Source organism: Acinetobacter sp. YH16040_T, from assembly GCF_024605785.1.
Taxonomy (GTDB): Bacteria; Pseudomonadota; Gammaproteobacteria; order Pseudomonadales; family Moraxellaceae; genus Acinetobacter; species Acinetobacter amyesii.
This window is the reverse complement of the sequence record NZ_CP094541.1, coordinates 3,228,081-3,285,751: the sequence shown is the minus strand read 5'-3', so window position 1 is coordinate 3,285,751 and position 57,671 is coordinate 3,228,081. Positions and strand designations below refer to the sequence as shown.

At 41.3% G+C, this 57,671-nt stretch carries 56 protein-coding genes and 2 pseudogenes (2 of these 58 cut by a window edge); 36 read left to right on the top strand and 22 right to left on the bottom strand.

Translation table 11 applies throughout. The features are described 5' to 3' along the window. Positions 1-984 carry the 5' portion of a GGDEF domain-containing protein gene (locus MST16_RS16195; protein ID WP_257222971.1) on the bottom strand. It extends 351 nt beyond the left edge of the window, so 984 of the gene's 1,335 nt are visible here — the first part of the coding sequence; its start codon is at positions 982-984; its stop codon lies beyond the left edge, outside the window. A gap of 143 nt (positions 985-1,127) precedes the next feature. Next, positions 1,128-2,303, bottom strand: a complete 1,176-nt coding sequence (locus MST16_RS16190) for a diguanylate cyclase (protein WP_180010806.1) — start codon at positions 2,301-2,303, stop codon at positions 1,128-1,130. 392 nt (positions 2,304-2,695) lie between these two features. Here MST16_RS16190 and MST16_RS16185 point away from each other — a divergent pair, with 392 nt between their 5' ends. The 3 genes and pseudogenes from MST16_RS16185 (at position 2,696) to MST16_RS16175 (ending at position 4,939) form a co-directional block, all read left to right on the top strand. Next, the gene (locus MST16_RS16185; RefSeq protein WP_078194052.1) at positions 2,696-3,643 is read left to right on the top strand and encodes a pirin family protein; all 948 of its coding nucleotides are present in this window, start codon (positions 2,696-2,698) and stop codon (positions 3,641-3,643) included. 68 nt (positions 3,644-3,711) lie between these two features. Further along, positions 3,712-4,110, top strand: a pseudogene (locus MST16_RS16180) (OsmC family protein). A 151-nt stretch (positions 4,111-4,261) separates the two neighbouring features. Beyond that, on the top strand, positions 4,262-4,939 hold the full coding sequence (locus MST16_RS16175) for a glutathione S-transferase family protein (protein WP_180010804.1): 678 nt from the start codon (positions 4,262-4,264) through the stop codon (positions 4,937-4,939). Here MST16_RS16175 and phoR read toward each other — a convergent pair. The 3 genes from phoR to MST16_RS16160 all read right to left on the bottom strand — a co-directional run bounded on the left by phoR (position 4,936) and on the right by MST16_RS16160 (position 7,941). Then, positions 4,936-6,294, bottom strand: a complete 1,359-nt coding sequence (gene phoR / locus MST16_RS16170; RefSeq protein WP_078191505.1) for a phosphate regulon sensor histidine kinase PhoR — start codon at positions 6,292-6,294, stop codon at positions 4,936-4,938. The two genes, MST16_RS16175 and phoR, sit on opposite strands and share 4 nt — an antisense overlap. Positions 6,295-6,317: 23 nt before the next feature. After that, positions 6,318-7,028 (bottom strand): phosphate regulon transcriptional regulator PhoB, encoded by a 711-nt coding sequence (phoB, locus tag MST16_RS16165; RefSeq protein WP_078194048.1) that lies wholly within the window; start codon positions 7,026-7,028, stop codon positions 6,318-6,320. Positions 7,029-7,257: 229 nt separating this feature from the next. Then, positions 7,258-7,941, bottom strand: coding sequence for a TetR/AcrR family transcriptional regulator (locus MST16_RS16160; RefSeq protein ID WP_180010802.1), 684 nt, complete (start codon positions 7,939-7,941; stop codon positions 7,258-7,260). 224 nt (positions 7,942-8,165) lie between these two features. Here MST16_RS16160 and MST16_RS16155 point away from each other — a divergent pair, with 224 nt between their 5' ends. The 9 genes from MST16_RS16155 to MST16_RS16115 all read left to right on the top strand — a co-directional run bounded on the left by MST16_RS16155 (position 8,166) and on the right by MST16_RS16115 (position 18,100). After that, positions 8,166-8,996 carry an SDR family oxidoreductase gene (locus MST16_RS16155; protein WP_180010800.1) on the top strand — a complete coding sequence of 277 codons (831 nt, stop codon included), beginning with the start codon at positions 8,166-8,168 and terminating at the stop codon, positions 8,994-8,996. Between the two features lie 880 nt (positions 8,997-9,876). Beyond that, positions 9,877-11,358 (top strand): carbohydrate porin, encoded by a 1,482-nt coding sequence (locus tag MST16_RS16150; RefSeq protein ID WP_180010798.1) that lies wholly within the window; start codon positions 9,877-9,879, stop codon positions 11,356-11,358. A gap of 32 nt (positions 11,359-11,390) precedes the next feature. Then, complete coding sequence (locus MST16_RS16145; RefSeq protein WP_180010796.1) at positions 11,391-12,446, top strand: ABC transporter substrate-binding protein; 1,056 nt, start codon at positions 11,391-11,393, stop codon at positions 12,444-12,446. Between the two features lie 9 nt (positions 12,447-12,455). Continuing rightward, positions 12,456-13,709 carry an MFS transporter gene (locus MST16_RS16140; protein ID WP_180010794.1) on the top strand — a complete coding sequence of 418 codons (1,254 nt, stop codon included), beginning with the start codon at positions 12,456-12,458 and terminating at the stop codon, positions 13,707-13,709. Next, positions 13,706-14,554, top strand: coding sequence for an ABC transporter permease (locus MST16_RS16135; protein WP_180010791.1), 849 nt, complete (start codon positions 13,706-13,708; stop codon positions 14,552-14,554). Before MST16_RS16140 ends, MST16_RS16135 begins: the two co-directional genes overlap by 4 nt. Beyond that, the gene (locus tag MST16_RS16130; RefSeq protein WP_180010789.1) at positions 14,551-15,345 is read left to right on the top strand and encodes an ABC transporter permease; all 795 of its coding nucleotides are present in this window, start codon (positions 14,551-14,553) and stop codon (positions 15,343-15,345) included. The genes MST16_RS16135 and MST16_RS16130 overlap by 4 nt, the downstream gene beginning before the upstream one ends. Positions 15,346-15,357: 12 nt before the next feature. Beyond that, positions 15,358-16,413: an ABC transporter substrate-binding protein gene (locus tag MST16_RS16125; protein ID WP_180010787.1), complete on the top strand. Its 1,056-nt coding sequence runs from the start codon at positions 15,358-15,360 to the stop codon at positions 16,411-16,413. Between the two features lie 2 nt (positions 16,414-16,415). Then, positions 16,416-17,249 carry an ABC transporter ATP-binding protein gene (locus MST16_RS16120; RefSeq protein ID WP_180010785.1) on the top strand — a complete coding sequence of 278 codons (834 nt, stop codon included), beginning with the start codon at positions 16,416-16,418 and terminating at the stop codon, positions 17,247-17,249. A 20-nt stretch (positions 17,250-17,269) separates the two neighbouring features. Beyond that, on the top strand, positions 17,270-18,100 hold the full coding sequence (locus MST16_RS16115) for an ABC transporter permease (protein WP_078194039.1): 831 nt from the start codon (positions 17,270-17,272) through the stop codon (positions 18,098-18,100). 172 nt (positions 18,101-18,272) lie between these two features. Here the strand turns inward: MST16_RS16115 and MST16_RS16110 are convergent, their stop codons facing one another. Beyond that, entirely contained in the window at positions 18,273-19,367 is a 1,095-nt protein-coding gene (locus tag MST16_RS16110) for a sigma-54-dependent Fis family transcriptional regulator (protein WP_180010783.1), read from the bottom strand. 230 nt (positions 19,368-19,597) lie between these two features. Between MST16_RS16110 and MST16_RS16105 the strand changes: the two genes are divergently transcribed. Together MST16_RS16105 and MST16_RS16100 are read left to right on the top strand one after the other, a co-directional pair. Continuing rightward, positions 19,598-19,813, top strand: coding sequence for a molybdopterin-binding protein (locus MST16_RS16105; protein ID WP_180010781.1), 216 nt, complete (start codon positions 19,598-19,600; stop codon positions 19,811-19,813). A 45-nt stretch (positions 19,814-19,858) separates the two neighbouring features. Beyond that, entirely contained in the window at positions 19,859-20,683 is an 825-nt protein-coding gene (locus MST16_RS16100; RefSeq protein WP_078191493.1) for an ABC transporter ATP-binding protein, read from the top strand. 164 nt (positions 20,684-20,847) lie between these two features. Here the strand turns inward: MST16_RS16100 and MST16_RS16095 are convergent, their stop codons facing one another. From MST16_RS16095 to MST16_RS16085, 3 genes are all read right to left on the bottom strand, one after another. After that, positions 20,848-22,212: an LLM class flavin-dependent oxidoreductase gene (locus MST16_RS16095; RefSeq protein ID WP_180010779.1), complete on the bottom strand. Its 1,365-nt coding sequence runs from the start codon at positions 22,210-22,212 to the stop codon at positions 20,848-20,850. 253 nt (positions 22,213-22,465) lie between these two features. After that, positions 22,466-23,833 carry an MATE family efflux transporter gene (locus MST16_RS16090; protein ID WP_180010777.1) on the bottom strand — a complete coding sequence of 456 codons (1,368 nt, stop codon included), beginning with the start codon at positions 23,831-23,833 and terminating at the stop codon, positions 22,466-22,468. A gap of 147 nt (positions 23,834-23,980) precedes the next feature. Then, positions 23,981-25,135, bottom strand: coding sequence for a methionine aminotransferase (locus MST16_RS16085; RefSeq protein WP_180010775.1), 1,155 nt, complete (start codon positions 25,133-25,135; stop codon positions 23,981-23,983). Between the two features lie 230 nt (positions 25,136-25,365). On the opposite strand from MST16_RS16085, the gene MST16_RS16080 reads away from it, so the two are divergent. From MST16_RS16080 to MST16_RS16065, 4 genes are read left to right on the top strand one after another with little or no spacing between them, the layout of a single operon-like run. Further along, positions 25,366-28,680 carry a type VI secretion system Vgr family protein gene (locus tag MST16_RS16080; protein ID WP_180010773.1) on the top strand — a complete coding sequence of 1,105 codons (3,315 nt, stop codon included), beginning with the start codon at positions 25,366-25,368 and terminating at the stop codon, positions 28,678-28,680. Positions 28,681-28,691: 11 nt separating this feature from the next. Beyond that, positions 28,692-29,273 (top strand): hypothetical protein, encoded by a 582-nt coding sequence (locus MST16_RS16075; RefSeq protein ID WP_180003511.1) that lies wholly within the window; start codon positions 28,692-28,694, stop codon positions 29,271-29,273. Continuing rightward, a complete protein-coding gene (locus MST16_RS16070) occupies positions 29,257-31,569 on the top strand; it encodes a hypothetical protein (RefSeq protein WP_180010771.1) in 2,313 nt (770 codons plus the stop codon). The genes MST16_RS16075 and MST16_RS16070 overlap by 17 nt, the downstream gene beginning before the upstream one ends. Beyond that, on the top strand, positions 31,566-32,216 hold the full coding sequence (locus MST16_RS16065) for a hypothetical protein (RefSeq protein WP_180005344.1): 651 nt from the start codon (positions 31,566-31,568) through the stop codon (positions 32,214-32,216). Before MST16_RS16070 ends, MST16_RS16065 begins: the two co-directional genes overlap by 4 nt. A 42-nt stretch (positions 32,217-32,258) precedes the next feature. Here MST16_RS16065 and MST16_RS16060 read toward each other — a convergent pair whose 3' ends face one another. Continuing rightward, entirely contained in the window at positions 32,259-33,179 is a 921-nt protein-coding gene (locus MST16_RS16060) for a Dyp-type peroxidase (RefSeq protein ID WP_180010769.1), read from the bottom strand. Positions 33,180-33,338: 159 nt separating this feature from the next. Here MST16_RS16060 and MST16_RS16055 point away from each other — a divergent pair, with 159 nt between their 5' ends. Further along, positions 33,339-33,959 (top strand): LysE family transporter, encoded by a 621-nt coding sequence (locus MST16_RS16055; protein ID WP_180010767.1) that lies wholly within the window; start codon positions 33,339-33,341, stop codon positions 33,957-33,959. 109 nt (positions 33,960-34,068) lie between these two features. Here MST16_RS16055 and znuB read toward each other — a convergent pair whose 3' ends face one another. The 3 genes from znuB to MST16_RS16040 are packed head-to-tail and all read right to left on the bottom strand — an operon-like array spanning position 34,069 to position 36,134. Beyond that, on the bottom strand, positions 34,069-34,869 hold the full coding sequence (gene znuB, locus MST16_RS16050; RefSeq protein WP_180010765.1) for a zinc ABC transporter permease subunit ZnuB: 801 nt from the start codon (positions 34,867-34,869) through the stop codon (positions 34,069-34,071). A gap of 3 nt (positions 34,870-34,872) precedes the next feature. Beyond that, on the bottom strand, positions 34,873-35,634 hold the full coding sequence (gene znuC / locus MST16_RS16045) for a zinc ABC transporter ATP-binding protein ZnuC (RefSeq protein ID WP_373683079.1): 762 nt from the start codon (positions 35,632-35,634) through the stop codon (positions 34,873-34,875). A gap of 2 nt (positions 35,635-35,636) precedes the next feature. Further along, on the bottom strand, positions 35,637-36,134 hold the full coding sequence (locus MST16_RS16040) for a transcriptional repressor (RefSeq protein ID WP_078191481.1): 498 nt from the start codon (positions 36,132-36,134) through the stop codon (positions 35,637-35,639). Positions 36,135-36,273: 139 nt separating this feature from the next. Here MST16_RS16040 and MST16_RS16035 point away from each other — a divergent pair, with 139 nt between their 5' ends. From MST16_RS16035 to MST16_RS15980, 12 genes are all read left to right on the top strand, one after another. After that, positions 36,274-37,113, top strand: coding sequence for a metal ABC transporter solute-binding protein, Zn/Mn family (locus MST16_RS16035; RefSeq protein ID WP_180010763.1), 840 nt, complete (start codon positions 36,274-36,276; stop codon positions 37,111-37,113). Between the two features lie 170 nt (positions 37,114-37,283). Further along, entirely contained in the window at positions 37,284-37,682 is a 399-nt protein-coding gene (locus tag MST16_RS16030) for an ATP synthase subunit I (protein ID WP_078194025.1), read from the top strand. 102 nt (positions 37,683-37,784) lie between these two features. Beyond that, complete coding sequence (atpB, locus tag MST16_RS16025; RefSeq protein WP_078191478.1) at positions 37,785-38,660, top strand: F0F1 ATP synthase subunit A; 876 nt, start codon at positions 37,785-37,787, stop codon at positions 38,658-38,660. Between the two features lie 84 nt (positions 38,661-38,744). Further along, positions 38,745-38,990: a F0F1 ATP synthase subunit C gene (atpE, locus tag MST16_RS16020; protein ID WP_000424060.1), complete on the top strand. Its 246-nt coding sequence runs from the start codon at positions 38,745-38,747 to the stop codon at positions 38,988-38,990. A 38-nt stretch (positions 38,991-39,028) separates the two neighbouring features. Then, positions 39,029-39,499, top strand: a complete 471-nt coding sequence (locus MST16_RS16015) for a F0F1 ATP synthase subunit B (RefSeq protein WP_078191477.1) — start codon at positions 39,029-39,031, stop codon at positions 39,497-39,499. A gap of 12 nt (positions 39,500-39,511) precedes the next feature. Then, on the top strand, positions 39,512-40,048 hold the full coding sequence (locus MST16_RS16010; RefSeq protein ID WP_078191476.1) for a F0F1 ATP synthase subunit delta: 537 nt from the start codon (positions 39,512-39,514) through the stop codon (positions 40,046-40,048). 42 nt (positions 40,049-40,090) lie between these two features. Then, positions 40,091-41,635: a F0F1 ATP synthase subunit alpha gene (gene atpA / locus MST16_RS16005; protein ID WP_078191475.1), complete on the top strand. Its 1,545-nt coding sequence runs from the start codon at positions 40,091-40,093 to the stop codon at positions 41,633-41,635. An 88-nt stretch (positions 41,636-41,723) separates the two neighbouring features. Next, positions 41,724-42,593: a F0F1 ATP synthase subunit gamma gene (gene atpG / locus MST16_RS16000; protein WP_078191474.1), complete on the top strand. Its 870-nt coding sequence runs from the start codon at positions 41,724-41,726 to the stop codon at positions 42,591-42,593. A 29-nt stretch (positions 42,594-42,622) separates the two neighbouring features. Then, positions 42,623-44,017, top strand: coding sequence for a F0F1 ATP synthase subunit beta (gene atpD / locus MST16_RS15995; protein ID WP_078191473.1), 1,395 nt, complete (start codon positions 42,623-42,625; stop codon positions 44,015-44,017). A 26-nt stretch (positions 44,018-44,043) separates the two neighbouring features. After that, a complete protein-coding gene (locus tag MST16_RS15990) occupies positions 44,044-44,463 on the top strand; it encodes a F0F1 ATP synthase subunit epsilon (RefSeq protein ID WP_078191472.1) in 420 nt (139 codons plus the stop codon). A gap of 117 nt (positions 44,464-44,580) precedes the next feature. After that, entirely contained in the window at positions 44,581-45,126 is a 546-nt protein-coding gene (locus MST16_RS15985; protein ID WP_180010761.1) for a hypothetical protein, read from the top strand. Between the two features lie 217 nt (positions 45,127-45,343). Beyond that, a complete protein-coding gene (locus MST16_RS15980; protein WP_180010759.1) occupies positions 45,344-45,649 on the top strand; it encodes a hypothetical protein in 306 nt (101 codons plus the stop codon). 6 nt (positions 45,650-45,655) lie between these two features. Here MST16_RS15980 and MST16_RS15975 read toward each other — a convergent pair whose 3' ends face one another. Continuing rightward, on the bottom strand, positions 45,656-46,099 hold the full coding sequence (locus tag MST16_RS15975; RefSeq protein WP_180010757.1) for an AAA family ATPase: 444 nt from the start codon (positions 46,097-46,099) through the stop codon (positions 45,656-45,658). Positions 46,100-46,204: 105 nt separating this feature from the next. Between MST16_RS15975 and MST16_RS15970 the strand changes: the two genes are divergently transcribed. Beyond that, a complete protein-coding gene (locus tag MST16_RS15970; protein WP_180010756.1) occupies positions 46,205-46,672 on the top strand; it encodes a hypothetical protein in 468 nt (155 codons plus the stop codon). Positions 46,673-46,679: 7 nt separating this feature from the next. Here MST16_RS15970 and MST16_RS15965 read toward each other — a convergent pair. The 5 genes and pseudogenes from MST16_RS15965 to MST16_RS15945 all read right to left on the bottom strand — a co-directional run bounded on the left by MST16_RS15965 (position 46,680) and on the right by MST16_RS15945 (position 50,665). Further along, positions 46,680-47,693: pseudogene (locus tag MST16_RS15965) on the bottom strand (pirin family protein). A 157-nt stretch (positions 47,694-47,850) separates the two neighbouring features. Further along, entirely contained in the window at positions 47,851-48,474 is a 624-nt protein-coding gene (locus MST16_RS15960) for a hypothetical protein (RefSeq protein WP_180010753.1), read from the bottom strand. A 143-nt stretch (positions 48,475-48,617) separates the two neighbouring features. Further along, on the bottom strand, positions 48,618-48,995 hold the full coding sequence (locus MST16_RS15955) for an RcnB family protein (protein WP_180010751.1): 378 nt from the start codon (positions 48,993-48,995) through the stop codon (positions 48,618-48,620). Positions 48,996-49,216: 221 nt separating this feature from the next. Continuing rightward, entirely contained in the window at positions 49,217-49,762 is a 546-nt protein-coding gene (locus MST16_RS15950) for a glutathione peroxidase (RefSeq protein ID WP_111885877.1), read from the bottom strand. Between the two features lie 144 nt (positions 49,763-49,906). Beyond that, the gene (locus tag MST16_RS15945) at positions 49,907-50,665 is read right to left on the bottom strand and encodes a helix-turn-helix transcriptional regulator (RefSeq protein WP_180010749.1); all 759 of its coding nucleotides are present in this window, start codon (positions 50,663-50,665) and stop codon (positions 49,907-49,909) included. 122 nt (positions 50,666-50,787) lie between these two features. Here MST16_RS15945 and MST16_RS15940 point away from each other — a divergent pair, with 122 nt between their 5' ends. Continuing rightward, the gene (locus MST16_RS15940; protein ID WP_180010747.1) at positions 50,788-51,669 is read left to right on the top strand and encodes a DMT family transporter; all 882 of its coding nucleotides are present in this window, start codon (positions 50,788-50,790) and stop codon (positions 51,667-51,669) included. Positions 51,670-52,109: 440 nt separating this feature from the next. Here the strand turns inward: MST16_RS15940 and MST16_RS15935 are convergent, their stop codons facing one another. The 3 genes from MST16_RS15935 to MST16_RS15925 all read right to left on the bottom strand — a co-directional run bounded on the left by MST16_RS15935 (position 52,110) and on the right by MST16_RS15925 (position 55,158). Further along, positions 52,110-52,679, bottom strand: coding sequence for an L-threonylcarbamoyladenylate synthase (locus MST16_RS15935; protein WP_111885874.1), 570 nt, complete (start codon positions 52,677-52,679; stop codon positions 52,110-52,112). A gap of 31 nt (positions 52,680-52,710) precedes the next feature. Next, on the bottom strand, positions 52,711-53,892 hold the full coding sequence (gene dprA / locus MST16_RS15930; RefSeq protein WP_180010745.1) for a DNA-processing protein DprA: 1,182 nt from the start codon (positions 53,890-53,892) through the stop codon (positions 52,711-52,713). A 111-nt stretch (positions 53,893-54,003) separates the two neighbouring features. Then, on the bottom strand, positions 54,004-55,158 hold the full coding sequence (locus MST16_RS15925; protein WP_180010743.1) for a LysM peptidoglycan-binding domain-containing protein: 1,155 nt from the start codon (positions 55,156-55,158) through the stop codon (positions 54,004-54,006). A 119-nt stretch (positions 55,159-55,277) separates the two neighbouring features. On the opposite strand from MST16_RS15925, the gene def reads away from it, so the two are divergent. The 3 genes from def to MST16_RS15910 all read left to right on the top strand — a co-directional run. Then, positions 55,278-55,808, top strand: coding sequence for a peptide deformylase (def, locus tag MST16_RS15920; protein WP_180010741.1), 531 nt, complete (start codon positions 55,278-55,280; stop codon positions 55,806-55,808). A gap of 89 nt (positions 55,809-55,897) precedes the next feature. Continuing rightward, entirely contained in the window at positions 55,898-56,317 is a 420-nt protein-coding gene (locus MST16_RS15915) for a DUF2946 family protein (RefSeq protein ID WP_180010841.1), read from the top strand. Between the two features lie 73 nt (positions 56,318-56,390). After that, on the top strand, positions 56,391-57,671 hold the 5' portion of the coding sequence (locus tag MST16_RS15910) for a TonB-dependent copper receptor (protein WP_180010739.1). The gene runs 816 nt beyond the window's last position; the window shows 1,281 of its 2,097 coding nt (coding positions 1-1,281); it begins with the start codon at positions 56,391-56,393; its stop codon lies off the right edge, out of view.

The window sequence follows — 57,671 nt, the reverse complement described above, 5'->3', positions numbered from 1 at the left end:
CAGCACAATAAATTCTTCACCACCAAAGCGAGCCAAGACATCTTTTTGGCGCATTTCTTTGCGGGTGGTTTCAGCGATACATTGCAGTACTTGGTCACCAACATCATGCCCGTAATTATCATTAATATGTTTAAAATGATCGACATCAAACATCAATAAGCAAGTACTTGCAGGCGTTGGCCATTCATGGATACGGTGCTCAGCCAACTGAACAAACTGACGACGGTTGTATAACTGGGTGAGCTCATCTGTATGCGCTAAATTTTTCAGTGTATGCATATTCCAGTCGTCAAGTAGGGTACGTAAAAAATGACGACGTGCATTGAGTGTATTGTTCCAACTCATATGCAGGCTGATCATCCAAACAGGAATAGACACCACCACAAAAATCAGTGCTTCTTGCCATGATAAAAGCTGACTCACCGCAAAATACACCAATAGCGAAATGAGGCCCGAACAATACAAGGCTGGCTTAAATTGTGTTTGTACGCAGACATTGGCAATTAAAATAAAGATCGACGCACCATAGATATAGGACGAGACCATTGGGCTATTTGAAGCCAGTAATAAGCCAATCCAAATCGCGGTACTGCAGACTGTCCCAATCGGTAAGATCATGTCGAGCACACGAATATCTTTTTTGTATTTAAACAGATAGAAGCTGACCAATAGGGCAGCAATAATCATGGCCACTCGAGAAAGACCTGACCAAAAGAACATGTCAGGGATAATAAAAATGTCAGCAAAGAAATAAAGAAGAAACGTAATCTGCGCCATGTAATTCACTTGACGTAAATAAGGTAACTGATGGGCATACTGATGTTGTAGAAAATAGTTTCTAAACTGCGTAGGAATACGTGCAAAAGGATCTGCAATGGCTTGTTCAATCTCGGCACGATTGGCAAGATCACACTCAGAAAGTTTCAAAGTATGATTATGATTTTTACGAACTTCCTGAGCAGACGAATTAGTCCGAGAACTCATTCGTACATCAACAGACATGTCCCTTCTCCATAAATGGCTTAGGAAAATTATGAATAAAAAACATACAAAAATATCTACCTGAAACTTGGGATTTTTCGAATGAATGATAAAAAATCGTCTGTTGAATGTTACAAAATATATTATTAACTTGCTGTTTTATAAGTTGATATTTGATTTCTTCCTGCAGATTTTGCTTGGTAAAGTGCCTGATCGGCCATGCGAATTACACTTTGTAAATCTCGGTTTTTTTGACCAAATTCGGCAACACCAATTGAAACGGTAAATTTAAGTTTTTGTAGTGTATCAAGTTCTAAATAATCATCGGCTATTGCCCGTCGCAGACGTTCGGCAATATCTTGAGCCTGACGCAGGTGTGTCTGCGGTAAAAGGATAATAAATTCTTCACCACCGAAGCGGGCAATGATGTCTTGGCTACGTAAAGTATGTCGGCACGTTTCGGCAATTTGTTGTAAAACATGATCACCAATATAGTGCCCAAACTGATCATTAATATTTTTAAATTTGTCGACATCAAAAATCAGTAATGAAAGTGGCTGTAACGGTTTGGACTGATGCTGAATATGATAATTGGCAAGTTGAATAAATTGACGTCGATTGTTTAAGCCGGTCAGCACGTCGGTATGCGCCATAATATTGAGCGCTTCTCGGTTCAACTGATCGAGTTTACTGTGTAAAAACACAATTCTGGATTTTTGTGTTGAATTCCAACTGATATACAAACTAAATAACAATACGGGCGAATAGATCAATATAAACAGTTGCAGTTGATGGATATTGCCAGAAATGGCGAAATACACCCCAATCAGTAAAATTAGACTGATACATAGAGAAATGAGCACAGCAGCCTTAAAGCGGATTTGCACACATAAATTGGCTAACACAATAAAAACCAAAGATGCATATAAATAGATCGGCACATCGGGGCTATTGGATAAATTGAGTAGGCTAAACCACAGGGCAGAAGCGCCAACGATCGATAGGGGAAGCATCAAGTCAAAGAGTAAAATGCTCTTGCTATATGTATAAATGACCCATGTGATGCCCATCATCAGTAAGGTATAGGCCGTTTTTAAGCCTATCGCGAGCAAACCCACATCGGGCAACATAAACCAATCCGCTATGGCATAAGAGAGATAGGCCAATTGTGCAACGATGTTGACTTGGAAAAAGAATTTAAAAAGTTGACGACGATGGTAGTGGAAAAATTCTTGACGAAATTGAGCAGGAACGCGAACAACGGTTCCTTTCAAGGCTTTTTGGATCAGTGCACGTGATTCTTTCTTATACTCATTGATCATGCAAGATTACCGACGGGTGAGCATGGTTTGTATGTAATTTTATGTAACTCAAATAATCTATATCATTTTTGTTTAAAATTAAACACGTTATTTCAATGATTTGTGAATTATTTGGTATTGTTTGGTCAAAAGTGAGTGTTAATTTATGTTACTTAAATTTACATTTCACGTGATTTGAACAAGTAATTTCGCATTGGATGTTGTCTAAATAAGCATCGAAAACTGTTATGCTGTATGTCATATTAGGCAACAAAAAAACGATTGTCCTATCTCTGTGATTCAGCGTATTAATGACAGCTGAAGAAGATTGAGTTAATGCAGATATAATGGAAAAAATGCATAGCTCTAGCCGATAGTCCTTGCATCGGCTTAGCCAAATTTAGGGTAAGAATATGACCAATACCAATTACACAGAAATATCTCATTCCGACGATTGTGAAAAATACGTCAATCAGTTCATTCAAGAATTTCCACTGCGCCGTGCTGAAATTGGTCAAGGCACAGTGATTAAACGAGCTTTACCAAGTCGTCATAAACGAATGATTGGTGCATGGTGTTTCCTTGATCATGCTGGTCCAGTGCATTTTCCTCAAGGTGATGGCTTAGATGTTGGGCCGCATCCACATATTGGTTTGCAAACATTTACATGGATGATTGATGGCACCATGATGCATACCGACAGTTTGGGCACACATCAGTTAATCCAGCCCAAACAAGTCAATCTCATGACGGCGGGTTATGGTATTTCGCATACTGAGGTTGCTCCAGAGTCTGAAACGCAAATGCATGCTGCGCAGCTTTGGATTGCATTGCCAGATGACAAAATCAATATGGCGCCCCAGTTTGACCATTACCCAGAGTTGCCTGTGGTGACACAAGACGGGATTGAATTGACGGTCTTGGTGGGTGAATTTTTACAGACTAAATCGCCGGTAAAAGTACATAGTGAATTATTGGGGGTCGATCTGCGTAGTTCGGAAAGCCAAAGTACCGTCTTGCCGCTCAATCCAAAATTTGAATATGGCTTTATGGCCCTCGAAGGGACTGCCAGTATCAATGGTCACGAGCTAAATGAAGACAATATGGTGGTACTTGAGCCGGGCTTAACCCAAGTCAAAATTGACCTACATGCAGGTGGCCGTGTTTTATTATTAGGAGGCGAACCTTTTGAATCACCGATTCTGCTGTGGTGGAATTTTGTGGGGCGCACACAAGAAGAATTGAATATTGCCCGTGAGCAGTGGATTAATCAGGACGAACGTTTTGGCTCTATTCCAGACTATGATGGTCCACGACTAGAAGCACCGGCTTTCCCTGATAAAATGCGTCCATCACGTTAACTTGAGAATAAAAATGAACAGCCGTACCCGTGGTGAACATGGTGCGGCATAACCAAGAGGGAGTCATTATGGGTATCGTCGCAACGGCAACAGTAAATACCTTAGAAGCACCGTGGTCAGGTGAAGTTCAGAGTGGAAAACATCAACTTATTACCGATAAGCCCGAATCATTTGGTGGCGGGGATTAAGGTTTAGCACCGTATGATTTACTGTGTGCCTCCTTAATTTCATGCACCATGATTACCTTGCGCATGTATGCAGCACATAAACAAATCCAATTGGGGGAGTTTCGTGTTGAGGCAGACTTTTGTGCGAACCGTGAAGGTGCTGAATGGGTTGAGCGACGCCTGCATTTTCAAACATCCTTGGATGCAGAATTAGAGCAAAAGATCTTGTCCATTTGTGAAAAAACTCCAGTGACAAAAACTTTATTGCGCAGTGTAGACATTAAAACCACTCTAGTTTAATTTAAAAGCAGGTCGCTGCTGTACTGTGCAAAATTTAGTTTTGATATAGCCCTAAGCAGTGATCTGACACTTTTTATGATTTAAGTACTTCAAAATAATAATGGCTTGCTAGAAATAAGAAAATTTTAGACTTCATATAGGAGATGAACCCATGCGGGTGCTACATCATCTAGAAAAATCTCGTTCATTTCGTATTTTATGGGCAATGCAGGAATTAGGACTGGATTATCAGGTTCAGTTTTATCTGCGCCAGCCAAATTTGTCTGCTCCCCCTGAGCTTAAAGTCATCCATCCTTTAGGGAAGTCGCCCATATTGCAGGATGATGGACTGGTCTTGGTAGAATCTGCAGCGATCTTGGAGTATTTACAAGAGAAGTATGATCGCCATGATTTTTTTGCAGCCAAGGCGGAACATTCAAAACAACAATATCGCTTTTGGATGCATTATGCCGAAGGTTCTCTAATGCCGTTGTTGGTGATGCAGTTGGTCATGAGCAATGTGCCACGCCATGTACCTTGGGTCATCAAACCCGTAGCTAATCGCATTTGTGATGGGGTCAAAAAAGGTTTTGTACGACCTCGCTTAAAAGAACATATCGAGTTTTTAGAAAACCATTTAGCGGAAAATGAATATTTTGCGGGACCGTTTAGCTTTGCGGATATTCAGATGACGTTTCCATTAGAAGCCGTCATGACCCGAACGCAAGGGCGATATCCACAAATTCAGGCTTTCTTACAACGGATGCAACAGCGTCCTGCATATCGCCGTGCCAAACAACAAGAACAACAGTTGGAAGCACAGCAAGACCGGCAGGATGATTCTGCTTAGCTCACATGATACAAGCGTTCTTTAGGGAAGACCACCTTAAACAGTGAGCCACGATTTTCTTTGGACTCAATTTCAAGGTGTGCCTGATGTTGCATTAAAACGTGTTTTACAATGGCAAGACCTAAACCTGTGCCCCCCGTTTGGCGGCTACGGGCGCTATCCACACGGTAAAACCGTTCCGTTAAACGGGGTAAGTGTTTCGGGTCAATCCCGATACCCGTATCTTCAACGGTAAAATAACCATGCGTACCATCATCATGCCAACCAATGGTCACAGTACCGCCTTTCGGGGTGTATTTAATCGCATTGGTGATGAGGTTACTAAAGGCACTCGCCAATTCCATATCTGATCCGATTAGGTCACAGTGACTATCAATCTCGAGATTCAGTGTATGTCCATAATCCACATTGTAAGCATGTGCATCGTCATATAGTTGGTTCATTAGGCTGGGCATTTCAATGATTTGATTTTTAGCAACTTTTTTATCATTTTCCAGACGAGATAATAATAACAAGTCATTAACCAAAGCATTCATACGGCGGGTTTGAGACTGCATTTGATCGAATGCGCGTTTCCAGCGTGGATTTAAATCTTCCTGATCGGTAAAGGTTTCGATATAGCCACTTAAAACCGTAAGTGGTGTGCGTAGCTCATGTGAAATATTATCGACAAAGTCTTTACGCATTTGCTCAAGGTTATGCATGCGCGTGACGTCATAAGCCACCAATAAACGACTTTCGCGACCAAAACGGGTTAATTTGACTTGTACATAATGGTCTTCAAGTACCGATGATTTCATTTTTAAACCATCGGGGGCTAAATCGATATTGGTAAAGTATTCGATAAAACTGGGCTGTCTTAAAATACTTAAAATATTGCGCCCTTGATCGAGCTGTTGAATCCCCAAAAGCTTTTCTGCGGCAGGGTTCCACCATTCGATTTGGTGTAATTCATCAATCAATACCACCGCTTCAGCAAGTGCCACCAAGGAAGATTGAGCGCGGTCGATCAGACCAACCATTTCAGCTTGTACAATGCGTTCTTGACGCTGCGCACGGTATACATTAAAGAGCAAAGCCCCCCAAATACCGTCTAAATTTGGCGGGACATCATAGGGACGATTTGAAATCCATTCGTTGACCAAGTACAGCGAACGCATTTGCAATGCAAAGAACACTGCAAAGGCGATTAAGATGCAGATCCATAAGTACCCGATACCAAAGCCGATGAGTGCCGCAATGAGTAGGAAAAATGCCAGAAGTCTCAAATCCTGCTTGGCAAAAGTCCATAAACTGCTGTAACGGAATTTTTTATGTTCACTGGCAAGTTCAGGGACGGGATACGGTTCGTACATAGAAAATTAAAGACCTAAAATGACTAACCCATCACAGCGTCTGCACGGGTAGAGAAACGGTAACCTGTACCACGAACAGTTTGGACATAACGATCGGCTTGGAAAGGTTCAAGAACTTTACGCAAACGACGAATATGCACGTCAATGGTACGGTCCTCAATATACACGTTTCCACCCCAAACCTGATCTAATAATTGAGCACGGGTATAGGCACGTTCAGGATGAGTCATGAAGAAGGCCAGTAGACGATATTCAGTCGGTCCCATATCTAAAATGGTGTTACCAAAGCTGACACGTTGGCTGACTGGATCGAGGATTAAACCATTGGCATCAATGGTTTTTTCACCACCCAATGCATTTGAGCGACGCAGCACCGCTTTAATGCGTGACACCAACTCACGGGTGGAAAAGGGTTTGGTCATGTAGTCATCTGCGCCTGCGTCTAGACCTTGGACTTTATGGTCTTCTTCACCGCGAGCAGTGAGCATGATGACTGGAATTTCTGACAAATTTTCATCGCGTTTTAAACGACGACATAGGTCTACACCACTCACGCCACCAGGCATCATCCAATCTAATAAAATCAGTGCAGGACGCTGATCCACAATCATTTGGTGCGCTTGTTTGGCATCTTCAGCTTGCTGACATTGAAAACCAGCCATATCCAGTGAAGTATGGATCATTTCCCGAATCGGGAGTTCGTCGTCGACGATTAAAATATAGTCATCTTTCACAGCGCAATACCCTATTTTATGTAAACGGTAGACCGTTTTATATTTATGACAGGCTTATTACAAAGATTAATTATGACAGTATCATTGCAAAAATGATCTTTCATTGGGGTTTAGAAAGAAATTGTGACAATTTAAATCCTGAAATATTCAACAACATGGGCTTTGCATCATGCTGTTGTCACAAAAAAATCATTCAAAAAATTGTAAAGATCAATGTTGAGGACAAAATTTATTTCCTGGGTTTTTCATAAAAAGCATCCAACAAGGCCAAAAAGACCACGCTACATGACGATAAAACTTCATCAATCGGCTGTTTATAACCACTCATGACCCAGCGAATCGCGATTTGGGTGACATAACCATTGAGACCTGTTGCGACCATTGAAATTTCGCGTTCTGAACGATCAATATTTGGCATCATGAGCATGACAAAGGCATGAATCATACGGTCAAAGCGCATCATGGTTTCATGAATCGTGGCTTGGTTATGTAGCTCTTGTACCAACATGGCATCGATATAAATGATGCGCGCCATGCGAGGATTATTTTTTAAGGTTAACAATAGGGCGGTTAAACCTGCTTCAATCATTTTTTTAGAATCGGTTGATGCTTGCATGATGGCTTGCATCACGTTTTGTTGCAGTTCATCGATTAATTTTAAAAAGATGGTCTGGAACAGTTGCTCACTTTTCTTAAATGATTCGTAAAAATAGCGTTCGGTCAGCTTGGCTTCCAAACAAATATCTTTCACGGTCACGGAAAAAAAGCCATGTGTACCATAGGCTTCTATACCGGCTTCAATCAGTTTTTCACGTCGCGCTTGCTTACGTTCACTGAGAGAAAGCCCTTTAAATTGACGTTCCTTCACATTTTTTGCCTGTTGTTGTTCTGTGTGATTTGTTGCATCTGTCATGAAAATATACGCTGAACTAAAGCAGAATTTTGTCTTATTTTAGCAATAATTTCAGTTTAAACCTATGTTTAAGCATTGGCGATTTCAACAGCTTAGCACGTCCTAAGATGACATTGACAATATGTATTGTCAAAACTATATTAAGTCGACGAACTGCACACATTGGCAAATGAGATCACGCTGTGATAAAGCCAAGCGGCAGCATAAAGGAATAAGGAATCACAATGAAAAACTTCAAAAATAAAGTGGCTGCCATTACAGGTGCAGGTTCAGGTATTGGTCAGCAATTGGCTGTGCTTTTGGCTAAACAAGGCTGCCATCTGTCTTTAAGCGATGTGAATGAACAGGGTCTAGCGGCAACCGTTGAATTGGTTAAAGCCAGCAATGTACGTGTAACGACGCAAAAACTCGATGTGTCAGACCTTGCAGCAATGAAAGCATGGGCAGCACAGACGGTTAAAGATCATGGTTCGGTGAATATGATTTTTAACAATGCGGGTGTGGCATTGGGCACGACCGTTGAAGGCGCAAGCTATGAAGAACTGGAGTGGATTGTCAATATTAACTTCTGGGGTGTGGTTTATGGCACCAAAGAATTTTTACCGTATATCAAGCAAAGTGGTGAAGGTCATATCATCAATATTTCCAGCTTGTTTGGCTTAACAGCACAGCCAACACAGTCGGCATATAATGCCACTAAATTTGCAGTACGTGGTTTTACCGAATCTTTACGCCAAGAATTGGATATTGAAAATTGTGGCGTGAGTGCGCTATGTGTACATCCGGGCGGTATTCGTACCAATATTGCCAATGCCGCAAAAATGAATGACAGCTTGAAAAGCTTAGGTATGAACCCGCAAAAATCGGCACAGTCCTTTAATAAATTCTTGCGTTGTCCACCTGAAGAAGCGGCTCGTCAAATCATTGCAGCAGTACAAAAAGATAAGCGCCGTTTATTGATTGGTAATGATGCAAAAGCGATTGATTTAATTCAACGTTTGCTACCGACGGGTTATCAAAAATTAACAGCGATGGCGACTAAATTTGGTCAATAAACGGTAATTAAAATCGATTGAAAAGAGCCCACGTCAGTGGATTTTTTTATGCTCTAGTAATATCAGAAGCGCAATTTGATCCAAATAAAAGAACGATACGCGGTAGTGTCATCCGCAATTGTTTGAGACAAGACGACTTTTAATCAAAAATGTTTTTACGATCCTTTGAATCATTTGATGGTATTGAACGAGTTTTGTCGGTGAGGTGTATTGCACCGCAAGATGGTTTCCTTGCGAAGCACGCTTCTCATTTTGTCGAATGAGAAACAACGTTTCGTAAGAGTACCTCCAGCCGAAGGCTAATCCCGTTATTCAATCCCTAGATGTAAGACTCCATCGAATAGATTTAAAAATCATTTTAAAAATCCGAAATTACTTTGATAGGCGTAACATTAGTTATTAAAAGCCCAAAGCGTATTTCTTATTTCATAAAATGAGATATAAAAATGGAGATATCTGATGATTTGAAATAAGCAACTGTTGAATAACCAACAGTTTTTTGGCATTAAAACCAACAGAATTTATCGGGTTTGAATAATAAAACTTTAAAAAATAACTACTTAAGATGTTGGCACAGTTGTTGCTATATTAGAGTGAACAAAACTCACCACTGTATGGAACATTTATGAGTACTTTTACGCATCGATATCTTTCTGCTTTTCGTGTCCTACAACAGGCATGTTGTTGTGCTATGACACTCGCGATGATGCGCGCTTAAATTCTAAAAGCTGTCTTCGAGTTTCGGTCGTGCATAAGTTGAATAAAACCTACGACCACTCAGATTAATTTTTAAAAAACCCACGCAGTACATTCACTTCATGCACCTTGCATGGGGTTGGGGGATTTTGCGCTTTGGGAAAAATGTTAGTGAAACCAAATCATGAAAAAAACCACATTAACCGTTGCGGTCGGACTGATTTTATCCGCAACCAGTCAGCTGAGTTTTGCTTCGGATGAAGCACTTCAGCAAGAACTGAGCAGCTTAAAACAACAAATTGAGAGTTTGCAAAAACGCTTAAATGCAGTGGAATCTGGTACGACGAAAAGCCAAGTCGTCGAAACGGCCACTGTGACGACAGAAGATACGAGCAACGCCGCTGATGTTGAAGGTGAAACGCAGGTTGCAGAAGTGACCACAGCAACATCCGAAGATATCGACGGCTTACGTGCAGATATTGAAAACTATAAGTACGATCAGTCACGTCAATATGAACGTCAAACCACCAAATCGACCCGTGACACAACCCTGTATGGCACGGTTCAACTACGTGCCAGTGCGCTCGATGAAACGGGTGTGTTGGGTTCAACCAAATCGACATTTGATATTGGGACTGCGCTGATCGGTGTACGCGGGAATTTATTCCGTGATTATAACGAAGGCAAAAACCTCGACTATCAATTGTCCTTTGGTTATGGCAAACGCAATGATGGCACCAATAACAGTAACTTTAACTTACTAGATGCCTTTGTTCGCTATAACGCTTTTGCCACCAATGCGGGCCCTGAAACTGCCAAACTCAACTTTACGCTCGGTCAGCAGTTATTGCCCTTTGGTCTAGATGTGCAGTCTCCTGAAGATTTGCGTCCGACCATTAATACCGCTGCAGCTTCGACCTTTCTAGGACTGTTTAACCGTCAAAATGGATTTATCGTCCGTGGAGATGCCAAACCTTTTGTCGACTTTGCATCGAACTACCGTGCGCCGCTATTTGAGTATGCCTTAGGGTTGACCAATGGGAACGCCAGTAATAAGGCAGATGACAACAATGGCAAAGATTATATCGGTCGTGTGGCTTTTACATTGCCAGTGGACTACGCCAGCATTTTCCGTGAGTTAAAGTTTGGGGCCTCTTATATCAAAGGTGAATCGAAAATTTCAGCCGGCGGAATAACTGATAATGCTGCAAAACGCGATCGTTTGGGTTTCGATATTTATTATAACCACGCTCCATTTGGCGTGACCTATGAATATCTGCAAGGCAAGACCGATTATGTCGACACTGTAGCCCAAGACATCAAAGAAGCCAAAGCGGAAGGACATACTTTTACCGCTTTCTACACCTTGGGTGATCAGTTCTACAACAGTATTAAATCCAACGCCAAATTTGATGATTTCTGGCCGAAGTCAGTCCAAGGTTATTACCGTTTTGACCGCTATAACCCGAATAAAAACAACGCAAGCTATCTCGATACCGCGAGCGGTCGTATTGGTGAATATGACATTCACTCTTTGGGTTTAAACCTATTTTTTGCGCAAACCACAAAATTCCAATTACAGCTGAATCACTATCTGTTTGATGTCGAAACGGCAAATCAAAAAGACACCAATGAGCTGCAAGCTCAAGTTCAGTACACCTTTTAATTCAAAAATTTAAATCATTAAGGACATTCGATATGAATAACTTTTCTAAAAAAATCGCAGCCACATTCTTGGCACTTTCAGCACTTGGTTTAAGCGTTCAATTGCATGCTACCAATCCCAAAGAAATTCGTATTTCTGTATCAGGCGCGGGTGAGGGGGGTAAACCACGTGTAGGTGGAGGCTTTTTAGCGACAGCCCAAGCGCGAGGGGTGTTGGAACAAGAGTTTAAAAAAGACGGCATTAAGGTGACTTGGCTGTTCTTCCCCGGAGCAGGACCAGCGACTAACGAAGCTTTAGCCAATGGCAAAGTGGACTTTGCAGGACATGGCGATTTGCCCTCATTGGTTGGACGTTCAACGGGATTAAAAACCAAAGTGTTGTTCTCGACAGGGCGTTTTGGTCCTACCTATGTGGTGGTGCCTGCCGGATCAAATGCTAAATCCTTTGCAGATCTAAAAGGCAAAAAATTCTCCGTCTTTAAAGGCACCAATCGTCAGATCGTCTTTAACCGTGTATTAGCAAAATACAATTTAACTGAGCGCGATTTACGAGTGATTTCGCAAGATGCCTATTCGGCGCGTACTGCGTTAGCGACAGGTGATATTGATGCCACGATTACTTCACCGTTTAGTTTGCAAGCGCGTGGTGTGGCGAAAACATTACTAGAAATTAAAGATCCCAAAGTTGCACCGATTGCGCACTTTTGGGTGACAGAAAGTTTTGAAAAACAATATCCAGAGGTGGTGCAACGTGTCGTGACGACACTGATTAAACAAGCGCAGTGGAGTTCTCAAGAAGCTAACCGTAGTGCGCAATATAAACTTTGGGCACAAAGTGGCATTCCGTTGGTGGATTATCAAAAAACGTGGGATGGCTGGAATTTAAAAGACCGTACTACACCGCTATTAGACGAGTTCCACCGTTCACAAATTGACAGTGCTTTAAAAATTGCCAAAGACGCTCGTTTAATCCGTCGTGATGTAGATACCAAAACATGGTATGAGCCGAAGTATCTAAATAATGCCTTGAAAGAGCTGAAGTTAGAGGGTTACTGGCGCCAATTTAATGCTCAAGGTCAACCGAAGTAAGTCGCAGCCATGAGTCGTCCGATTGAAAGCAATGTGATTGCCAGTCCATTAACCACCAAATTTATGAGCAGTTTTGTGCTGCTCACGATTTTGGCTGGACTAGGGGTAGGCATAGCACGGGTATTAATTTCCTTGTATGCCGTGCATTTAGAAGCCACCGAATTGCAATTGGGGTTAATTTCAGCAGCGCAAAATTTTGGCATTTTGATCATGGCATTGCCGATTGGCGTGTTGGTACAGCGCTTTGGATCTTTGAAAATATTCTGCATCGGCAGTGTGTTGGGCGCTGTGGTCTATAGCTTAACGCCACTCAAAGCCGGTGCATGGTATCTCTTTGCAGTCACAGCCTTAGTAAGTTTTGTCCTACCCATGCGCTTTGTTTCGATCAATACCGTTTTTTTGAGCAACTTAAAACGTTTAGGTCCAGCCCGTGCGGGTTGGTTTCGCGGTTCGCACATGATGGGATATTTCCTGATTGCGCCTGCATTGAGCGTGTTGTTGATCGAACATTTCGGCTATGGCGGAAGTTTTTATGTGGTGTCTTTGCTTTTTTTAGGCGCCTTGCTGTTGGCTCCGTGGTGCTTTCAACGTAGCACTCCGCAAGCGACGAATCGCCCGCATTTTCAATGGCGGGATATTGTGGCGCCTTTGGCACTCATCAAAACCCATGCCTCATTACGGATTGTTTGCACATTGGAATTTTTGAGCAGCGTGGCAAATAACTACTTTGGCTTTTTCATTGTGGTGATTGCTATCCAAAGTTTTGCACTTTCAGAGCCTATGGCGGTGATGCTGCTGACCGTACAAGGCATCGTCTTTGTGGGGTCTCTATTCAGTATGGGGGGGTTGGCTGAGCTGATGGGTTATCAAAAGTTTTATTTAATTGGCCTAAGCCTGATGGCAACGGCATTACTGATTTTAGCCCTAACCAAGATCACGCTGTTGATGTGGCCTGCTTCGGTCATGTTTGGACTAGGGCTCGGTATGTTGCATATCGCCAATTTTATGTCTTTCGCCCGAGTGGGTGAGCAAACCGCGATGGCAAAGATTTCTCCAATTTTAGCCCTCGTCGGACCTTCGGGTGGATTGTTGGGTGGCTTGATAGGCGCCGTATTTGGCGCACAGGTTGGACTACAAAATTTATTTTTACCGATCGGGCTGGTGTTTATTGGTCTGATTATTTTGATCAGCAAAGATCAGGAATTTATTCAATTTTTAAAACCTGATGTCTCAGAACAGAGCGTAAAAGGACAAGAATTATGAGCCTTACGGATGTATCTGCACATTCGGTTCCCTTGCAAAGTGACCGAAGTGCGTTGGATTTTTTTAAGACCTATTTAAAACTAACTTTGCAAGTGGCGTGTGGACTCCTGATGCCAGTTTTGTTGTTCGGTCTATGGTATGTGGCAACACTTAAACAGTGGTTGCCTGAGCAGATTTTACCTGCACCGAGTCTGGTGTGGCAAAGCACAGTCGAATTATGGCAAAGCGGTGAATTGAGTTTTCATTTTGCCATCAGTGCCAAACGTATTTTATGGAGTGTCTTGCTTGGTGCCAGTGTCGGGATTTTGCTTGGTACTGTGTTGGGATTAGCAAAGCGTAGTCGGGACTTTATTTTTCCGACGGTGAATCTTGTTGCGCAATTTCCCATAGTTGGCTGGATTCCATTATTGATGATTTTCTTGGGTATAGATGAAGCTTTAAAAATTGCAGCGATTTCTTTAGCGGTATTACCACCGCTGCTGATTGCAACTTATAAAGGTATTACTCATGTGCCGAATAGTTTGATGGAAGTGGCAGAGGTTTACCAATACAGCAATTGGCAGAAACTCAAAGAAGTGATTTTCCCAGCTGCACTACCCAGTGTGATCAGTGGTTTACGTCAAGGCATTATGCAGGCGTGGTTGGCATTGGTTTTTGTCGAGTTATTAGCAAGTAGTGAAGGAATTGGTTATCTCATGGTGTGGGGACGTCAGCTAATGCAGATGGACTTGATCTTCATGGCGATCATTCTGATTGGTATTACGGGCTATGTCTTAGATACCTTGCTGGCTTGGTTAGAAAAAACTGCGCGCTTTCACGCAACCCGAGTAGGAGGCAACTCATGAGCATTCTTTCATTACACGGGGCAGCGCACCAAGTCTTAGTTAAAGCAGCAAAAGCACTCGTTCTACCTGTGGCATTTATCGCACTGTGGGCTGTGGCTTCACAGCAAAATTGGGTTGATCCAAAGTTGATTCCTAGTCCATGGCTCGTGCTGCAAAAAGCAGTAACCGTGCTCCAACAACCGAGCTTTTTGACAGGCTTTGGCGAAAGTTTGGCGCGTAATTTTATTGGCTATGGCATAGGTGCGATAGCGGGTGTGTTATTTGGCATCTTGATCGCGAGTTCACGCCTTTCGAATTGGTTATTTGCACCGAGCTTTCATGTATTGCGTCAAATTTCGCTGTTTGCATGGTTGCCACTAATTTCGACCTTTTTAGGTGAGGGACATGGCGCCAAAGTGCTGTTTATTACCTTATCGGTGTTTTATCCCGTGGCGCTACACACCTTTGAAGGTGTGAGCAGTATTTCGCATAAATATCGTGAAGTGGCCGAAGTCTACCAATTTCCCAAGATATACGCGTTTCGTAAATTGATATTACCCGGTGCTTCGGCGCAGATTTTTGTCGGTTTACAACTTGGGCTGATTTTCGCATGGCTTGCCACCATTGGCTCTGAATTTTTATTGGCGAACTATGGCAATGGTCTGGGCAATATCGTGATTCAAGGGCGTCAGGCTTTTGATGTCGAACTGATTATTTTTGGCATGTTGCTGATTGGTGCTGTAGGCGTGTTGCTCAATACGGTACTGACTTGGGTTGAACGTAAAGTTTTAGCTTGGCAGCAGGTTGGATAGGAGAACATAACAATGAAAAAAAAGACAATCCATAAAATTCCCCAACTCTGGCGTAGCCTATTTTTAGCTGCCTTGATCGGTGGCACAGCCTTGGTTGGTTGCAGCACACAGCAAGTGGATGAACCTCAGCAAGTGGCTTTAAAAGAACTACGCTATCAAAGCTATCCGGGACTGGTATCTTTGCCTGAGTTGGCACAAGACTTGGGCTATTTAGGCGACATTAAACTCAGTTATGTCGGCACAGTACAAGGTGGGCCACAAGATTTACTCACCTTGGTGGCAGGAGATGTTGATTTCGCTGGAGCCTTTAATGGCGCTGTGGTGAAAGTTATTGCCGCGGGTCTAGATGTGGTCCCCGTAGTGGCATCTTATGGCAGTGATGCTGAACAAAACGTGGGTTTCTACGTGCTAGAAAATAGTCCTATTCGTAGCCCACGAGACTTTATTGGCAAGAAAGTCGCAGTGAATGCCTACGGGGCGCATTATGACTTTGTGGTGAAAGACTATTTGGCCCGTCATGGCTTAACTGATGATGAAATCCGTCAGGTCGAACTGATTATGTTGCCACCGGTGAGCTCAGAACAAGCTCTACGGAATGGGCAAATTGATATTGCGGTGTTCTCAGGCATTTTGGAAAAACGGGCCTTAAAACATGGTGGTGTACGTAGCATCTTTAAAGATATTGATTTATACGGCCCCTTTACCGCAGGGAGTTTTTCGATGCGTGGAGAGTTTATTCAAGAACATCCTGAGTTGGCTCGTACTTTTGTCAGTGGCGTAGCCAAAGCACAGGAATGGTTACACAACACACCGAAAGAGCAAATCATTGCTCGTATGGAAAATATTATCGAAAAACGCCAACGCAATGAAAATACAGCACTTATTCCATATTACACAGGTACAGGTGTTCACGAAGTCGGTGGTGTGCAAAAAGATCAGGATTTTGCCCCATGGGTGAGTGCCTTAGAAAAAGAACACAAATTAAAACCGAATCAAATTGAGGTCAGTCGTATCTATAGCAATGAATTTAATCCCTATGCGAAAGACCAAAAATCAAAAGGAATATAACAATGACCAGTGCATTACATTTAGATCACGTGCGTAAGGTATTTTCTGCACAAAACCATGTCGGCAGTAAAAACTATAAGCCTGAATTTGTTGCCGTAGAAAATGTCACTTTGGATATTCAGCCGGGTGAATTTGTTTCAATCGTGGGGCCAAGTGGCTGCGGAAAATCTACATTATTAGACTTAATTGCGGGTTTAACCAAACCGTCGACAGGGCAGATTTTACTGAGTGGCAAGCAGATTACTCAACCGGGTTTAGACCGTGGCATTGTGTTCCAGCAATATGCGCTCTATCCATGGTTAACCGCACTGGAAAATATCGAATTTGGTCTAGAAGCCAAAGGCGTAGCAAAAAAAGAACGCCGTGAAAAAGCCGAATACTATTTGCAGCTTGTGGGTCTCAGTGGCTTTGAAAAGCATTATCCAAATGAACTTTCAGGTGGGATGAAGCAGCGGGTTGCGATTGCCCGAAGTTTGGCTTATGAACCAGAAATTTTATTGATGGATGAACCTTTTGCAGCCCTAGATGCGCAAACCCGAGAAACCTTGCAAGCCGAGTTGATCAATATCTGGAAAAGCTCGAAAAAAACCATCGTTTTTATTACTCACAGTATTGATGAAGCGATTTATCTGAGTCAGCGCGTGGCGATTATGACCTCAAGACCGGGGCGAATTAAGGAAGTGATTGAAATTCCTCAAAGCCTGCGCAGCTCCAGTGAAGATGTCCGTTCATTGCCTGAATATGGCCGAATTCGCCATAAAATTTGGTCATTGCTCAGTGAAGAAGTGATTAAAGCGCAAGCCCTCGAAAAACATAAACAGCTTGCACATAACTAAAATATTCAGAGGATTTATTTATGTCATCGACTAAACAAGCCATCAGTTATACGCAATCGTATAACGACATTAAACCCAGACTACAATTCACTTGGTTAAACACGGTCTTTAAACGCACCATTGCCATTGTAGCTTTTTTCTTGCTGTGGGAGATTCTGCCGCGGAGTGGTGTGGTCAATCCAGCCTTTTTACCGCCGTTATCTGTGGTGTTGGAAACCACATGGCAGCTATATCAAAGCGGGCAATTAGGCATCCATTTCTTGGCCAGTATAAAGCGTTCCATTATTGGTTTCATTTTGGCCCTAGCGATCGCCATTCCTTTGGGTCTCATCATTGGTTGGTACAAGCTCGTGGCTGAAACCTTAAATCCATTGTTAGAACTGTTTCGTAATACCACAGCACTGGCGTTAATGCCGTTGTTCATCTTATTTTTAGGCATTGGTGAAACCTCAAAAATCAGTTTGTTGGTGTATGCATGCACATGGCCGATTTTATTGAACACCATTACAGGCGTACAAACAGTCGATCCTTTACTGATTAAATCGGCACGAACCATGGGCCTAAAACCCTATCAATTGTTCCGAAAAGTGATTCTACCTGCATCCGTACCCACGATTTTTGTCGGTATCCGTCTAGCAGGGGCGATTTCGATTTTGGCCTTAGTGGCAGTAGAAATGTTTGGTGCCAAAGCAGGTCTGGGGTATCTGATTATTTATTCGCAGTTCAGCTTTGAAATTCCACAAATGTTTGTGGGGATTTTAGTCATTACTCTTGTAGGCTTATCCTTTAACTACTTCTTGATTGGTCTAGAGAAATACTTCACAGCGTGGAAACGTAACCCCGTGGAATAATCTAGACGAAATAGAAAAATAAAAAAACCTCGGGATATACCGAGGTTTTTTTATTGCTGATTTTTTATATTTAAAATAATGCAATGAATAAAAAATAATGTGGATGAATATTTATTTATCATTTTTGTATGGATTATTATTTTAATGTGGAGAAAATAAAAATATGACTTATTTATAATAAGCCATATTTAATCAGGCGAGTACGAATCACGTTGCGTGTCACTCCAAGCAAACGAGCCGTATGCACTTGATTGTATTGACAGTGCTGATATGCACTTCGGATAAATTTTTCTTCAATCAGCTCATTAATATTGTCTTGCTTAAGTTGATTTGCGGCTTGAAAAATTTGTAAAAAGGTCTGCTCAAGTAACTGTCCAGCATCTTGAATATCCTTGATATTGGCTACAGCCGAGGTGGCATTTTGTAAGTTAAAAGGTTCTGCACGTGAAAATGACGATGCGCTTTGAATACTCGAAAAACTAATATCTTCCGGTTCAATCACACCTTTTTCACTGACTAAAATCGCATGTTGAATGGTATTTTCTAATTCGCGAATATTGCCCGGCCAGCTATGTAAATGGAGTTTCTTGAGCGCCAATGGGCTGAGGCGTAATGGTGTGTCATGTGGGTTGGTTTGATAGACCTGAATGAAGTGTTTGACCAAAGGCAAAATGTCGCCACGACGCTCTGCGAGACGTGGAATGCGCAGCAAAGCCACATGTAAGCGGTAGAATAAATCTTCCCTGAAACGCCCGTCTTGTACGGCATGCTCTAAATCGACATTGGTTGCGGCTATGATCCGAACATTAATCGGAATGGATTTGAGGGAGCCGACTCGAACGATCTCTCTTTCTTGTAAAACACGGAGTAATTTGACTTGCATCGGCAAGGACAGATCACCAATTTCATCTAAAAATAAGGTGCCATTATGGGCTGCTTCAAACCAACCGACACGGTTGTTAATAGCCCCTGTAAACGCTCCTTTTTCATGTCCAAATAGTTCGCTTTCGACCAAGGATTCGGTAAAGGCGCCACAGTTCACCGCGATAAAAGGACCTTTGGCACGATGGCTCAATTGATGAATTTGGCGTGCAACCAACTCTTTACCTGTGCCCGTATCACCAATGATGAGTGCATTGGCCTCACTTGGTGCAATTTGTTCAATTCGAGACAACAACGCTTGCGATAACGGGTCTGCAAAGACCGTCGCTGTTGCCCGTTTATGTTTCAGTGCAGAGGGCACTGCAGGGTGGGTCAAAATAGACATATCGTTTCTTATAGTTGTTGAAAATGCAGATCATGATGAAAGATTTAAAAATAAAAGATAAATAATAATTCGATATTTAAATATCAGTTTCATCGATAAATTCATGTATGGATTATTTATCTGATTTTAAGATAAATAAAATCGGGATAACTAAAGGATAAATCAAGATATAGCAAGTGATTGAACTGTTTTATAGTAAAGCTCTCTTAATAACAAAAGGCATAATTAAAATGGCGATTACTTCAGTAAATGTGCGAAACCAATTCAAAGGCGTGATTAATGAAATCGTAGAAGGTCCAGTGGTTTCAGAAGTTGATGTGGAAACCAAAGCAGGCTTTTTTACGTCCGTGATCACGACGCGTTCGGTGAAGGATTTAGACTTAAAAGTAGGTTCAGAGGTGGTGGTGTTAATTAAATCGACGGAAGTATCACTGGCTAAATTCTAAGGTTTAGTCCAGCAAAGTTTGTCAGCACAAATAGAGAATAATGATATGAGCGTAGAACAAGCTGGTTCGGTTTCTATTCAGCAGCTAACGAAACATTATCCCACACAAAAGCAAGAAGACCTAACCGTACTTGAGGACATTAACCTGAATATTCAGCCGGGTGAGTTCATTAGTATTGTGGGAAGTAGTGGCTGCGGAAAATCCACATTATTACGGTTGTTGGTTGGTCTAGAGCGTCAGTTTCAGGGCCAGATTTTGGTTGATGGTCAGCCTATACAGGGCACGAGTTTGGAACGTGGTATCGTGTTTCAAGATCATCGCCTGTTTCCATGGTTGACGGTAAGAGAAAATGTACGGATTGCATTGCATAAAAGTCAGTTTAGCCGTGCAGAAGAAGATGTATTGATTGATGAACATTTAGAGTTGGTCAAATTAACCCAATTTAAAGATGCTTATCCTTCGCAGTTGTCTGGTGGGATGAATCAACGTGTGGCGATTGCCCGTAGTTTGGTGAATCGACCACAGATTTTATTACTCGATGAACCCTTTGGCGCACTCGATGCATTGACGCGGCAAAATTTACAGGATGAATTACAGCGAATCTGGCAAAGTGAAAAAATCACCATGATTATTGTCACCCATGATGTCGAAGAAGCGGTATTTTTGGGCGATCGAGTGGTGGTCATGCAGCCGCATCCGGGACGAATTAAACGTATTGTAGATATTCATTTAGCCCATCCGCGTAAACGCGAAGATGTCCGTCTGACCAATATTAAAAATGACATTTTGACTGACTTTAGTGATCCAGTAAAAGATCAGTTGCTTGAACCTTTATCTCACCGATTTGCCGATTATAAATTTGCATGGTAAGTCTGAATTGACCATCACCTAAACTTTTCAAAGCCCTGAATTCAGGGCTTTTTTTAGGCTTATCAAATATAGGTCAGTATGATCATCGCTTAAGTTGGATCAATATCAGTCCATAAAAATGCCCCTGTTGAGGCATTTGTTTTTCAGTTTTATCAAACGTTGGTTTATGAGGCTTGGGAGGTATGTCTTTTTTCTAAAACATATTGGTTTTCAGGTCGTTTTAAACCTAAGTTTTCTCGTAAGGTCTTGCCTTCATAAGCCGTTCGGAATAGACCACGACGTTGCAGTTCAGGAACGATGAGATCGACAAAGTCATTTAACCCCGCAGGTGTTGTTGGCGGTAGGACATTAAAACCATCGGCAGCGTCATTCTCAAACCATTCCTGCAGTTGGTCTACGACTTGTTCAGGCGTGCCGATCAAGGTCCAATGTCCACGGGCTGAAGCGATATATTGATAGAGCTGACGAATACTAAAATTGTGCTTCCGGGCAATATCAATCATCATCTGCTGACGACTGGAGAAATTAATGTCTGCATCTTCTATTTTCGGGAAAGGGGCATCTAGATCAAATTTGGCCAGATTAATGCCACCTGCCAAAGCAGACAATAAACTTAAACCCACTTCTGGGTGAATTAAACTATTTAAAAAGTCATATTTTTCTTGGGCTTCTTGTGCTGTCTTGGCAACAAAAATCGAAACCCCCGGCATAATTTTCAGGTCATCTGCATGGCGGCCATATTTCACTAAGCGGTTTTTGACATCACGATAAAAGGCTTGCGCATCTGCTAAGTTCTGCTGTGCTGTAAAAATCACTTCGGCATATTTACCGGCTAGTTCACGACCATCTTCAGATTGCCCAGCTTGAACAATCACCGGATAGCCTTGCGGTGGGCGAGAGACGTTGAGAGCACCCAGTACCTGATAGTATTGGCCCTGATGATTGGGCTGATGTTGTTTTCGGGCATCAAAAAATTGCCCAGTTTCTTTGTTGTAATGGAAGGTATCATCCTCCCATGAGTCCCAAAGTTTTTGAGTCACCTCAATAAATTCATCGGCACGTTCGTAACGCTCTTTGGGTTCAGGGTGCTGCTGAATGTTAAAGTTTTTTGCGGCATCGGCAGAGGCTGTCGTTACTACATTCCACGCAGCACGACCTTTAGAAATATGATCTAAAGAAGCGAATTTTCGCGCCAAAATGTAGGGGTCTTCATAAGTCGTGGACGCTGTGGCAATAAAGCCAATATTTTGCGTCACAGCAGACAGGGCTGCAAACAATGTGACGGGTTCAAAGCCGACGCCTTTATCGCCCAAACCTTTCTCACCTTCGACAGCAGAACTCCAACGGACAGATAGACCATCGGCAAGAAAGTAGGCATCGAATAGACCACGTTCTGCGGTTTTTGCCAGTTCAATTGCATAATCAATATTGAGATGATCTTGTGGGCGAGATTCTGGGTGGCGCCAACCCGCGACATGCTGTGAGGTGGTTGGAATAAAAGCCCCAAGCTTTATTTGACGTTTAGACATAAAAAATTTCTCATCCCAATTATTCTTAAAAGATAAAAGGGATAAGAACAAAATCTATGCCAAACCGTAATTGTTTGAAAATATGCAATTTTTAATTTTAATTGGTTCTAGGTGTAGATAAATCAACAGGATATAAAACCAAATGTTGAAAAATAAACAGCAGTTTAACGGCAAACTTTATGCATGGATCTGTACAAGATTTTCCATATGTAAACTTAAAGCGTGTATTGGCATTGAACGCTATTAGCAAACTTTATAGCAATACTTTGATGGCTTTTTGTCTCCATACCAGTTGGTAATACAGCCCTTGTAAAATACATAAGCTGACAAAAGCCAAAGCATAGGCATACCAAATGCCTTTTAAGCCCCACCATTCACTGAATAGGTAGGCACACGGCATTTCAATGCAAATAATCGCCATAATATTAATAATCATCGGCACGGTCACCGTTCCGCTAGCCCGCATAATGGAAGCAAAAATAGCACTGGCACCAAAAAATAAAATCGACCAAAGCACAATGAACAGCAATTCTTGACCGAGAACCACAACTTGAGGGTCTGTAATAAATAGCGCCATTAAATATTTAGAGAACAAATAGCCCAATGCCACCAAGATGCCAGTAATAATGAAATTCATCCCGATGGCCGTACGTTTCACGCGATTAATTAGTTCAGATTGACCCGAACCGATGGCTTGCGCGGCAAAAATAGAAGCTGCAATCGCGATGGACAAGGCCGGGAATTGGATATAGTTCAAAACCTGATTGACCGCGCCATATGCAGCAGTGGCATCAGCACCATGGCGGTTAACTAAACCGACAATCACGAGACCAGCCACAGAGGTCGTGACCATCTGTATACCCGTAGGAATGCCTAGTTTTAAGATAATTTTGCTGAGATCATGTTGATGGCGAATATGACGAAGCAATTCGAAGTCAAGTTTGAGCGGATGATCTTTCTTTTTTAAGTAGAAATATAAAAATACCAAGGCAATTAAAAAGCCGATATGACTGGCAATGGCAGGGGCAATAATACCTAATGTTGGAAATCCAAATTTTCCTGCGATTAGCACCGGTGTAATGATCAGTCCTGAACCAATGGTCATTCCTGACGCTATGAGCGGTGTTGTACTGTCACCGACCCCACGCAAAATCGAGGTGTAAATAATATAAATAAAGAGCAGTGGACTACCGGCAAGCATCCATTGCACATAAGGCAAAGATAAATGCATCACGTCAGGGGCTGTGCCTAAGGCCAATAAAATGGGCTTGGCAAATATCACCCCTAAAAAGGCAATGATGCTGCCACCAATCAAGGTCATAAAAAGGGTGGAACCCACCACAGTACGAACTTTTTCAAGATTCTGCGCGCCCCAAGCTTGCCCCACCAACACGGTTGCACCTGCCGAGAGTCCAATCACAAAAGCCATTAAACAGAACAAGATCGGGAAAAATACCGCAACGGCTGCAATGGCATGCACCCCAAGCATCTGACCGACAAAAACGGTGTTAATGGTCCCAGATAAATTCTGCAAAATATTGGTGGCGATCAAAGGCACCAGAAAAACTAAAAACGTTTTCCATAAATTTTGCTGAGTAACGAGGGACTGTTGTTTTGACATGCTCAGGTCCTAGACGCGGCTTTTTATGATTTTAAGTTACTGATAACACTATCATGTTGGCATTCAAAAAAGCCTTAGTTTTTGAGTAACCAAGGCTTCATTATTTCTACATGTCTGTTTTAAAAAAACGTTTGGGCAGATACGGCTTTAAACCGCGGAGAGAATCTCTGCAGCTCGATCTAAGGTGGCATCTTGTTTGGCAAAACAGAAACGTAATAATCGTAAATTTTCCGGCGGTTTTTCATAGAATACCGAGACAGGAATCGCCACGATTTTATGTTGTTCTGCCAACAACTGACACATTTCCACATCGCTTAAATTTGGGCGTATGGCACTGTAATCAAGGTTTTGGAAATAGGTACCTGCCGATGGAATCAACTCAAATCTCGAGTGGCTTAAGCCCGCATTGAAACGGTCACGCTTGGCTTGGTAAAAATCGGCCAATTCAGCAATGTGCTCAGGATGTTCTGCCATAAAGTTAGCCAATGCCATTTGTACGGGCGTGACACCGCAGAAATTTGCAAATTGATAGATTTGGCGAAACACTTGCATCAAGGCTGGCGCTGCAATGCAATAACCGGTTTTCCAACCTGTGACGTGAAAGGTTTTACCAAATGAGCCCACGACAAAACTGCGTTCACGCAGCTCAGGAAATGACAAAGCAGATAGATGCTGACGACCATCAAAAATTAAATGCTCATAAACCTCATCCGACAGCACAATAATATTTTTATCTCGAATCAGTTCGATCAAGTTGAGCCAGTCCTCACGATCCCAAATAGCACCTGTTGGATTGTGCGGTGTATTGACAATAATCATCCGGGTTTTATGGTTAATTGCAGCGGCAACACGATTCCAATCCACAGTAAAATGTGGCGTCTCTAAGGTAATATGAATGGGTTGAGCCCCAACCAATTTTACACTGGGCGCATAACTGTCATAGCTCGGATCAAAAATAATCACTTCATCATCCGTATGAACCACGGCTTGAATGGCACTAAAAATACCAATGGTTGCACCCGGGGTAATGGTCACTTCGGTGTGAGGGTCAATATTTAATTGGTCTCGATGGGCAAACAGTTGGACCAATTGTTCACGCAAATGTATCAGTCCATCGCCGGGTGAATATTGGTTAAAACCTTGTTGCGTCGCATCACTTAGCGCATTTAACAGCGCTGGAGGTGCAGGAAAATCAGGAAAACCTTGAGATAAATTCAGTGCATTTAGACGCTGCGCCATTGCGCTCATGACGCTAAAAATAGTCACACCTTGTGCAGGCAGTTTGGATTCAATTGTGATCATGGAGCTTAAAAATTTTTAATAGGTTGCATTTTGAGTGTAGCAGCATCTCAGCGACTGCGAAAAGTTAGATCCGTAAAATTGATCCTGCATTGATGATCCTATTCACTTGAATACTAAAGTGTTGCAAAAGCCAAAAAGAAGAATTCAACAAATTATTTGCAAAATGGGGTAGACGAAAAAACAATCATTTCCTAAAATGCCGTCATTAAAAAATTAAATACATAATAACAATGCTTAAAAATATTCACGCCATGGTGGAAAACTTTGGCTTTAGCGTACAGAAACGTGCGCTACACATTCATTTCTCAAATGAACACCTAAATTCTGAAGTTTTTATTCAACGGATTGAAGGTCAACACCGTATCAATCAAGGCTTTCGTGCGGAAATTATTTGTCTCTCGACCAATGCTCATCTTGCTTTAAAGCAGTTTATAGGCGGCCGAGTGGCTGTCGATCAAGTGACAGATTTGGGACAACTCAGTCGCCTGACTGGTGTGATTACTGGGGCTAGCCAAGGTCAAAGTGATGGTGCACTGACCGTTTATAAACTGGTGATTGAGGATGCCACAGCACTCTGGCATAAGCGTCGTAACAGCCGTGTCTTTATGAATAAATCGGTAGGGGAGATGACCGAGATTATTTTTAGTGAATGGCAGAAAAAAAGTGCGCTGTTTGCTGCCAGTTTAAGCTTGAACTTAGAGGGACTGGCACGTACCTATGATGTGCGTCCATTCACCATGCAGGCGAATGAAAGTGATTATGCATTTTTGACCCGCCTTTGGCGCAGTGAAGGGATCAATTGGTTAATTGATGAAGCGGAGTTATTTGTCGCATTTTCGGCTGCACCGATGCAAGCACAGCAGCTGCGTTTAATTGATACGAATCAGGCTTATAGTGCTTTGGAACGGAAAAAGATTCGCTTTCATCGTAGTCATGCCACGGAACGTTTGGACACAATCACCAGTTTTGTGGCAGAACGCTTTTTACAATCGACCACGATTCAAACGCAGCGTTGGCAAGCTCAACATTTGGCACAAGACCAAAGTAATCCGCTCTTAAGCGCCCATGCACAGAGTGAGCAACAGCACAATGAAACCTTAAGTTTAGAGCAGGCTTGGACCGTAAGTTCGGCTTGGACAACTGACCTTAAAGGTGCAGATCAGGCGACCACTTCAAATACACAGCAATTGGATCAGTTGAATCGGCAACTCAATCAATATCAGGAATTACAAGCCAAATATTTTACCGCCAGCAGTAGCGTAAGGGATGCACAAGTTGGATATTGGTTTGAATTAGAAAATCATCCTGAAATTGATCAACATCAAACGACAGATCGTGAATTTCTCATATTGGGCAAAGCATTTTATAACCAGAATAATTTACCCAAAGATATTTTGGTTCAATTAGAGAAGTTACTTGCCGCGAGCCGTTGGCTATCTTTAGGGGATGAACGGCAGGCCAATGACCTATATGTGGTCCGTCGGCAAATTTCCGTGGTTCCTGAATATGATCCTTTATTACATCGGCCACCTGCGTTTCCACAGCGTGCCAAAGTGGTCGGTCCAGAAGGTGAAAGTATTTATGTCGATGCTTGGGGGCGTATCAAAGTTCGGTTTACGTTCACCCGCAGCGATGACCACAGTCATGATGGTGGAGCAGGGAGTAATGATAATGACAGTGACTCGGCATGGGTTGATGTACTGACCCCATGGGCGGGAGAAGGTTATGGCGCACGTTTCCATCCTCGTATTGGTGAGATTGTGGTCATCGACTTTTTTGAGGGAGATGTGGATCGTCCCTTTGTTGTAGGACGAATACATGAAGCTGAACGCTCTCAGACCATGTTTGACCTCAAAGGTCAACTTCCTAAAACCAAAAAACTCAGTGGTATCCGCTCGCAAGAAGTTGCGGGAGCAGGCTTTAACCAACTACGCTTTGATGATACGACGGGTCAGATCAGTACCCAATTACAGAGTAGTCATGCAGCGACACAGCTGAATTTAGGTAATCTTAGCCATCCTAAAGAACAAGACAGTAGCCATGGCCGTGGTGAGGGTTTTGAGCTGCGAACGGATGCTTGGGGGGCAATGCGTGCAGGTAAAGGTTTACTCATTAGTACCTATGCACAGGATAAAGCAGTTGCCGATCATCTTGCTGCTGCTGAAGCTCAGTCTCTTTTAAATCAAGGGCATCAGAGCATGAATATGCTGAGCGGTTTAGCCGTAAAGCAACAGACCGATGCATTGAATGTGATTAACCGTTTGCCGAAGTTAATAAACTCTTTAGAAATCAAAAGTACTACTGAAGGTGTCAAAGCGACTTTAAATTTGTTCAAGGAGGAGCTAAGTCGAGACCCATTGGTAGCGTTAAAGAACTGCAAAAGTTTTGTCAAAGAAATGGGCTCAATCGCACATGATGTCAAAAGTACTGTAAAAGAATTTAAAGCATTTTTTAATGATGCCGAAGATGCCTTTGATAACTTAAAGTCTGTCATAGATCATATTGAAGAAAATGGTAAAGATATGATTCAGGGGAGAGTCGCAAGTCTGAAAAGCAACCTAAAAGAAGATCCATTAAAAGCATTAAAAGATGTGGGTAAATTGATAGAGGACATCAAATTTAACCCCGATGATTTGTTGAATAATGGTGGTTTTGGTTTGCCACCAGCGATGACACCCATAAAAGCATTAGAAAAAGTACAAGGCTTTATGGAAGGCTATGCGCAAGGTTTAGAAAAATCCAATACAGCGGCAAAACAAGAACAAGGCAAATTATTCCGCCAAGCGTTGATGTTGCTTGCATCACCTAATGGTATTGCACTCACTACACCGGAAGATATTGTATTACAAGCCTCACAGGATATTGCAGAAAGTGCACAAGGTTCGATTAATTTCAGTGCTCAAAAGAATATTGTTGGTCATGCACAAGACAAAATCAGTTTGTTTGCGGCTCAAAAGGGCCTGAGTGCTTATGCCGCAAAAGGGAAAGTTGAATTACAAGCCCAAGATGATGCTATTGAAGCAATTGCACGAAAGGTGATTAAGCTCATTTCAACGGAAGATAAAATTGAAATTACCAGTCCTAAAGAAATCGTACTGACCGCAGGGGGCTCGCAACTGAAAATTAATGGCAGTGGAATATTTACAACAACAGGCGGCAAGTTTGAGAGTAAGGCGGGGCAGCATAGTTTTGTGGGGGGAGCGACTGTAAATGCACAATTGCCTAAGCTGCCTGAAAGTGGGCTGTATAGTATGAGATTTGACTTAAGTCAAATATTTGATACTAATATATTAAAAAATATGAAATATAAACTTATTAACCATTCTAAAAAAATTGAAGCTGAGTACCAGTTTGAGCAACAAAGTAGTGCACGTATTTATAGTGATGCTATTGAAAATGTAGAACTGGCATTAGTACCAGGTGCTTATATAACTCTATATCAAAAAAATGCAGCAATGGATGCAGAGTCTTTAGATGAAGAAATTCAAGGTTGCGGATGTGATGACGAAATGCATCTTTGTGATGAAATTAATTTAGAAATATAGAAGGTATTATCTTGAATAAATATATTTTAATTGGATTGTTTTTGATAAATTTCTTTTCTATCAACAATATAATATACGCCAAAGGGCCTGATTTTGAAATAGTTTCAAAATGCACAGACGAATATGAATCAAGTTGCAATATTTACAGAGTAGTTGATGGGGACAATAAATTATTGCTAGAAGATGTTAAGTCTCCAATTATCACAAAGATTAATAGTGATATATTTAGGGTTAGAGTTTCGTGTGGATCTCCATGCCAAGTAAACTTTTTTTATGGAGAAACTAGTGAAGATTCTACTAATGAATTTATTGCTTTTAATGAAAATAATCATTGTTTGATAGAAAGTGATAGTGTTAAGAAGAAAATATATGCAAGGATAATTTTCACTGGTAGGAAAAAAATTATTGCTGATTTAAATGATAAGGAATACTTGGGGTTAAATCAAAGATTTGATTATTATAATTATTTTAAAAAGAAAAGTAAATTTTTAGAAAATGGTAATTTAATATTGTTGGCAGATGATTATTCAAGTTTATTAATTAAAAAAACAATAATAAAACCATGCGGAGAAAATAATGAAGTATTCAGATGAATTTATAGCATTTGTTGCAACAATCTCTGGAGAAGCAGGTGTTTGTAGCATTACTTCAAAAAAAGCAGTTGCACATTGTATTATGAATCGATTAGGGTTTGGTGAGTGGGTAGGTCATCCAAGCATTATACAATATTTATATGATGATTTTGATGCTTTAACTGAACAAACGGCTGCTGTAAAAAAGGTTAAAGCTGAAATGAATTCTAATAAGGTTTCAAAGGATACTCAAGATATTATAGATGCTGTGTACCCTATTTACATGAGGGAAGAAGAAGATTTCACAAATGGAGTGGTATTATATTATAGCCCAAAAGCTCAAAAATTTTTGAATAATAAGGACCCAAAAAATTATAAATATCCACCAAATTTTGTCAACGAATTAACAGAAGAAGTGAAAATAAATGGTACTGAAAATGATGATATGTGCTGGATAAGGTATAAAGGAACTTCACGATTTTTTATTAAATTCATCGATCAATCTGCTAAAAAATTAATGGGATCAAGAGTCAATGTAAGTTATAAGAAGACAAAATATATTCCAACAATGAGTAATTTGTTAATAGATGAAGAGGGCTTTATTAGATCTATTTTAGTAAAGGGTGGATGGGGAGCAAGATTTTCTGTTGATGGTTCATCTGTGAAAGATGAAAATAATAAAGAATTAATGTTGATTGCTGATGGAAAAAACCATCATGTCATAATTGTAGTAGATAATGGAATGGGTGGTATAAAAACACGAACAGATAAACATAACCAGGAGCTACCACAAAATAATAAAGACGGAAGAGGAAATACTGAAAATAGTAATAATCAAGAAAATAATTCTAATAAATTGGATGTAAAATTTGATCTTAGAGTTTTAGATAGTGATGGAAAACCGATTTCAAGAATTTCTTATTTTTTAAAATATAAGGGAAAAGAGAAAAAACACTCAACTGAAAATGATGGTGTTGAAAAAGGTATTCAGGCAGAAAGTGGAGAAAAAATCGCAGTTTTAGTTAGTGGAAGAGATTCCAAACAAGAAGTTGGAATTTTCACTGTATTAAATGATAAAAAAATATATGATATACAAATTAAGTTACATAAATTTGAAATAATTTTTAGGCATAAAAAAAGTGGAAAATCTATAAAAAATTTAAATTTAGTACAATGGTACAGAGGTAAAGAATACCCTAAAAAAACTAATGATGAAGGTAAGATAATTGTAAATGCTATGCCAGGTTTTGATTTAAATTATAAATTAAGAAATGGTCAAAATTTATTAACAATAAAAGTCGATAAAAATAAAACTATTAGATTCATAGATGTTGACTCTCAGGTGTTGGAACAAGCAAGTAAAGATTTAGATTTGATAAATGCTGAAAAAAAATCATCAAAAACCAAAAATACTAGCCAAGAGCAACAAACTCGAGATGAAACTCCCAAAAGAGATCAAACACAAGCAACAAGTCAAGATGGACACCCAAAAACTACAGTTAATGACAATAATGAAGAAGCAGAGTTCAGTGTTCTTACATATGATAAAAAAACTGATCAGCTATTTAGTGGTGGTAATTATTTAATAGAATATAGAGGTAACAAAAGAAATCATTCAAGTGGTACTCATGGATTAGGAAAAAAAATACATAAAGCTAATGTTGGTCAGAATATAAAAGTTATCACACTTGAATCTGAAAAGGAGATAGTCCATTTTAATGATGTAATCAGAAATGGAATGAAAGATATAGATTTAAAAATAGATAAACCTTCAATACCATTGGCAGTACAAGGAGTTAATGTTGGATTTAATGGTGTAGCTGAACAGTGGAGGAAAGATATTGTTAGTCAAAAAACAAAAAATGTACTAGCGTATCTTGCGAAGGAAGCGGGAATGAAAGAAATTCTGATCACAAGTACTATAAGAACTCCAGAATCACAAGCAAGAGCAATGTACAACACAACTATTAGTTACAGTGCACCTGGTGAGGCAGTAAAAAGAGTACGTGATGATTGTAAGAAAAAAGGCTTATCTAAAGATGCTACCATAAAAAAAATGGTTGAAAAAATTATTGAGTTTCAAGGTAAAGGACTAAGAGTTTCGCTGCATTGTGTATCTCAAACTCAGTATGAAAAGATGAATGTAGTAGACATTGGATTAAATAGTAATGGATTTGGTTCGAATACAAACTTAAGTAATTTAGGGCAAAAATTTAAAAATGTCTGTATTAAAGCTAAGTCTGAAGGAAAAATTTCTGGATTTATTCCGGGTGATGCAAAAGGTGAGGGCGCTATGCATATTGAGATTATGCAATGAATTTTTATCATATAATAATAGCTTGTAGTTTGTTAGTAGGATGTAATTCATCGGATCGCGAACAAAATATTGATTTAAATGCAGTTAGTAATAAAAATGAGAAAATATATGAAAGAGTTGATTTTTATTATGCGTTTAAACAATGCAATGTCAAACGGAATTGCAGAATTCTTAAGCCTAGTGTGCTAGATGAAAGTTATTTTCTAAATGCTTACAAACCAAATAACGATGAGTTTTTTATCAAAAAAAATGGTGAAAATTACGAAATTTTTTACAAAATTTTTATGATAGAAAATATTGAGATGGGATGGGCCAAGTTAACTCGGTTAAACAATAATGAAAATCTGATTTTTAATGTCGATAAAATATTTCAATCCTATGGAAAGATGAACCCAATAGGAGGAGGTGATTCTTTTAAAGATGTTGAATCATCTAAATCAAAAGAAAGTATTTATTACCTTAATGAATATTATGATGAATATTCATTTAAGCAACCGCAAAAAATTATTTTGGAAAAACAAAAAGACAATACTTACTTATTGGATTGTAATTCTTATATGAGTGATTTAGATCCAAAAAACAATTTTTCCGGAATTTTTTATAGAGTGTGTTCTGAGGGAGAGAAAATTTATTTTAAAATAATTTGATTTTCTAAGAATAAAAAGCCGACTCTCGTCGGCTTTATTTATTTAACCTTCTAAAACTTCTTCTAATAACTCTTCACTCGGTGCAAAGTAATACGCTCCGTCCATTGGCGTAACAAAGTGAAGTAAGCGGTCATGAATGCCGTCACCACTGGTGCCAAACATACGTACTAGCATGCTGTCGATAATGCTTAAATCATTGGTATATGCCACAAAGAACAAGCCTTGATCGCCACGGCCATCACCATAAGGGAGTGAATGACGCAAAATCGCCATTTCTTCACCTTCACCATCTTCTACAACTGTACGTGATACATGTGAGTTTTCAGGCTGTTCATCTTCATCTAACTCAATAGACTCAAGTTTAGTACGGCCAATTACATGCTCTTGCGCATCGACTTTCAGCTTTTTCCATTTATCCAAATTATGCGCATAACGCTGTGCAAAAATAAAAGAGCCATTGGCAAATACGCCAGCTTCTTCAGCTAGTAATGCTGTTTCAGCACGATCATCTGGAAATTGCGGATTTTCAGTTCCGTCAATAAAGCCGGTTAAATCACGGCCATCAAAATTGCGGAAGCACACACGTTCATCCAGTACGTCAACTTTATCTTGAATACCATCAAAGAATGCTTGGCTCAGCGCAAAGCAAATATCTGTACGCTGTGCTGCAATATGGATAAATACATCTGCTGGGGCTACAGGCATGTTAAATGAACCTTGAATTGGATCAAGTTGTTTAAAGCCTGCCGGGGATTGACTGTAAAGTTGTGCCCAAAGTTCTGGTCCAAAAGCCACAGCCGTTTTAATCTGTGCATTTGGATGTTGGGTAATCAGACGATCACGAGTATTAAGTAAGTCTTCAAGTTGTTCTTTTAATTCGCTAATCGTTAAATCTTTTAAACGTAAAACAATAAAACGAGCATGATCTGAGGGTAATGGCAAAATTACAGATTGAGCAGACATTCATGGCTCCTAAAAATTATAATTTCTGAGTGGCTGTGTGTATTGTGCCTTAAGCAGCGCTGAGAGTGTAGCCTTCATTTGGCCTTTTAGCGTGCATTATTGTCATGAAAATAGAGTAAATGTCATATAATACAGACCCATTTCAAACTTGAGCTAATGATGTCCTATCAAATCTGGATTGCATATATGTTGGCATGTTGGGTGATTAGTGTTTCCCCAGGTGCAGGTGCAATTGCGTCTATGTCGAGTGGTTTGAATTATGGGTTTAAGCATGGGTATTGGAATGCAATCGGCCTGCAATTGGCACTTTTGGTTCAGATTGCCATTGTTGCAGCTGGGGCAGGAGTCTTATTTGCGACGACACCATGGGCATTTCTGATCGTGAAATGGTTTGGTGTGGGCTATTTATTGTATTTGGCTTATTTACAGTGGACAGCGCCAACACAGTCAATTGAAATCCAACAAAATTTACCAAATAAATCACGTTTAAAATTAGTTGTACATGGCTTTTTGGTCAATATGAGCAACCCTAAAGCGATTGTATTTTTGTTGGCGGTTTTGCCGCAGTTTTTAGATTTATCCAAACCCCAATGGATTCAATATGTCATTATGGCGGCAACGATGATTAGCATCGATCTGATTGTCATGGCGGGGTATACTGGTCTCGCTGCAAAAGTGCTGCGGTTATTAAAATCACCTAAACAACAAAAATATTTGAATCGTACCTTTGCAGTTCTATTTGCTTGTGCGGCGAGTTTATTGAGTTTGGTGCATCAATAAATCCAGTGAGATGATTCTGAGCATCGTATTTGACGTGCAAAAAAAAGCCATGCAGTTGCATGGCTTTTTCATTTTGATATGTCGCGAATTGAACAATGAACTGTGCTACTCAAGCGACTTTCTTAAATTTTTGCATAATAAAAATCAGGGCAAAGAGCAGCGCCATGGTTAATACAATAGTCAGTCCTGTAGAGGTGTTTAAACCAGCACTTGACCATAACCCCACGGTCACACCGACTTGGGCAATGATGAAAGACCACAGCACCATTTGTTTCGGGGAATTTGCCAATAAACGAGCGGTTAATGCAGGAATCACTAACAATGCACCCATCAGCAATGAGCCGACAGCACGTAAAGCTAATACGGTAAATAATGCCAGTAATAACATAAAAATCAGGCGTTGCAATTTGGCACTGACACCTTCACTGACCGCAATATCGGGGTCAATGGCAATCTGAATCTGAGATTGCCAACTTTTATACAGCACGGTCAGTGCTACAATGATCACTGCTGCAAAGATATGCAAATCTGACCAAGAAATGGTGAGCAAATCACCAAATAAATAGCTGAGTAATTCAGGTCTTAAACTTGGCAAATGTTGAATGAAGAGTAAGCCTGAGCACAGGAGTGTTGCAGAACATAGTGCGAGCAAGGCGTCATTGGGTAAGCGAGGGTCGTGTAACACCCATAAGATTGCAACCAATAAGAGCGCAATCAATGTAACGCCTGTCCAAAGTGGTAAACTCATTGCACCGGCAATGGCGACACCGAGTAAAGTGCCATGTGCCATGGTATCCGCAAAAAAAGACATGCGACGCCATAGCATCAAACAGCCGAGGGGTGCAGTCAGGAACACCAGCAAAGTGCCCATGATCCATGCTGGCAAAAGGAGTTGTAGCCATTCCATCATGGATTATGCTTCCGGTTCAGGGTGAATATGGGGACGAGAGTCATGCTGGCAAGGCGTTGCACTATCGCCATGCGCACAGTGATCGTGATGGTGTTGATAGAACACACGATTTGTTCCAAAGATCGCTTGATATTCAGGATGTTGCTGCACATTTTCAGGCAAGCCACTGCAACAAATATGTTTGTTCAGGCAAACCACACGGTGCGTGCCTTGCATGACCCACTGTAAGTCATGAGAAACCATCAAAACTGCACAGCCATATTTTTCAGGCAAGCTACGCACGTAGTCATACAGTTCCGCTTCAGACTGGATATCCAGACCTTGCATGGGTTCATCTAGAACCAATACATTCGGTTGACGCAATAAAGCTCGTGCAATCAGAACGCGTTGACGTTCGCCGCCCGATAATTGCTGAACTTTAGATTGTTGTAACTTGGCAATGCCTGTATCACGAATAATTTCTTGCTTAATGCTGGCATCACATTTTTCTAGGGCCAATAAATCACACACACGTAGCGGTAAGCTGTGTGATGGATTAAATTTTTGTGGCACATATGAAAATTTTAATTTTTGTGTGCTGATCACTTTACCAGATACAGGTTTTACAATACCCAACAACACTTTGATGAGCGTGGATTTGCCTGCACCATTGGGACCAATCAATGTGACAATTTCTTTTTCGTGTAAGGCGAAATCTACATTTTTTAAAATGTCACGTTCATCGATTCGGACATGAACATGCTCTAAAGCCACAATGGGCTTCATATTTAGTGTTTGCTGCGGCACTGCTGACAGATCCCTGAAATTTCAATAATACTGTGATGTGCAGTAAAGCCATCGGATGCAGACAATTCATCGAGTTGCGCCATCAAGCCTTGAGCAGATGCTTCTTTGACTATTTTACAGTCTGTGCAAATCAGAAATGCTGCTTGATGTCCTTCGCGCGGATGGCAACACGGGATGTACGCATTAATCGACGTTAGACGGTGAATCAAACCTTTTTCAAGCAGAAAATCCAGCGTACGGTACACTGTCGGTGGCGCTGCAGGTCGGTCAGACTCACTTTTGATTTTAGCCAAAAGGTCATAAGCGCCCATTGGTCCTGTTGCATTTAAGATCAGTTCTAATACTTCTTTACGCAAGGGCGTAAGTCGAGCACCCGTCGCACTACAGAGACTCTCAGCTTCAGCAAGGCGCTGTTCGACATTATGATGATCGTGTACACCATGCAAAGCATTATGATGTTCGTGTGAACATGCGCTCATAGCCAACCTCGAGTACGAAACTGTATAAAGAAAAAGACTTTAAATCTTAACATGAAGCGTAAGGACTTACGAACAGACGTAGGTTTTTTTACGATTTTGTTATATTATAACACTATTCATTTTATGGTGCTCTCTCCCCATGTCCCGTGTAATTCTTTTTTGTAGTTTGGCTTTATTTAGTGTGATGAGCTGGGCGCAAGGCCTCGTTGTTTCTACACAACCGATTTATCTAATCGCGAAGGATGTACTCAAGGGTGTAGAGCAGCCAAAACTATTGCTTGACCATCAATCTGGACATGATGTGAGTTTGACGCCTGCACACCGTAAAACCGTGCAAGATGCCAATCTCGTTTTATGGTTAGGCCATGCACACGAAGCACCTTTAGCAAAAATGTTAGGTGAAAGTGGCAAAAGTATCGCTATTTTAGACTCAGGCATTATCAGTGCTTTGCCTTTGCGGGATGTTCGTGGCAATGCATTAAAAGGCACAATCGATACACATGTCTGGCTTGAACCAAACAATGCGGTTCGAATCGGCTTTTTTATTGCTGCTTTACGTTCACAACAGTTTCCAGAACATCGTGAAAAATATTGGGCTAATGCGCGTGCATTTGCGCAGAAACTCTTGATCACAGCCCAAAAAACAGATGTGTCGAGCCGTGCTCAGCCTTACTGGTCTTACCACGATGCCTATCAATATCTTGAGCGCTCACTGAATTTGAAATTTACCGGTGCGTTGACCGATGATCCACATGTCGCACCGACATTGGCACAAATCAAATACCTGAAAGACCATCGCGCGCAGCCAAAAATATGCTTACTTGCAGAAGCACATGCCAGCCAAAATCAGTATCAAAAGCTCGGTGGCATCGTCTTTCAGCCGGTGGACGAAACGATGAGTGGGGCAGGGGATTTTGTAACAGCATGGAAGATGTTGGCTGATGAAACCCTGAAATGCACACTAAATGCACGAAAGTAAAGTAAAAAATAAACAACTATTGATTAGTTTGAAAGCAGTTTGCCAATTTAAAAAAACACGACTAAGGTCGGGAAAAGATTGCAAGTTAAGGGGTGTAACTCTATAATGCCTGCGATTAAAAATAATCATCAGTTAAACTTGTCAAGCAGAATTGCTGTGAGTGAACAAAAATGAGTCGAACTAGTCGCATGATTGATCGACGATTAGCGAAAGCTTTAGTCATCTTACAAGCAGTAATGATTCCTGTTTCAGCCCTGATTGGTTGGGTCCTTAAAGACACAATCACAGCATATAGTGCAGCTTTGGGTGCGTTGGTATGTTGGCTAGCAAGTAGCTACTTTTCATGGCAGTCGTTTCGTGCGGCTGGTGCCCGTGCCTCTAAACAGGTGCTGTCAAACATGTATCGTGGCTTAATGGGCAAGTTTGCAATCGTGATTGTTGGATTCATTTTGATTTTGATCAATGTCAAGCCGTTGTCAGCGGTGGCATTGTTTTGTGGTTTTATGCTCGTACAAAGTATGTCGTGGGTCGCTCCTTTTTGGGCAACACGCTTAAAAAAACGAGTATAAACACAACAAAAAATTGAAAAGTTTTTTGGAGAGTAACGAGATATCAGGCAGCACGCGATATTCGTTTTCTCTATTAGTTTTGACATTGACCAGGTGTGATTTATGGCTGCTGAAGAACATGCCCTTACTTCGACCGAGTACATTCAGCATCACTTGACTAACTTGACCTATGGCAAAATGCCAGATGGTACTTGGAAGTTAGCTGAGACTGCTAAAGAAGCTCAAGAGATGGGGTTCACTGCTATTCACTTGGATTCAATGGGTTGGTCTATTGGCCTTGGTATTGTTTTCTGTTTGTTGTTCTGGGTTGTAGCGAAAGCTGCAAACTCTGGTGTTCCGACCAAGTTCCAGTCTGCAATCGAAATGATTATCGAGTTCGTTGACTCAAGTGTCCGTGACACTTTCCATGGCAAATCGCGCTTAATTGCGCCGTTAGCGTTGACCATCTTCGTGTGGATTTTCCTCATGAACTTGATGGACTTGATCCCTGTTGACTGGATTCCTTATACAGCTCAATTGATCGGTGCTAACGTGTTTGGTATGGATCCTCACCACGTTTACTTCAAAATCGTTCCATCTACTGATCCTAACATTACCTTGGGTATGGCATTATCAGTATTTGCGTTAACTATTTTCTATAGTATCCGTGAGAAAGGTCTTGTCGGATTCGGTGCAGAATTTGCACTTAACCCATTTAACCCAAGTAACCCAGTTTTAAAAGCATTACTTATTCCAGTAAACATTATTCTTGAATTAGTAACTTTTATTGCACGTCCAATCTCATTGGCTCTTCGACTGTTCGGTAACATGTATGCGGGTGAGTTGATCTTCATCTTGATCGCATTACTACCGTTCTGGATCCAGTGGGCGTTGTCTGTGCCTTGGGCGATCTTCCATATTCTTGTTATTACGTTACAAGCATTCATTTTCATGATGTTGACTATCGTATATATGAGTATGGCTAGCGAAAAGCATTAATGGTATTGCTCAACTGTCAAAGGGTGGTTGGGCACACAATTTTTTAACTTAATTTGGTATAAACCTAACCTCTGAGGAATTATCATGGAACTCACTTTAGGTCTAGTTGCAATTGCATCTGCTATCTTGATCGCTTTTGGTGCTTTAGGTACTGCGATTGGTTTTGGTCTTCTAGGCGGCCGTTTCTTAGAAGCTGTTGCTCGTCAACCAGAATTGGCTCCACAACTTCAAACTCGTATGTTCTTAATCGCAGGTCTTCTTGATGCTGTGCCTATGATCGGTGTTGGTATTGGCTTGTTCTTCATCTTCGCTAATCCATTTGTAGGTTAATCAGCTTAATTCCTAAATTAAACTATTGAGGAATAGCAATGAATATCAACCTCACATTGATTGGCCAAGCGATTGCATTTGCGATTTTTGTCGCATTCTGCATGAAGTTTGTATGGCCACCACTAATCAATGCGATTAGTGAGCGTCAGCGTAAAATCGCTGATGGCTTAAACGCTGCTGAAAAAGCAAAAGCTGACCTTGCGGATGCGCAAGCACAAGTGAAAGCTGAATTAGACGCGGCTAAAGCACAAGCGGCTCAATTGATCGAACAAGCGAACCGTCGTGGTGCGCAATTGGTAGAAGAAGCGCGTACTCAAGCTGCGGCTGAAGGTGAGCGTATTCGTCAACAAGCGAAAGAAGCTGTTGATACTGAAATCAATGCTGCTCGCGAAGAATTACGTCAACAAGTTGCTGCTCTTGCAGTTACTGGCGCAGAAAAAATTCTGAACCAGCAAGTTGACGCAGAAGCTCACAATGCCATGCTGACTCAGCTGGCTGCTAAACTTTAAGAGAGGCGGATTATGGCTGAACTCTTGACGTTGGCACGCCCATACGCTAAAGCAGCATTTGCTTACGCTTCTGAGCAAAATGCAACTGACGCTTGGTCAAATGCATTGAACTTGCTCAGTGCTGCGGTGCAAGACGAAGCATTTTCAGCTTATCTAAATCGCCCTGAGCTTACTCCTGCTGAGCAGGTAAGTGTTTTCGCAAAAGTTTTAGGTGAAGACCAGACTGCAGCAGTGTCAAACTTTTTGACATTGCTTGCCGATAATGACCGTCTGGCACTTCTTCCTGAAATTTCAGAAGAATACGAACAGCTCAAATCACAGAATAACAATACTGTGGATGTAGTGATTGAATCTGCATTCCCATTGACTTCTGTACAAGAACAATTACTTGCGCATGCATTAGAGAAAAAATTCGAAGCTGCCGTAAATGTTTCTGTAGAAGTTAACCCAGCGTTAATCGCGGGTGTAGTTATTCGTGCAGGCGACCAAGTGATAGATGATTCTGCGCTTAACAAGCTTGAAAAAATGCGGACTCGTCTTCTTGCTTAACAGCTCGAAGACTGAACTTTAAAAAGATTGAGGTATAGCGCAATGCAACAACTGAATCCATCCGAGATCAGTGCGCTCATTAAACAGCGTATCGGCGATCTGGACACCAGCGCGACCGCTAAGAACGAAGGGACCATTGTTATGGTTTCCGACGGTATTGTGCGCATTCACGGCCTTGCTGATGCAATGTACGGTGAAATGATCGAATTCGACGGCGGCTTATTTGGTATGGCACTGAACCTAGAACAGGATTCAGTGGGTGCCGTTGTCTTAGGTAACTACTTAAGCCTTCAAGAAGGTCAAAAAGCTCGTTGCACAGGTCGTGTATTAGAAGTTCCGGTTGGTCCAGAACTTTTAGGCCGTGTAGTAGATGCTTTGGGTAACCCAATTGATGGTAAAGGCCCTATTGACGCAAAACTTACTGATGCTGTTGAAAAAGTAGCACCAGGCGTAATTTGGCGTCAATCAGTGGATCAACCTGTACAAACTGGTTATAAATCAGTAGATACAATGATCCCTGTTGGTCGTGGTCAACGTGAGTTGATCATCGGTGACCGTCAAACTGGTAAAACAGCTATGGCGATCGATGCGATCATCGCTCAGAAAAATTCTGGCATTAAATGTGTATACGTAGCAATTGGTCAAAAACAATCGACTATCGCTAACGTTGTGCGCAAGCTAGAAGAAACTGGCGCTATGGCGTACACAACTGTTGTAGCAGCTGCTGCAGCTGATCCTGCAGCGATGCAGTATCTGGCTCCGTATGCTGGTTGTACAATGGGTGAGTACTTCCGTGACCGCGGTGAAGACGCGCTTATCATTTATGATGACTTGTCTAAACAAGCTGTTGCTTACCGTCAAATTTCATTGCTTCTACGTCGTCCACCAGGTCGTGAAGCATATCCTGGTGACGTATTCTATCTACACTCACGTTTACTTGAACGTGCTTCACGTGTATCTGCTGACTACGTTGAGAAATTCACTAACGGTGAAGTTAAAGGCCAAACTGGTTCATTAACTGCATTACCGATTATTGAAACTCAAGCCGGTGACGTATCTGCATTCGTACCTACTAACGTAATTTCGATTACTGACGGTCAGATCTTCTTAGAAACATCATTATTCAACGCAGGTATTCGTCCTGCTGTGAACGCGGGTATCTCTGTATCACGTGTTGGTGGTTCTGCTCAAACTAAGATCATCAAAAAATTGTCAGGTGGTATCCGTACCGCTCTTGCGCAATACCGTGAATTAGCTGCGTTTGCTCAGTTCGCTTCTGACCTTGACGAAGCAACTCGTAAACAGCTTGAACATGGTCAACGTGTAACTGAGCTTATGAAGCAAAAACAATATGCTCCATACTCAATTGCTGACCAAGCTGTTTCAATTTATGCATCTAACGAAGGCTACATGGCTGACGTAGAAGTGAAGAAAATCGTTGCATTTGATGCTGCGTTGATCTCTTACTTCCGTTCAGAAAATGCTGCGTTAATGCAAAAAATTGACGAGACTGGTGCTTACGATAAAGAAATCGAAGCAGCAATCAAAGCAGGTATTGAAAGCTTTAAAGCGACTCAAACTTACTAAGATTCAACTGTGTTGAATCTGGTTTTGGTTTGGTTCACGGATCAACCTTCGGAAGCTCGAAAGGGCTTTCGAATACTAGGTTAAGCGTATGGCAAATTTAAAAGAAATTCGCGCCAAAGTAGCTAGTATCAAAAGCACGCAGAAAATTACTCGCGCGATGCAGATGGTAGCAGCTTCTAAGATGCGTCGTGCGCAAGAGCGCATGGCTCAAGGCCGTCCGTATGCCGAAAATATGCACCGTGTAATTGCTCATTTGGTACAAGCGAACCCTGAATACAAACACCGTTATATGGTTGAACGTCCTGTAAAGCGCGTTGGCTATATCATTGTTTCTTCAGATCGTGGCCTTGCTGGTGGTTTGAACATTAACTTGTTCAAAAAAGTGGTAAAACACGTACAACAGCAACAAGAGCAGTCAATTGAAGTTCAATTTGCTTTAATTGGTCAAAAAGCGGTTTCGTTTTTTAAAAACTACGGCGGTAAAGTTCTTGGTGCAACTACAAACGTAGGTGATGCTCCGAGTCTTGAACAGTTAACTGGTTCTGTACAGGTGATGTTAGACGCGTTTGATAAAGGCGAGTTAGATCGTATTTATCTAGTGTCAAACGGCTTTGTCAACGCCATGACTCAAAACCAAAAAATCGAACAGCTTGTTCCTTTAGCAGCTGCTGAGGAAAGCGAAGGTCTAAACCGTCAATACGGTTGGGACTATATCTATGAACCAGAAGCTGAAGAGCTTTTAAATGGTTTATTGGTTCGTTACATTGAGTCTATGGTTTATCAAGGTGTGATTGAAAACATCGCATGTGAACAGTCTGCTCGTATGGTTGCAATGAAAGCTGCAACTGATAACGCGGGTGAATTGATCAAGAGCCTACAACTTATTTATAACAAGCTGCGTCAAGCCGCGATTACTCAGGAAATCTCTGAGATCGTTGGTGGTGCCGCTGCCGTTTAACATTATTAGTTTGAATTGAGGAGACAGCAATGAGTAGCGGTCGTATCATTCAGATCATCGGCGCGGTTATCGACGTCGAGTTTGAACGTAACAGCGTTCCTAAGATCTATGACGCTCTCCATGTTGATGGTACTGAAACTACATTAGAAGTTCAGCAGCAACTTGGTGATGGCGTAGTTCGTACTATTGCAATGGGTTCTACTGAAGGCCTTAAGCGTGGTCTTACTGTAACTAACACTGGCGCGCCTATCTCTGTACCTGTAGGTACTGCATGTTTAGGTCGTATCATGGACGTTCTTGGTCGCCCTATCGACGAAGCTGGTCCTGTTGGTACTGAAGCTCGTTTACCAATTCACCGTCAAGCGCCTTCTTATGCAGAACAAGCGGCTTCTACTGACCTTTTAGAAACTGGTATTAAAGTCATTGACTTACTTTGCCCGTTCGCTAAAGGTGGTAAAGTTGGTCTGTTCGGTGGTGCCGGTGTTGGTAAAACTGTAAACATGATGGAGTTGATCAACAACATCGCGAAAGCTCACTCAGGTTTATCTGTGTTTGCTGGTGTTGGTGAACGTACTCGTGAAGGTAACGACTTCTATCACGAAATGAAAGACTCTAACGTTCTAGACAAAGTAGCAATGGTCTACGGTCAGATGAATGAGCCACCAGGTAACCGTTTACGCGTAGCGTTGACTGGTTTGACTATGGCTGAGTACTTCCGTGACGAAAAAGACGAAAACGGTAAAGGCCGTGACGTTCTATTGTTCGTCGACAACATCTATCGTTATACACTAGCGGGTACTGAAGTATCAGCACTTCTAGGTCGTATGCCATCTGCAGTAGGTTACCAACCGACTCTTGCAGAAGAGATGGGTGTTCTTCAAGAACGTATTACGTCTACTAAGTCTGGTTCTATTACGTCAATCCAAGCGGTATACGTACCTGCCGATGACTTAACAGATCCATCGCCTGCGACTACCTTCGCTCACTTGGACGCGACTGTTGTATTGAGCCGTGACATCGCATCTTCTGGTATTTACCCAGCGATCGATCCACTTGACTCTACTTCACGTCAGTTAGATCCACTTGTAGTGGGTACTGAGCATTACGAAATCGCTCGTTCAGTTCAAAACGTTCTTCAACGTTACAAAGAATTGAAAGACATTATCGCAATTCTTGGTATGGACGAATTGGCAGAAGAAGACAAACTTACTGTATACCGTGCACGTAAGATCCAACGTTTCTTCTCTCAACCGTTCCACGTAGCTGAAGTGTTTACTGGTGCTCCTGGTAAACTTGTACCGCTTAAAGAAACAATTCGTGGCTTTAAAGGTCTTCTAGCTGGTGAATACGACCACATTCCAGAACAAGCGTTCTACATGGTTGGTGGTATTGACGAAGTTATTGCTAAAGCTGAGAAACTTTAATTAGTTACCTAATTTAGGAGATTCTCATGTCAACTATGCAATGTGACGTTGTAAGTGTTAAAGAGTCTTTGTACTCTGGCACTGTAACTATGCTAATTGCTAAAGGTGCTGGTGGTGAGTTGGGTATTATGCCTGGCCATGCGCCACTAGTAACTTTGCTCAAGCCGGGCGCAATCCGCGTTCTGCTTGAAAATGGTACAGAAGAATTAATCTATGTATCAGGTGGTGTACTAGAAGTTCAACCGCACGTTGTTACTGTACTTGCAGATACTGCAGTACGTGCTGACAACCTTGATGAAGCAGCAATTATTGAAGCTCGTAAACAAGCTGAACAATTGTTAGCAAATCAAAAGAGCGACTTGGACTCAGCTGCTGCTTTGGCTGCTCTTGCAGAAACTGCTGCTCAGTTGGAAACCATCCGCAAAATCAAAAACCGCGCTCAATAAGACGCTGTTCGAGATTGAAAGAGCCACCCGAAAGGGTGGTTTTTTTATGTTCAAATATACAACTTAAATCGAGATGGATATAATATTTAGCAAATAAATCTTGATATAAAAAATAAAATGAAACTCAATATTAAATTAACCAATGAAGATTTTTATGTATTTCAGGTGCTAAACGAAGAGCTTATTAATCCTGTTGTATATGACAAATTCGAAGTTAAGTTTCTCAGATTAGTGTTTAAATTTTTTATACTATTAATAGTCGGTCTCTTTATTTTTATTTTCTTCAAAAATGACTCTTCACTTTTGAATTACTTGATTTTGTTGGTCGCTCTTTTATTGGGATTGTTGCCCAAAGTAAACTCTATTTTTCAAAATATGTTTAAGATACGATATATCGATCAAATGGCTGAAAATTCGAAAATTCTTATTGGGGATAAAGAAATTGAGATTACAGAGAAAAATCTTATCGAAAGTACTGAGTATTACACTCAAATTTTTTCATGGAGTTTAGTATCAAATATTGAGAAAACGCAAACTCATTTAATTGTTTTCTTCGGTATGTGTATAGGGATTATTTTGCCCTTAGACCAAATTAATAATGACGTAGAAAAGATAATACAACAATATTGCCCAAATATTGAGTTCAAAGAACATAACTGGTAAGTAAATTTCATTTGATTGTCTTTGATGAATTTGAAGTGATTTATTTGTAATGAATAATTGAGAAATTTCTATTCTCCATAATATTCACATCAAATCTCTTATCAAAATTTTCCCCTAAACTTTTCAGCTCAGGCTTTATATCTATCACCTAAAGTTGAATATATTTTATTCAATACAATCTTTATAGTGATTAAATTCAATCAGCTAGCATTGCACCATGAATCTTATCGCCTATGAGCCGCATTTTTGGGAACTTTATCAAGACTTTGATCAATATTACTTGAGCATTGCGGTTGATCTCAGTTCTGTAGTGTCATGTTGGGATGTTGAACTCACCCATGAAGAAGTTCAACAATATGAACACCGTGGGTGCGTGAGTATTCAAGAACTGGCAAAATCGATGGTTGCTGCTGCCTATAAAGGTGATTTTGCTTCATTAGAAAGTCGTTTAGTGAAACCATATGAACGTCAGGCCATGCAATCGGCTTTTAAAAAATGGCAAGATAGCCAAAAAGCAGGTTAATGGTTGTTATTCATGCATGGGTAAAATTGAAAACTCGCCGTGACTGATAATTTTAATTTTAAAAATTAGATCAAAGCCTTCATCCTGTGATGGAACTTGAAGTTTGCGATAAGTAGCACGCACGCCAACTTCTGGAATATGGGCTTTGCCTTCACGAAAACTGTTGCGTTTTAAGGTACTGTCCAAATCGGTTTCAAAATAATAAGCAATCACCTCAAAACCTGCATCAATTGCACGTTGGATATAGCGAGCACGAGCTTCCCGATCTGGGTTGGTATTATCAATCACCATTTTGGTTTTGGATGCCAAACCAGCTTCAAAGATCATATTTTCCCGATGTCGGGTTTTCAACATATCCAAATTAATACGTAAATGGCTATGATATAAATTCAACATGTAAAAGGTGGATTTGCCAGAGGCTTGAACGCCTGTAAAAATAATCAGCTGCATGGTGTCTGCAATGAAAGCATGGAATGAATAATAGAGTATTAAATCAGCAACGCAGTTTTGCTACAATCGCTGCAAAATGAATAAGAACAATTTACATAGGTCTGTATGCTCAAATTTTTTACCAGTTTATCGCTGTGTCTTTGTTGTGGTTTGCTCCTAGCATGTCAAAGCCAATACGTCACGACACCCAATCTTCCCACTGAAGCTGCACTTGTCGCTGAATCGGTTGATAATGGCATCAGTACGGAGCTTGAGATTCCATATTTGACCGCCTTTCGAAATCTGCGACAAGCCTATAATCACTGTGTTGCGTTTACCGCGAACAATCGCTACGTCTATACCGATAATCGTTTAGAAGAGCATTTGGAGCAGGGGACATTGATGGCACGGACTGAACATGGGGCGTATTTGCATAAAATGTTGGTCGAAAGTTTAGATCCACAGACGACACGTATTACCTTATTTTTGCCGAAGCAATATACCTTTGCCCAAGCACGTTTTAAACAAGATGTTCAGCGCGCACTTGGACAAGATAAAAACTGTAATACCTATGAATTTGCTCAATCCAACTAATTGAACTTTAAGACGCTTGTGAGTTTTCCTGCTCTGGGTGCTCTACACGTTTACCGCCCTCATAACTGGCAAATCGAGCTTGATCACGTTTGAAGACCGGTGCTGGTGTCGGCCAAGGCCAATCGCCAAAATGGGTTTCACGATAGCGTTTAAAAGCGGCATCGAGTTCTTCAGTGGTATTGAGCACAAATGGACCGCGCATCGCCACGGGTTCATTAATCGGTTCACCTTCTAACCACAGAATCCGTGCTTCTAATCCGCCTGCTTTGAGATGGACGTCGGCATCTGATTGGAGTTCAACCAAATGCTTCATCTGAATGGTTTGACCTTCTATTTCTAATGGATTGCCCTGATAAAAATAAGCAAAACGGTTTGAGCTACTTGTTGTTGCGGGAATCACCAACTCTGCACCTGCTTGCATGGTGATTAAATAAATATTGACCTTATTTTCTGCGGCAGCCGCCCATGAGTGTGTCGGTCGGGAAATGGCATCGGTGGATTTGAACTGCCCTGAAATCACGCGAATATCCGATTTTTTTCCTTCACTATCGGTTTCAAAGACGTGAGGAATCTCTTCACGCCAAAACATTTTATAGTCGGCATCATGGGTTTTCTGTTCAGCCGATGAATTAAACCAAATTTGGAAAAGTTCAAAAGGATTGGCTTTATCTTCATGCAGTAGGGGGAACATTTCACAGTGTTCAACGCCATTGCCTGTGGACAGTCATTGCACATCACCAGCAGCATAGCGTCCGCCATTGCCTAATGAATCGAAATGATCGACATAGCCTTGTTCGACCAAGGTAATGGTTTCAAAGCCAGTATGTGGATGCTTTGGAAAACCTGGAACCACATCGCCATAGTACATATTGAATTCATCTTTCTCGGCGGCTGTTTTTGGCCCCATGTCTGTATTCGCAGCAGGAAAATGATCAATATTATGGGCAGTAAATAAGAAAGGATCTTTTAAATCTAAACGAAAGGTAATGGGTGTAATGTTATAAATCACAGCGTTTGACATAACTGTTCCATCATTGGCTTTATTATTAAGCATTAATCTAAAAGGAAAAACAGTCGTGTTCTATAGCGGAACTGTAAGAAAAAAGCGTTAGCTCAAGGTCTAACGCTTTTTTGATTTACAACAGGTAGAATGCAATGGAAATGCTAGATTTAGCTATTTATTCAGTTTCAGTGGGTGCATTAGATGAGCTTTTAGCTGCTTGGTCTTGGATCAACATACCTGCTAATTTCAGCATTTCCGCTTGAATATTGCCCATTTGATTTTGAATTTTCTGAAAATCAACTTTGCTTAAATCGACTTGTCCATTGAGAAAAGGTGAGGCCAATACTTGCTGATTCGCTGCCTGTAGATTGCTGCGAATATCATTAATCTCAGTGCTTTTTAGATTTAAATCATTCAAAGCTTGATTGAAACCTTTGAGCTGCTGTTGCAGCTGGGTTGCCGCTTTTTGCAATTGGAGATGATCTTGGTTGCTGACTGCGGCTTCTAAATCGACCTGCGTTTGTTTGAGTTGTTCAACATAATTGCCGGCTTTAAGTTGCATATCCGCAACATCGCGAACGATATAAAATATATTGCCGCTTTTTAATTGGTTTTGATCGGTCGCCTGACTTTGTGTCGCGGATTGATTTTCACTTGTTGGTGCAGTTGCAGGATGATCATTTTCTGCAGCGATTTCTTGTTCCTGTTGCGGTGCTGTAGCAGGTTCACAACCAATCAGCACCAAAACACCACTAAAAATGGCAAAAGGGAGAAGAGCATTCTGCACGAGCTTTTTCATTCAATCATCACTATGTGTTAAGTCTATGCTTTGAATATAGGGGCAGAATGTGGATTAAAAATAGATTGTTGCAAAGCAATAACAAAATAATCGCTTGAACAAAAAAAAGAGGGCATTTGCCCTCTTTTGATGTTTTGGTGGGTTTAACCCGCAATGATTTTGATCATGGCGTGGCTGACGGCATTCATTAAAATGTAGTCGCCATTCACTTTAATCCATTGTTGGTTTTTGCCTGGTTTAGACAATTTTTTGTATTTGGTGTGGTCTACTTTGTAGCTATGACCACGGTATTCAGAAGGTACTTTTTGTCCAGAACGCCAATCATGTGAAGGATTTACGGCTTTTTTCTTGTTCTGGCTTTGGTTTTTTACTGGTGTGTTTTGTTTAGTGTGCTGTTGAGCTTTCGTATTTTGATTATGCGCAGGTGCATGTTGTTGGCTATTTTGCGGTGCAGCCATTGCTGGAGCAGCAACAAGTGCTGTCGAAATAGATAAAACGATAGCTTTCATTAATGTATTCATAAGTTCACCTGTTTACTGCTGGATGTGATTTGATAAGACTCATCATAATGAGTATTTACAGGGAAACTTTGAACAATGTATATGTGAAATATTAAAATAATGGATAAACTATGTAAATTATCAATATGTGATAATTATTAAATATTATTGTGATAATTTAAAATGATTAATCTCAGTTAAAATCACAATAATCTTAACTGAGAGATTGAGATATTGTCGAATTATTTGGCTAACTCAGCGTTGATGGCATCGACAATACGTGCATCATCTGCCTTGATATCAGGCGCAAATCGAGCCACAACTTCGCCTTGTTTATTCACGAGGAATTTTTCAAAATTCCATAAAACTTCAGGCTTTGGATTTGGTGTTAAACCGTATTCAACTAAATCATCCCACCATGGGCCTTCACCAATGCGTTCAGGAATGGCTTGGGTTAAGGTTTGATAAAGTGGGTGTTTATCTGCGCCTGCCACAGAAATTTTTGCAAAAAGTGGGAAATCAACCTTGTAGTTGATCGAGCAAAATTCTTGAATTTCAGCTTCAGAACCAGGTTCTTGTTCTAAAAAGTTATTGGCAGGAAAACCTAAGACTTCAAAACCTTGTGATTTCTTCTCTGTATAGAGTTTCTCTAGGCCTTCGTATTGTGGTGTTAGCCCACATTTAGAGGCTACATTGACCAATAATAAAACCTTGCCTTGGTATTGATTGAGTGTGGTGTCATCACCTTGGATGGTTTTTACCGGGATATCGTAAACTGAAGCTGACATATTCGTTCCTAATTGAAGTTGTGCCTTTCATCCTTGTTTTAAAGGGAAATCTGGTGAACAGCAAGCTTTTATCGATAGGCTTTTCGCATAATTTTTGTAGTAGTTTGCAGAATTCGAGCTGAGGCTTGCTTGAGTGCTTATCGTTTAAGTAGTGGCACGGTGTTGGTTTGGGGTTTTTCCTGTATAGCGTTTAAAAAACTCAATAAAGCTTGAGCTGTGTTGATAACCCAATTCATAGCTGAGAGCTTTAATAGACTGACCAGCGCGGAGTTGTTGAATGGCATAAATAATTTTTGCACGGTTTCGCCATTCAGAAAGGCTCATTTGCAGTTCGTTCTGACTCAGTCGCAATAACTGACGCTCACTCAAAGCAACATTGGATAAGCATCGCTGTAGGCTCAAGCTAAAATGATCTACATCTGCGAGCTGCGCCAAGATCGGCTTTAACACCGCATCATGGCTTTGCGGTAAATAATGTTGATGTTTGGGTGCTGTTTTTAACTGGTCGAATAAGACCTGTAGCAGGTGTCGATAGGGTGGTGTGGTATGTTGCTCTGTAGGAAAGGCCAAAATTTCTTGCGCCAATAAACGAAAGAAAGGCTGGATGCTAAATACTTCAGTCTGCTTGGGGAAATCTATGCAGAGATCAGGTGCTAGACGGATTGCCACATAATGAATAGGTTGCTCATCAATTGCGACTGAGCAATGTTCTGTATGTGGAGGAATCCACACCCCATAACTGGCAGGTGAGAGATGGTGTTGCCCTTGTATCTCATATTCGAAAATACCATCGAGACAAAAATTAAAATCACCCCAAAGACAACTGTGCGGGTAGACCGTATCTAATGCTGTGTAGTGTGCTTCAAAAAGTTCGATCTGTTGTTCAATTGGTGGTGATGTCATATAAGCCTAAGAGTCAATGTCGGAACTACAATATAAATGTCTGAAATCATGTATTTCAATTAAAACAGACATCACTCAAAATACCTAGACCAATCTTTGCACGATATATTGAGGAGTCAGACATGTTGCTTCAAGCGCGTTGGGCGAAATTTGCAATTTGTTTGCCTCTGATCGCAGTATTTATATGGTCGTTAAATATTACCGTCACCCGCTATGTAACTGATTATATTTCACCAGTCAGTATCAGTTTTTATCGATGGTTTATTGCATTTTTGATCCTAACCCCCTTTATGCTCAAAACCGTTTGGCAGCAAAGACAGCTTATCGGGCAGCATTGGCAGCAATTGGCTGTGCTGAGTGCTTTTGGCATGGTGTTATATCAAGGCTTGGGCTATACCGCTGCGCATTATACGACGGCGACCAATATGGGCATCATCAATGCCTTTATCCCTGTTTTTACGATTGCCGTTGCATTTTTCATACTGAAAGATGTGCCTAATCGCTATGCCATCTTGGGCTGTGCGATTTCATTTACGGGGCTATTGTTTGTCATTGCGCAAGGAGATTTCAGTCAATTACTGAATATGGGCGGACATTTCGGCGATATCCTCATGATCTTCGCAGTGTTCTTTTATGCCTTTTATGGGGTGTTTTTAAAAAAATGGCAATTGAAACTTCCGCTACTGTTGAGCTTATATGTACAAATTTTCTTTGCCGTTTTATATCACTTGCCATTCGTATTGTATTTAGGCATAGACGCGATTAATCCTGCCAATGCGCCAAGTGTATTTTATGCGGCAATTTTTCCATCACTGATTGCACCGTTGGTATGGATGTTGGCTGTACAACATCTCGGCCCGAATCGCACCAGTATTTTTATGAATTTGATGCCGGTATTTACCGCGATCGTTGCCTATTTCTGGTTGGCTGAGCAGTGGATGTTTTATCATAGTGTCGGCACAGTGATGGCGATTACTGGGGTGATCTTGGCGCAGCGTAAGTAAATCCAGTAAAAAGTTGAAAATTTATGAGAATTTTTGATTAAAAAATAAGCAAACAAGCTTATTTTTTTTATAGGGCAAATCTTTTGAAAATGGATTTTTGAGTGTAAAACTGAATTAAAAAAACAAATGCTCATCTTAAAAATCAATCAAAAATAGATACATATTTTGACTAAGTGGTTATAAAATCACAAATAAAGTGCTTATCAGTAGTTTTATTTATATAAAAAATCTATTTGTTAAATTTAAAAAAATATTACATAATACTTTCATCGTAAATGATGAAGTAATTCTTAATAATTACTTGATATTTACCCAGAGATTGTAAGACCCTCTGGATGTGATTTTATACACATCCTTTTTTATGCTCAGCCATCCCTATATGGCTGAGCTTTTTTTTGCCTGTATTTTCCCGAAAGGCAGGTGTAGACAGGCATACGAGCTTATGCGCGGATGATTTCACCTGTTTCAGCATCAATAATTTTACTTGGTTCTTGGCTTAGGCCGAGATCACCATTTAAGTAATTTAGTTCATTGGCAAAATACTGATTGGCTTCTTGTAAGGAACGGGCAGGGGTTAATCCTGCAGGATTGGCGCTGGTAGACACAATAAAGCCATTAAAAGCTTGGCATAAAGCCACACATAAAGAGTGGGTCGTCACACGGACTGCGACTTTTGGATGATTGCCTTTAATCCATGTTGGAATATGGTCGCCAGCCGGTAATAACCATGTGGTTGCACGTTCATTGGGTTTACGGTTGGTCCAGGTCGCAATGACTTGCTGACGCATATCTTCTGTTAAGCCTTGAAGCAGGTGTTCAACTTGAGCGACATTGGCAGCCAATAAAATCACGCCTTTTTCAATGGGACGTTGTTTTAGGCGCAAAATTTCGAGAAAGGCTTGCTCATTGTAGGGATCACAGCCCAATCCCCAAACAGCCTCTGTAGGATATGCGAGAACCTGACCTTTTTTAAGACAGGAAGCTGCTTCTGCAACAGAGGTGGTAATCATTTCTATAGACCTTATCTGATTCGACAAAGGACTATTGTGAACCTAATTTACCCATTCGACAACGTAGGTAGTGTCCGGCTTGTTGTGTGGCATAGCCCATTAACTCTAATTCCATCAGTTGACTGGTCAATGTCGCGGTATCAATTTTGAGTTGAATGGACAATTGATCAAGGCTTTGGCCGACCCAATCAAGCTGCCGATACAATGCAACTAAATGGTCCGGTATGGGTTCGGGTGGAGGTGTGTCCGATGTTGCTGTTTTTGGTGTGGCTATTTCGGTGGTTGTTAAGGTTTCGGCAGCCTGTGATTGCCACTGTGTGGCTAGTGCCAAGTCTTCAATAACCTGTTGTGGATGATCAATCAAAATTGCACCTTCGCGTATGAGTTGATGGCAACCTTGATGTGACTCACTATAAATATGGCCTGGGATGGCAAAAATAGATTTGCCTTGTTCGGCAGCGCGTTGAGCTGTGATCAGTGAGCCACTTTTTAATGCCGCCTCCGCCACGATGACACCAAGACTGAGCCCACTGACGATACGATTTCGATGTGGAAAATGGTGTTGCAATGGGGGAGTGTGTGGAAGAAACTCACTGATTACGGTTCCCCCATGTTGGATGATTTCTTGTCTTAAACGCTGATGTGCGGTCGGATAAGTTTGATCTAAACCTGTACCCATCACGGCAATGGTTCTGTGGTGTTGTATGGCAGCGCGATGTGCCGCTTCATCAATTCCTTGTGCTAAACCGCTATTGATATAGAACCCTTGCTCACTCAGATAATAAGCAAAATCATAAGCAATTTGCCGACCTTGGGGACTAGGTTTGCGGCTACCAACAATCGCAATTTGGGGTTGCATCAAGGCTTGGGCATTACCTTGCCCAAATAGAATGGGCGGCTTGTCGCTATAAGGTAAAAGCTGTTGAGGATAGTTCAGGTCTTCAGGAATCAGTACAAAGTCACTGTATTGTTCAATATCCTTGAGACATTTTTCAAAGCTAAGCTGTCCACTTGGACTATGAAATTCTTCAAAGCGCTGTAAATGATTTTTATGCAGTCCTAATTTTTGCCATGTGGTGATTTGATCAGGCTTAAGGGCGTGGTGTAGGGCAGGATAGTGCTGCTGAATTTTATAGAAACTACGAAGTGAGTGTTGCACCACAAACCACAGGCGAATGTAATCTAAATGCAAGTCAGTCAATGAGTTGAGCATAATGAGACCTTTGAATCTGTCTTCTTTTTATGGTTTAAAATTATCAGTGATATCGTTGTTGGATAATAAAAAATGAGGCTGAAATACAGCCTCATTTTTATGGATTTGGTCTTAGTCATCCATCAGTGGTGGCTGAATCGTTGCACCTACTTTGATTGGTAATTCGCTTTCAAGTACATAAGCATAGCTTAGGTTATCAAACGTTTTGAATACCATAATGTTACCAATACGTTGTCCTGGAAGTTGAACACGTTCTTTGGTTTTTGGATCAGTCACGATTTCACCTTTTTGGTTCACGCTAAAGACTTGACCAGATTGAACGCCTTGCAAGCTACCACGGTCGATCGTCACAACACTGTGAACCGCTGCAGTACCAATCGAGCCCATAACACGAACTACACTACCGCCAGCAGTGACATTTTCTGCATTGGTTGGATAGAACAGTGTTGGCAGCATTGGGTCATATTCAGGAAGAACACGATCGCCACGACGAACTTCAGCATTATAAGTATCGGTCAGTTCTAAATTGGTAATATCATTTTCACCACGAACGGCAACACCTGAAGCGACTTGAGTCAGTTCTAAGCCTGCGTTGTATTTTTTGCCGTTTGCATCGGTAAAGATGTACGGTTCGCCTTCACGGTAAACAGCATATCGTTGACCGACTTGCATGCCTTGGCCGCGTGCATAAACTGTTTGGCCTTTGGCTGCCAATACACGTTGATCAGCTGTACCTAAAATGTAAGGTGTGCCTTCCACAGAATCAGCTGCAACAATCATGCTGCGCTCAAGCCATTGCTTAATATATTCCAATGGAATAACAGGAATCGCACTGTTGAGGGATTCAACACGAACTTGTGGTTGAAGTTTAGTGCCACCTGTATAGCGACGAATAATACCTTCACAGCCATCACCTTCATCTTTACCGATGATTGGGCGGCCATTGTAGGTACACATTAATAGGCGGTCACCTGGGAAAATCCAGTGCGGATTTTTCACGTGTTTATTGCTCGCCCAGATTTCAGGCCAGCGCATGGGATTTTTTAAGAAACGCTTGGAAATATCCCACAACGTATCGCCTTTTTTCACCACATAAACTTGAGGCGCACCTGCCTTCAATGATGGTGGATTGACGTTACGAGCAGGGGCAGCTTCTGCAACACTGACCATTCCCATCCCCACACTTACACAGACTGTAAGTGCCAATAATTGTTTTTTAAACCCCAAGGCACTAAAAGTTGGCATGCCCTTCAAAACCTTTTTCATTATCATAATTCCTAAAATTATGTATGTAACTGCGTTATAATAACGATATTACACACAATTTTTTGATGAAGCATTCCTTCATTTTGTTTTTTGATCAATGGCATAAGTGAGGACGTCGTATGGCCTTATTACCTATTTTAAGTTTCCCTGATCCCCGTCTTCGTACCATTGCAAAACCAGTCGAAGAAGTTACTGATGAAATTCGTCAGTTAGCAGCCGACATGTTTGAAACTATGTATGAAGCACCGGGAATTGGCCTGGCAGCAACACAGGTAGATCACCATATTCAGCTGATAGTCATGGATTTATCTGAAGAAAAAGATCAACCCATGGTGTTTATTAACCCCAAAATTACGCCATTGACGCAAGAGACGCAGCCCTATGAAGAAGGCTGTTTATCAGTGCCTCAAATATACGATAAAGTTGAGCGCCCGTCACGTGTAAAAATTCAGGCAATTAACCTTGAAGGTCAATCATTTGAAGTGGAAGCGGACGGACTTCTCGCAGTTTGTATCCAACATGAAATGGATCACTTAAATGGTAAGTTATTCGTCGACTATCTATCGCCTTTGAAACGTCAACGTGCACGTTACAAAGTGGAAAAATTGGTTCGCCAGCGTCAAAAAGATAAAGTCGCAGTTAAGCGTTAATTGATCGCGGTAAAAAATACCTGAGACAAGCCCAATTTCGATTGGGCTTTGTTATACTTGGGTCAGACAAATGTTAGGGTTTGCCTGTATTGTTTCGTAGTGGAGTGCTGCTGTCCTTTGCAGCCGTTTTTTTGCAGATTGCTGTTTTTTTACAGCCATTGTTGCCCAAGCAATATCAAGTTGCTCCGGTCTGCGAAACCATTACGCGTGCACTTTTACTTCCCAATGTTCATACTGAACATACCGCACATTCACACCATTCATCTTCCGCTCACGCTGAGCAAGTTCAAGTCGATCATACTGCCCATGAACATGATGCCAGTCATCAATGTCAGTATTGTACGGTCTATGGCAATTTGGTTTTGCCCCCTGAACTTGATGTAAAAGAAGTGCTTGATCGAATTCAAGTTCGTTTAATTGCTTTTCAAAAAGCTTTCAAGCATGTCTGGTTTGTTCTTCAACAACTCTTTTTACTTCCGCAAGGTCGAGCCCCACCACTCGCTGCATAAATCCGACGTTTTTTTTAACTTGGGTCGTTGAGGACTCAGGTACGCCTTTATTTATGTATTTTGTGAGATAAACATGGCTCAGCCTAAATTTTTTCTACAGCCTCTTGCGGCTGCAATTTGTGTTGCCTGCTATTCAACTACGGTGATGGCTGACGAGATGTCCGTAGAGATGACGGAAACCAATGCGGTACAGACTTTGGCACCGATTGTGGTGACATCACATCAGGGGAATGATGCCAATGGCCTGATTGTTCGTGCCAATCCCAAACAGCCGATTCAACCGATACCTGCCAGTGATGGGGCCGATTATTTAAAAAGTATTGTAGGTTTTAGTGCTATTAAAAATGGGGGAACCAATGCAGATCCAACCTTCCGTGGCATGTTTGGTTCACGCATTAAAATTTTGACCGATGGCACAGAAAATCTAGGGGCGTGTCCGAGTCGTATGGATGCACCAACTTCTTATATTTCCCCTGAAAGTTATGACCGAATTTCAGTGATTAAAGGACCTCAAACAGTTCAATATGCCAATACAGGTTCTGCTGCAACAGTCTTGTTTGAACGCAAACCGGAACAGTTCGATGCTGATAAAAATTACCGTGGTCAAGCCAGTGTGATGATCGGTTCTTATGGTCGTTTAGATCATAATGTCGAGGCGGCTGTGGGCGATGAACATAAATATGTCCGTCTAAATGCCAGCCGTTCAGTTGCAGACAGTTACCAAGATGGAGATGGCAATACTGTGCCGTCAGACTGGGAGCGTTGGAATACAGATTTGGCTCTCGGTTGGACACCAAACCAAGATACTTGGATCGAACTTACTGGAGGTAAAGCCGATGGTGAGGCGGTATACGCAGGCCGTTCAATGGATGGTTCGCAATTTGCCCGTGAAAGCTTAGGCCTTCGTGTCGAGAAAAAGAATGCCACAGAGGTGATTAAAAAAATCGAAGCACAGGTCAACTATAGTTATAACGACCATATCATGGATAACTTTAGTTTGCGTGAGCCACCTTTAGCTGAAATGAGCCATCATGGTATGACTATGCTCATGCCGAATCCAATGGCGATGCAGGTTACACGCCGTACATTAAATGCACGTATGGCGGTAACCCATGAATGGGATAAGCTGCAGTTCATTACTGGACTGGATATGCAGAATAATAAGCATGCCGGCAGCATGACGTCGAAAATGATGCCTTCGATGAATAAGCCCTTAACGCAAGATATGGCATTTCAGTCATACGGAGGTTTTGGAGAAGTCAGTTATCAATTGAGTGACAACAATAAGTTGGTTTCGGGACTTCGTCTCGATCAAGTGCAAGTGAAAGATGAGCGCGCCGCTTCGAAAGCGAGT

Bases quoted from the DNA above. Each gene is read 5' to 3' on its own strand.
- MST16_RS16190 (WP_180010806.1), bottom strand. From the start codon at position 2,303: ATGATCAATGAGTATAAGAAAGAATCACGTGCACTGATCCAAAAAGCC.
- MST16_RS16185 (WP_078194052.1), top strand. From the start codon at position 2,696: ATGACCAATACCAATTACACAGAAATATCTCATTCCGACGATTGTGAA.
- MST16_RS16175 (WP_180010804.1), top strand. From the start codon at position 4,262: ATGCGGGTGCTACATCATCTAGAAAAATCTCGTTCATTTCGTATTTTA.
- phoR (WP_078191505.1), bottom strand. From the start codon at position 6,294: ATGTACGAACCGTATCCCGTCCCTGAACTTGCCAGTGAACATAAAAAA.
- MST16_RS16160 (WP_180010802.1), bottom strand. From the start codon at position 7,941: ATGACAGATGCAACAAATCACACAGAACAACAACAGGCAAAAAATGTG.
- MST16_RS16155 (WP_180010800.1), top strand. From the start codon at position 8,166: ATGAAAAACTTCAAAAATAAAGTGGCTGCCATTACAGGTGCAGGTTCA.
- MST16_RS16150 (WP_180010798.1), top strand. From the start codon at position 9,877: ATGAAAAAAACCACATTAACCGTTGCGGTCGGACTGATTTTATCCGCA.
- MST16_RS16145 (WP_180010796.1), top strand. From the start codon at position 11,391: ATGAATAACTTTTCTAAAAAAATCGCAGCCACATTCTTGGCACTTTCA.
- MST16_RS16140 (WP_180010794.1), top strand. From the start codon at position 12,456: ATGAGTCGTCCGATTGAAAGCAATGTGATTGCCAGTCCATTAACCACC.
- MST16_RS16135 (WP_180010791.1), top strand. From the start codon at position 13,706: ATGAGCCTTACGGATGTATCTGCACATTCGGTTCCCTTGCAAAGTGAC.
- MST16_RS16130 (WP_180010789.1), top strand. From the start codon at position 14,551: ATGAGCATTCTTTCATTACACGGGGCAGCGCACCAAGTCTTAGTTAAA.
- MST16_RS16125 (WP_180010787.1), top strand. From the start codon at position 15,358: ATGAAAAAAAAGACAATCCATAAAATTCCCCAACTCTGGCGTAGCCTA.
- MST16_RS16120 (WP_180010785.1), top strand. From the start codon at position 16,416: ATGACCAGTGCATTACATTTAGATCACGTGCGTAAGGTATTTTCTGCA.
- MST16_RS16115 (WP_078194039.1), top strand. From the start codon at position 17,270: ATGTCATCGACTAAACAAGCCATCAGTTATACGCAATCGTATAACGAC.
- MST16_RS16110 (WP_180010783.1), bottom strand. From the start codon at position 19,367: ATGTCTATTTTGACCCACCCTGCAGTGCCCTCTGCACTGAAACATAAA.
- MST16_RS16105 (WP_180010781.1), top strand. From the start codon at position 19,598: ATGGCGATTACTTCAGTAAATGTGCGAAACCAATTCAAAGGCGTGATT.
- MST16_RS16100 (WP_078191493.1), top strand. From the start codon at position 19,859: ATGAGCGTAGAACAAGCTGGTTCGGTTTCTATTCAGCAGCTAACGAAA.
- MST16_RS16095 (WP_180010779.1), bottom strand. From the start codon at position 22,212: ATGTCTAAACGTCAAATAAAGCTTGGGGCTTTTATTCCAACCACCTCA.
- MST16_RS16090 (WP_180010777.1), bottom strand. From the start codon at position 23,833: ATGTCAAAACAACAGTCCCTCGTTACTCAGCAAAATTTATGGAAAACG.
- MST16_RS16085 (WP_180010775.1), bottom strand. From the start codon at position 25,135: ATGATCACAATTGAATCCAAACTGCCTGCACAAGGTGTGACTATTTTT.
- MST16_RS16080 (WP_180010773.1), top strand. From the start codon at position 25,366: ATGCTTAAAAATATTCACGCCATGGTGGAAAACTTTGGCTTTAGCGTA.
- MST16_RS16070 (WP_180010771.1), top strand. From the start codon at position 29,257: ATGAAGTATTCAGATGAATTTATAGCATTTGTTGCAACAATCTCTGGA.
- MST16_RS16065 (WP_180005344.1), top strand. From the start codon at position 31,566: ATGAATTTTTATCATATAATAATAGCTTGTAGTTTGTTAGTAGGATGT.
- MST16_RS16060 (WP_180010769.1), bottom strand. From the start codon at position 33,179: ATGTCTGCTCAATCTGTAATTTTGCCATTACCCTCAGATCATGCTCGT.
- MST16_RS16055 (WP_180010767.1), top strand. From the start codon at position 33,339: ATGTCCTATCAAATCTGGATTGCATATATGTTGGCATGTTGGGTGATT.
- znuB (WP_180010765.1), bottom strand. From the start codon at position 34,869: ATGATGGAATGGCTACAACTCCTTTTGCCAGCATGGATCATGGGCACT.
- znuC (WP_373683079.1), bottom strand. From the start codon at position 35,634: ATGAAGCCCATTGTGGCTTTAGAGCATGTTCATGTCCGAATCGATGAA.
- MST16_RS16040 (WP_078191481.1), bottom strand. From the start codon at position 36,134: ATGAGCGCATGTTCACACGAACATCATAATGCTTTGCATGGTGTACAC.
- MST16_RS16035 (WP_180010763.1), top strand. From the start codon at position 36,274: ATGTCCCGTGTAATTCTTTTTTGTAGTTTGGCTTTATTTAGTGTGATG.
- MST16_RS16030 (WP_078194025.1), top strand. From the start codon at position 37,284: ATGAGTCGAACTAGTCGCATGATTGATCGACGATTAGCGAAAGCTTTA.
- atpB (WP_078191478.1), top strand. From the start codon at position 37,785: ATGGCTGCTGAAGAACATGCCCTTACTTCGACCGAGTACATTCAGCAT.
- atpE (WP_000424060.1), top strand. From the start codon at position 38,745: ATGGAACTCACTTTAGGTCTAGTTGCAATTGCATCTGCTATCTTGATC.
- MST16_RS16015 (WP_078191477.1), top strand. From the start codon at position 39,029: ATGAATATCAACCTCACATTGATTGGCCAAGCGATTGCATTTGCGATT.
- MST16_RS16010 (WP_078191476.1), top strand. From the start codon at position 39,512: ATGGCTGAACTCTTGACGTTGGCACGCCCATACGCTAAAGCAGCATTT.
- atpA (WP_078191475.1), top strand. From the start codon at position 40,091: ATGCAACAACTGAATCCATCCGAGATCAGTGCGCTCATTAAACAGCGT.
- atpG (WP_078191474.1), top strand. From the start codon at position 41,724: ATGGCAAATTTAAAAGAAATTCGCGCCAAAGTAGCTAGTATCAAAAGC.
- atpD (WP_078191473.1), top strand. From the start codon at position 42,623: ATGAGTAGCGGTCGTATCATTCAGATCATCGGCGCGGTTATCGACGTC.
- MST16_RS15990 (WP_078191472.1), top strand. From the start codon at position 44,044: ATGTCAACTATGCAATGTGACGTTGTAAGTGTTAAAGAGTCTTTGTAC.
- MST16_RS15985 (WP_180010761.1), top strand. From the start codon at position 44,581: ATGAAACTCAATATTAAATTAACCAATGAAGATTTTTATGTATTTCAG.
- MST16_RS15980 (WP_180010759.1), top strand. From the start codon at position 45,344: ATGAATCTTATCGCCTATGAGCCGCATTTTTGGGAACTTTATCAAGAC.
- MST16_RS15975 (WP_180010757.1), bottom strand. From the start codon at position 46,099: ATGCAGCTGATTATTTTTACAGGCGTTCAAGCCTCTGGCAAATCCACC.
- MST16_RS15970 (WP_180010756.1), top strand. From the start codon at position 46,205: ATGCTCAAATTTTTTACCAGTTTATCGCTGTGTCTTTGTTGTGGTTTG.
- MST16_RS15960 (WP_180010753.1), bottom strand. From the start codon at position 48,474: ATGAAAAAGCTCGTGCAGAATGCTCTTCTCCCTTTTGCCATTTTTAGT.
- MST16_RS15955 (WP_180010751.1), bottom strand. From the start codon at position 48,995: ATGAATACATTAATGAAAGCTATCGTTTTATCTATTTCGACAGCACTT.
- MST16_RS15950 (WP_111885877.1), bottom strand. From the start codon at position 49,762: ATGTCAGCTTCAGTTTACGATATCCCGGTAAAAACCATCCAAGGTGAT.
- MST16_RS15945 (WP_180010749.1), bottom strand. From the start codon at position 50,665: ATGACATCACCACCAATTGAACAACAGATCGAACTTTTTGAAGCACAC.
- MST16_RS15940 (WP_180010747.1), top strand. From the start codon at position 50,788: ATGTTGCTTCAAGCGCGTTGGGCGAAATTTGCAATTTGTTTGCCTCTG.
- MST16_RS15935 (WP_111885874.1), bottom strand. From the start codon at position 52,679: ATGATTACCACCTCTGTTGCAGAAGCAGCTTCCTGTCTTAAAAAAGGT.
- dprA (WP_180010745.1), bottom strand. From the start codon at position 53,892: ATGCTCAACTCATTGACTGACTTGCATTTAGATTACATTCGCCTGTGG.
- MST16_RS15925 (WP_180010743.1), bottom strand. From the start codon at position 55,158: ATGAAAAAGGTTTTGAAGGGCATGCCAACTTTTAGTGCCTTGGGGTTT.
- def (WP_180010741.1), top strand. From the start codon at position 55,278: ATGGCCTTATTACCTATTTTAAGTTTCCCTGATCCCCGTCTTCGTACC.